Here is a 55,040-nt window from a genome sequence, read left to right as displayed (position 1 = left end):
GTCCGCGCTGGACGGCTGGCGGCTCAACGGCCGCGCCCAGCGCCGGCTGCAACTGCGCCTGGGCGAGCAGGTGCAGGCCGTGACGGTTGAAGTGCTGCCGCGCCAGGCCTGGCGCATCGGCCTGGAGGGCGCTTCCGCGGTGGAGGCCCGCGCCACGCCCGGCGCCGATGGCGCGCTGCTGGTGCAGTTGGGCGAGCGCCGTTTGCATGCGGCGGTGGTGGCGGCGGGCGAGCGCCGCCACGTCTTCTTCGAGGGCCGCAGTTGGCCGCTGAGCCTGGTGGACAGCCTGCACGTGGGCGGCGGCGGCGACGAGGCCGAAGGCGGCCTGCGCGCGCCCATGCCGGGCAAGGTGATCGCCTGGCTGGCGCAGCCCGGCGCCACGGTGGACAAGGGCGCGCCGCTGCTGGTGCTGGAGGCCATGAAGATGGAGCACACCATCACCGCGCCGCGCGCGGGCGTCGTGAAAGCCTTCCGCTACGCGCCGGGCGAGCAGGTGGCCGACGGGGCCGAGCTGGTGGAATTCGGGGAGCAGGCATGAGCGACAACAGCAGCAAGCAAGCCGTCCGCATCGTCGAGGTGGGCCCGCGCGACGGCCTGCAGAACGAGAAGCAGTCCGTGCCCACGGACGTGAAACTGGAGCTGATCGCGCGCCTGGCCGACGCGGGCCTGCGCGACATCGAGGCCACGGCCTTCGTCTCGCCCAAGTGGGTGCCGCAGATGGCCGACCACGCCGACCTCATGCGCCGCCTGCCGCGCCGCGCCGGGGTGGGCTACCCGGTGCTGGTGCCCAACCTCAAGGGGCTGGAGGCGGCCATCGAGAGCGGCGCGAGCGAGGTGGCGGTGTTCGCCGCCGCGTCCGAGGCCTTCTCGCAGAAGAACATCAACTGCTCGGTGGCCGAGTCGCTGGTGCGCTTCGAGCCGGTGATGGCGGCGGCGCGCGCGGCCCATGTGAAGGTGCGCGGCTACGTGTCCTGCGTGGTGGCCTGTCCGTATGAAGGCCCGGTGGCGCCGCAGCGGGTGGCGGACGTGGCCGCGCGGCTGCACGCCATGGGCTGCTACGAGGTGTCCTTGGGCGACACGATAGGCGTGGGCACGCCGGCCACGGTGCGGGCGATGCTGCAGGCGGTGGCCTCTCGCGTGCCCGTGTCGCAACTGGCCGGCCACTACCACGACACCTGGGGCATGGCGGTGGCCAACGTGGCGGCGTCCTACGACTTGGGCGTGCGCGTCTTCGACGCGTCCGTCTCCGGCCTGGGCGGCTGCCCCTACGCCAAGGGCGCGTCGGGCAACGTGGCGACGGAGGACGTCGTGTACCTGCTGCACGGCCTGGGCGCGGACACCGGCGTGGACCTGGGCCGGCTGGTGGACACGTCGGCCTGGATCAGCGGGGTGCTTGGGCGCGAGGTCGGGTCCAAGGTGGCGCGGGCGCTGCGGGCGGCCTGCGCCTGAGCCTGGGCCTGGGCATTCCCAGGCCGCGGCGCGGGGCGACCCCGCGCCTGGCCGCGGCTCAATGCATCTGCACGCGGCTGATGCGCCCCCACTTGGCGCCGCGCATGAGGGCGTGGAACTGCGCCTGGGTGAGCCGCAGCAGTTGCTCGTGGTCGCCGGCTTCGAGGTAGACGAGTTCGCGCTGCTCCAGCTCGTCATCCACCACGGTTTCCATGCCCCAGGCCATGCCCACGGCCGGCACGGCGCCGGGCTCGCAGCCGTCGAGCAGCTGGCCCAGGCGAGGCTCCTCGACCAGGCGCAGCTCCTGGCGGCCCAGCAGTTGCGCCACCTCGTGCGGCATCACGCTGCGGTCGGCGGGCAGCACCGCGATCACGCAGATCTGCTCGTCTTCCAGCAACACCGCCTTGGCCAATTGGTTGAGGGGCACGTGCGCCACGCGCGCCGTCTCGGCGCTGCTGCGGCTGTGCTCGTGGCGGCACACCTCGTAGCGCGCGCCGTGATGCTCCAGGTATTGCGATAGACGCGAAGGAATCGACATGTCGGCCTCCTTGCTGGGTACATCGCGCCCGCATGGACTCAGCGGGCGCGCGGCCAGTGTGCGCCCGCCGCCGCGCACCGGCGGCTTGGCCCCGATGGCCTGTGTCCATCGGCTCCACGGGGTTTCAGGCGCCGGGGCCGGCGCCGCGCTCACGCCGCCTTCAAGCGCTCCCGCGCCTTGTCCAGCCAGGCCTGCACGCTGGCCGCCAGATCGTCGGTGCTGAAGGAGCAGCTCTCGCCGCCGAACATCGCGCTGGATTCCAGCCGGTCCAGCAGGTTGGCGAGCACCTCGCCGAACTTGGGCGGCAGCTCGGCCGGCAGGCTGACGGCGCGCAGGCGGCGGCAAAAGGCAGCCTGGTCCAGTTCGCCGGCACGCAGTTGGTCCAGGGCGGCTTGCAGGGTGTCGAGCGGCATGGGGCGGTACTTCCTCAGAGGCCACCGCCCAAGGCGGGGCGGCAGCAGGTGGCGCGGGCCGTTTGTGGAGGGCTCTGCTGCCCACCCGAGACGGCAGCCGGTCGCGGCGTTCGTCATGGCGCGGCATTGTGCGGTGCCCGCGACGCGCCCCCGTGCCGGCGGCGGCGGTGGGTGCGTGGTGTGGGCCTCAGGCCCCGGTGCCGGCCAGCCGCTGCGCCGTGTCCTGCGCGCCCATCTTCAGCGCCGCGTCCCGCGCCGTCATGCCGGCCGCGTCGCGCGACAGCGGGTTGGCGCCGTGCGAGAGCAGCAGCTCCACCATCTCCAGCCGGTTGAACATGGCCGCGATCATCAGCGCCGTGCGCCCGTCCGGCCCCGCGCCGTCCACCTGCGCGCCGTGGGCCAGCAGCAGCTCCACGATGGGCTGGTAGCCCTTGAAGGCGGCGCCGCCCAAGGGCGTCTGGCCGCGGTCGTTGGCCAGCTCGGGGTCGGCGCCGTGCTCCAGCAGCGCGCGCGCCGTCTCCAGGTGGCCGTGGTAGCAGGCCAGCATGAGCAGGCTGTCGCCCTTGTGGTCGCGCAGGTTGGGCGGCAGCCGCTTGTCCAGCAGCCGGGCGATGCGCTGGGCGTCGCCGCCGCGCACGGTGTCCAGCACACCGTGTAGGAAGTCCAGGGTCTGCGCGTCCATGGTGGGGCGTTGGGCGGTGTGCATGCGGGGTCCTTGCGAGCAGTCGTTGGCGGCGGCTCGTTTGGGCATGCGGCGTTCCCATGGCAGGCAACGCGCCGCTGTCGCCCTACGCCGCCTCCGCTCCCATCGCCCTCAGCCGCTGCAAGGCCTGCTGAAGCTCCAGCTCCAGCGCCGCGCGCGCCGTGAAGATGCGGTAGACCGACTCCAGCAGCAGCTCCTCGCCGCGCGGCACGCGGTCCAGGAAGGCCAGGTGCCCCAGCACCCGCCCGTCCTGCGCCAGGATGGGAAGGCCCAGGTAGGCCTCGTAGCCCGCTTCCACCGGATACAGGCGTTGCACGTCGCTGCGCAGGAAGCACATCTGCCCCTCGCCCACGACCTGCTCGCAGGGCGTGCCGGGCAGGCCGTATTCGATGTTGTCCTCGAAGCGCTGCCCGGCCCAGAAGGCCAGCGTGCGCACGCGCGTGGGCGGCTGGTCGGCGCACTCGGTGATGAAGGCGCAGTCCACCTCCAGCGCCCGCGCGAAGTGGCGCACCAGCGCCTTGAAGAAGGCTTCGCCAAAGGCGTCCGCGGTGCCGCGGGCCACGGCGTCCAGGATGGTTTCCACGCGTTTTAAACGCGTCACGTCCGTGTCCAGCCCCACCATGCGGTAGGGCGTGCCGCTGGCATGGCGCAGCGCCACGCCGCGGGTGAGCACCCAGCGCAGGGTGCCGTCCTTGTGTTTCAGGCGCAGCTCGCCCTCGAAGCGGCTGGCGGCGTCGGCCAGGTGCGCCTGCAAGGCCTGCTCCAGCGCGGGCAAGTCCTGCGCTTCCACGCAGGTGCGCCACTGGTTGCGCGAGTCGCCCAGCTCGTCCTCGGCATAGCCCAGCATGCTTTTCCAGCGCGGCGAGAGCCGCATGCGGTCGGCGGCGATGTCCCATTCCCACAGCCCGTCCTGGCTGCCGCGCAGCGCCAGCTCGTAGCGCTGCTCGCCGGCGCGCACGGCGGCCTGGGCCTCGGCTCGGCGCGCCTCGGCGGTTTCCAGGGCGCGCTGCAGCCCGTCCACGCGGTGCGCCTGCTCGTCCAGCCGCTGCCGCCACTGCCGCTCGCGTTCGCGGGCCTGCCAGGCCAGCACGGCCGCCAGCACCAGCGCGCCCAACAGCGCGGGGACGAAGGCCGCCATGCCCGGTGCCAGGGCCAGGCCGCCCAGCACGGCGGCCAGGGCCAGCAGCAGCACCAGCACCCACAGGTGCCGTCCGGAGGTGAGGGTGTTCATGGCGCGGCGAGTGTGTCGCCGGCCCCGGCCGCGGAGGCGCCGCCTTGTGACGCCTTGTGTCCAATTTCGTGCGGTGCAGCATCGCCGGCCGGCCGCGGCGGCGCGGCCAGCGGCAGGTCGAAGCTGAAGGTGGTGCCCCGGCCCGGCGTGCTGCGCACGGCCAGGTGCCCGCCGTGCAGTTGCACCATCAGCCGCGAGATGGCCAGGCCCAGCCCGGCGTGGTGGCGCGAGCCGGTGCGGTCGGCGCGGTAGAAGCGGTCGAACACCTTGTCCAGCTCGTCGGCCGGGATGCCCACGCCCGTGTCGCTCACGTCCACCACGGCGCGGCCCGCGTCCACGCCCAGCGTCAGCGTCACACGGCCGCCTTCCGGGGTGTGGCGCAAAGCGTTTTCCACGAGGTTTTCCAGCACGCGCTCCACCATGCCGATGTCGGCGTCCACCATCGGCATGGCCGCGCCGCAGGCGGCGTGCAGCGTCAGGCTGCGCTGCGCGGCGTCCAGCGCGAACTTCTGCGCCACGTCCTGCACCAGCTCGGCCAACGGGAAGCGCTCGCGCTGCGGGTGCACGTCCTCGGCCTCCAGCTTGGTGAGCTGGAACAAGTCGTTGACGAGGCGGCCCAGCCGCTCGCTGTGGCGCGCGGCCACTTCCAGGTAGTTGCGCTCCTCGGCTTCCGACAGCTCGCCGCGGCGCAGCAGCAGGATTTCCAGGTAGCCCTGCATGGAGGCCAGCGGCGTGCGCAGGTCGTGCGAGACGTTGGCCAATAAATCGCGCCGCCGCGTGGCCACGCGCTCCAGCTCGGTGAGCTGGTCGGCGATGCGGCCGGTCATGCCTTCCACGTGCGCGGCCAGGCGCTCGATCTCGTCGCCCCGCGCGTCGGCCTCGGCCAGGCGCAGCGGCTGCCTGAAGTCGCCGTGCTGGTAGGCGTCCACCGCATCGGCCAGGCGCTTTAAACGCCGGGTGAAGAGCTGAAAGACGCACAGCGCCGCCAGCAGCGAGAAGACCACGCTGCCGATCATCACGTCGGTGGACAGCTCCAGCAGCCGCGCCGGCTCGAACATGGCCTGCGTGGCCACCACCAGCAGCCCGCCCACGGCGATGAAGGCCGCGGCCAGCAGCAGCGACAGTTTCAAGGACAGGCTGTTGCCGACCGCCGCGCGGGCGGGCGCGGCCTTGGCGCCGCTGCTGCGCTCCACCGGCTCGCTCATGCCGGCGTCGCGAAGCGGTAGCCCACGCCCCAGACGGTTTGTATGTGCGCCGGCTGGGCCGGGTCGCGCTCGATCTTGTTGCGCAGCCGGTTGATGTGCGAGTTCACGGTGTGCTCGTAGCCGCTGTGGGTGTAGCCCCAGACCTGGTCCAGCAACTGCGCGCGGGTGAAGACGCGCCCCGGCGCGCGGGCGAAGTGCACCAGCAGCTCGAACTCCTTGGCGGTGAGGTCCACGCTGCGGCCGCCCACCTGCACCTCGTGGCGGTCCAGGTCGATGCGCAGCTCGCCGGCCTCGATCAGCGTGGCCGCCGGCGTGGCGGCCGCGGCGGCCTCGAAATGCTCCTGCCGCCTCAGGATGGCCTTCACGCGCGCCGCCAGCTCCAGCATGGAAAACGGCTTGACCAGGTAATCGTCCGCGCCCAGCTCCAGGCCGAGCACGCGGTCCAGCTCGGAAGACTTGGCCGTGAGCATGAGGATGGGCAGGTAGCCCTCGCCGCGGCTGCGCAGGCGCTTGCAGATCTGCAAGCCGTCCAGGCGCGGCAGCATGAGGTCCAGGATCAGCAAATCCCAGCGCCCGCCCTCGGCCTCGGCCAGGCCCGTGACGCCGTCGGCCACCAGCCGGTGCTCGAAACCCAGCTCGGCCAGTTGCAGCGTCACCAGGCGGCCGATGTCGGGGTCGTCCTCTATGACCAGCACGCGGCGGGTGTTCATGGCGTAGATCCTTTGGGCAGGGCCTGGAAGTGTCCCAGTTCCAGGTGCCGCATCAGCACCGCGGCCAGATCGAAACCCGCGTCAGCCTGCAGCGCCTGCGCACAGGCCTCGCCCAGGGACGCGCCGCCTTCCAGCGCCTGCAGCCAGCAGAGCTCGCCCTCGGACAGCAGGTGGAATTCCACCTCCAGCGCGCGCTGCGCCACCAGCACGCGCGTGCCGCGCCGCCAGTCCACGTCCTCCAGCACCAGCGCGGCGTCCGGCTGGTGGGCCTGCCAGAGCTGCAGCACGGGGTGCTCGGACGCCACGAGCCGCGCCGAGGGTTGCAGCCGCAACCGCAGCGCAGCCTGCGCCCCGGCGTCCAGCGCGGCCAGGGCCTGCAGCGTGAGCGCCGGCACGGGCGCCTCGTGGTAGACGGCGTGCACGGCCCATTCCAGCGCGGCCATGTCCGGCAGGTAGGGCAGCGAGGCCGCGGGCTCGAAGTCCCGCAGGAAGCGCGGCAGCTCGGCACCAAAGGCGTGCAGGTTGCCGTGGCGCGAAGGAAAGCGCTGGATGAAGCGCTGCGCCATGGCGCGCAAGAACGCCTCGCCCACGAGCTGCTGCACCACCGGCACCACGGCGGCCAGCGCGGCGGTGAGGCTTTCGCTCAGGTTGTTGCGGTAGAGCTGAAGCCGCCTGGCGGCGTCCAGGGCGCCCGGCGTTGGGCGCAGCAGCGCGGCGGCGTCGGCCTGGGCTTGCAGATCGGTGGGGTGCAGCAGCGCGGCCATCACGCGGCGTTGCAGCTCATGCAAAGCAGGCATGGTGGTGCTCCGTCGTCTCGTCCATGAAGGTGCGCGCCTTGTGCGCCTCGGCCACCAGGGCGGGCAGCGGCGGCAGTCCGGCATCCCATTCGATCAGCGTTGGGCGCGCGCCGAAGCGCTGCAGCACCTGCGCGTACAGTGCCCACACGGCGTCGCTCACGAAATGGCTGTGCGTGTCCAGCAGGATGTCCGTGCCGTCGTCGAAGCGCCGGTGCGTGTGGCCGGCCAGGTGGTATTGCGCAACGGCCTCGGCCGGCAGGGCGGCGAGGTAGTCCAGAGCGTCAAAGCCGTGGTTGCGCGCGCTCACGTAGAGGTTGTTCACGTCCAGCAGCAGCGCGCAGCCGCTGCGGCGGGCGACCTCGGCGATGAACGCCCATTCCGGCATCTCGTCGTCGCTGAAGCGCAGGTAGCTGGAGAGGTTCTCCAGCAGCAGTTGCCGGCCGAGGGCCTCCTGCACCTGCTGCACGCGCGCCACCACGTGGGCCAGCGCCTCGCGGGTGTGGGGCAGCGGCAATAAATCGTTGGCGAAGATGCCGTCCACGCCGCTCCAGCTCAGGTGCTCGGAGACCAGCGCGGGCTGCAGCTCGTCGATCAGCTCGCGCAGCCGGCGCAGGTGCTTCACCTGCAGCGGATCGACGGAGCCCAGCGACAGGCCCACGCCGTGCAGGCTCAGCGCGTAGTGCTCGCGGGCGCGGCGCAGCCAGTGCGCGGGCGGGCCGCCGCGGCCGAAGTAGTTCTCGCTGTGCACTTCGATGAAACCCAGCGCCGGCCGCAGCGCCAGCAGCGCGGCGTGGTGCTCGCCGCGCAGGCCGATGCCGGCGCAGCGCGGCGGCAGCGAAGACGAGGCATTCATGCGCGCTCCTTGTGTCGGGATGTATGCAGTCCAGTCTAGGAGGCAGCGCGCGGCGCCAAGGCGCCGTGATGGAAAAGTGAACTTTGGCGCCCCGCCGCGCCCCGCCCGCGCTCCGTGACCGAAACGTGACCAACACGCGACCGCCCGGTGACGCCCGCCGCCCAAAGTTGTCTGCGGGCGGGCCGTCCCAGGCCTGTCCAGGCAACCCCCGCATGGTTCACCTGGAGCACGCAGCATGAGCATCCGCACGACTTCCAACGCCTGGCGCCGCGTGGCGCAACCTTGCGTCCTGGCCACCGTGGCCGCCGTCACCGCATTGGGCGCCAGCGCCGCCCTGGCCGGCGAATGCCCCATGGACAAGCGCGTGGCCGACGGCCGCGGCCAGCCGCCGGGCCCCTCCATGCCCCAGGGCGTGACGGACAGGGTGCGCGCCATGACCGACCTGGCCAACGAACCGCTGGCGCTGCAGGGCCGGCAGTTCCGGCTGCGCCAGTTGGACATACAGCCCGGCGGCATCGTCCCCTGGCACAGCCACGACAACCGCCCGGCCATGATCTACACCGTCTCCGGCGAGGTCACCGAGTACGCCAGCAGTTGCGCCGTGCCCATCGTCCACCGCGCCGGCGACGTGGCGCCGGAGAAGAACGGCACTTCGCACTGGTGGAAGAACACCGGCAGCACGCCGGCCGTGCTGATCTCGGTCGATCTCTTCCCCATGGACAAGCCGCACATGGAACACGACATGTGACGAGCGCCGGCGCGGCGCGGCTGCAAAGCCCCGCGCCGCCCCCGCAGCGTCCCTAGCCCCGGAGGCCGCCATGAACATCCGCCACCCCGAATGCCACCTGCGCCGCGCCCTGGCGTCGGCCCTGGCCACCGATCTCGAAGGCGTGGACGACACGCCGGACGTGGAGGGCGCGGCGCCGCGCCGCCCGCGCGAGGACGAGTGCGGCGTCGTCCTCTTCGGCCAGTTCTGGCCCGCGGCGCTGCTCGCGGTGCAGGCCCAGGTGCGGCTGGTGGAGGCGGACACGGTGGTGGTGAGCGGGCCGGCGGGCGACGCCTGCGTCTATGCCGCGGGGCGGTTGCTGTACCGCGTGGCGCATCCCAACCGGCGCTTCTTCCTGGACCTCTCGGCCCAATGCATGGCACAGCCCGCCGCGCGCGTCGCCTACGAGGGCCGCGACAGCGCCGACCTGGAGGCCGTGGACTACGAGCTCGAAGGGGCGCTGGCGCGCCTGTGCGGCGCGGCCCGCCACCTGGACAGCGGCGAGGCCCTGAGCGCCGCGCGCGTGCTGCGCGAGTACGTGCTGCGCTTCGAGGCGCTGGCCGCGGCCTGACGCGCCTGGAAGTCGCGCCGTGAATCGCGCCGTGATGAAAACGTGACTTCTCCGCCATGGCCGCGTGAGACCCGGCGGCCAGACTGGCTTCACGGTGTCGATGAGGTTGCAGCCACAACCCGCCAAGGGCACCGCGATCCCCCTTAAACCTGTTTTTCCTCAACGACCCCAGGAGATTGACATGAGCAAGCAAGCCAACACCCTCGTCGCCGCTTCCATCGCCACGCTGGTGGCCCTGGGCGGCTCGCTGGCCAGCGGCCCCGTGCTGGCGGTCAAGGGCGACATGGAGAAGTGCGCCGGCATCGTCAAGGCCGGCAAGAACGACTGCGGCACCAGCAAGAGCGCCTGCGCCGGCACCGCCGCCATGGACCGCGACACCGAGGCCTGGATCCTCGTCCCCAAGGGCACCTGCGAGCGCATCGCCGGCGGCATGGTCACCGACAAGCCGGAAAACGTGCACGGCGGAGCGGCGGCGCTCAAGGATGGGAAGAAGGCGGGGTGAAGGCGGGGCAGGCGCGGGCCGCAGCAGTGCGGGCGCGCAGCCGGTTTCCTGACTGGAGATGGCAACTGTCCGGGAAAAGCTGATGGCCGCCATCCGAAGACTGGCCCGCAATGCCCCCCGAGCCGTCATTCCCGCGAAGGCGGGAATCCAGGCGGCCCCCAAGTCGGCCGCCAGCTCATGGGCCGGCGTCACGAGACCCAAAAACCGCAGCCTTCCTGCGTTGCCCCTTCGCTCTGGCGTGGGGCCGCCTGGATTCCCGCCTGCGCGGGAATGACGAAGTGGGGGGCGAGGCGTCTTGACTCTCGGGATGCCAACCTCCCACACGCAAGGAGCGATCAATATGCATTACGTCAACAATCCCATGGACCTCCCCGCCGCATCGCCCCCCGGCGCCGCGGGCAGGGCGCTGCACCTGGCCCGCCGCGCGGTGCGTGGCCTGGACGGCCTGTCGCCGCTGGTGGACCTGGCGCTGCGCCTCTTCGTCGCGGCGGTGTTCTTCAACGCCGGGCTGACCAAGATCGCGAGCTGGGACAGCACCCTGTCGCTGTTCGAGAACGAGTACGCCGTGCCGCTGCTGCCGCCTGAAGTGGCCGCGCTGCTGGGCACGGGCGTGGAGCTGTTCTTCCCCGTGCTGCTGGTGCTGGGCCTGGGCACGCGGGCCGCGGCGCTGGTGCTCTTCGTCTTCAACATCGTGGCCGTCGTCTCGTACCCGGACCTGGGCGCGGCCGGCCTCAAGGACCACCAGACCTGGGGCCTGCTGCTGCTGGTCACGCTCACGCACGGCCCGGGCGCGCTGTCGCTGGACCGGCTCATCCACCGCCGCCTGGGCCACGGCCCGCACGGCTGAGGAGCGGGCCATGACACGCCACACCCGTGGTCCCGCCAAGCCGAAGTCCGGTCCCCCAGGAGAACGCCATGCTGCTTGAAGGCAAGACCGCCATCGTCACCGGCTCCACCAGCGGCATAGGCCTGGGCATTGCCCGCGCCTTCGCCGCGCAGGGGGCGCACGTGATGCTCAACGGCCTGGGCCAGGCCGACGAGATCGAGTTCACCCGCGGCGCGCTGCAGCGCGAGTTCGGCGTGCGCGTGGCCTTCCATGGCGCGGACATGAGCCGGCCGGACGAGATCCGCGGCCTGGCCGCCCAGGCCGAGGCGGCTTTCGGCCGCGTGGACATCGTGGTCAACAACGCCGGCATACAGCACGTGGCGCCGGTGGAGGCATTTCCGCAGGCGAAGTGGGACGCTATCCTCGCCATCAACCTCACGGCCGCCTTCGTCCTGACGCAGGCCGTGGTGCCGGGCATGAAGGCGCGGCGCTTCGGCCGCCTCCTCAACGTCGCCTCGGCGCATGGGCTCACCGCGTCGCCGTTCAAGTCGGCCTACGTCGCGGCCAAGCACGGTTTGGTGGGCTTCACGCGCTGCGTGGCGGTGGAGCTGGCCGAGTTCGGCATCACGGCCAACACGCTGTGCCCGGGCTACGTGAAGACGCCGCTGGTGGACCGGCAGATCGCCGACCAGGCGCGCGCCCACGGCATCTCGCCGGAAGCGGTGGTGCGCGACGTGATGCTGGCCCACCAGGCGCGCAAGGCGTTCGTCCGCGTGGAGGAGCTGGCCGCGCTGGCGGTGTTCCTGGCCTCGGACGCGGCGGCTTCCATGACCGCCACGGCCATTCCCATGGACGGCGGCTGGACGCAGCATTGACGTCCGCTCCCCGCGTCATCAAGGAGGCGCCATGGACATGCTTGTGAAATCCGAGCGACGGCGCGCCGCGCCTCGGCCCGCCGTCAAGACGGTCAACCTGGCGCTGCAGGGCGGGGGCGCGCATGGCGCCTTCGCCTGGGGCGTGCTGGACCGGCTGATCGAGGACGGCCGCATCCGCTTCGAGGGCATCAGCGCCACCAGCGCCGGCGCCATGAACGCGGCGGTGCTGGCCCAGGGCTGGACCGCGGGCGGGCCGGAGGGCGCCCGCGCCGCGCTGCAGGCGTTCTGGCGCGACATCGCCGAGACCGGCGAGCGCTGCAACCCCTACCGCGCCATGCCCTGGATGCGCTGGATGCAGTCCTTCGGCGGCTTTTCGCTGGAGCACTCGCCCGCCTACCAGTGGATGGAGTTCCTCACGCGGATGTTCTCGCCGTACCAGCTCAACCCGCTGAACTTCAATCCGCTGCGCCAGGTGCTGGAGCGGCACGTGGATTTCGAGCGGCTGCGCCAGCACTCGGCGGTGAAGCTGTTCCTGTGCGCCACCAACGTGCAGACCTGCAAGGTGCGCATCTTCAGTTGCGCCGACGTCAGCGCCGACGCCGTGCTGGCTTCGGCCTGCCTGCCCTTCATGTTCCAGGCCGTGGAGATAGACGGCGAGCCCTACTGGGACGGCGGCTACATGGGCAACCCGGCCCTCTTTCCGCTGATCTACGACTGCGCGGCACGCGACGTGGTCATCGTCCACTTGAACCCCATCGTCCGCCCCGGCGTGCCGCGCACGGCCGGCGAAATCCTCAACCGGCTCAACGAGGTGAGCTTCAACTCCTCGCTGATGCGCGAGATGCGGGCCATCGTCTTCGTCACCGGGCTGATCGAGCAGGGCCAGCTTTCCAGCCGGGAGTTCAAGCAGATGCTCATCCACTCCATCCGCGCCGACGAGGTGATGAGCGGCTACGACGCCTCCAGCAAGCTCAACTGCGACTGGGACTTCCTCACCGAGCTGCGCGACGCCGGCCGCGCCCACGCCGGGCAGTGGCTGCAGCAGCACTTCGACGCGCTGGGCGTGCGCTCCAGCGTGGATTTGAGAGCGGAATTCTTGTGAGCCGCCCTCTGCGGGCGCCGCCGTTTTGCAAGGTGCACTGTTCAGAAATCTGAACGATGGCTGCCATGCAATGGGTGGGCGACGGGCACGTGGGTGAACGATGGCCTACCCGCGCGAGCGCTGGCTGGGGAATGCGGGGAAGGCCTTCGCCTCCCGTCAGCTCAGGCGCCTCGCCCTCTACATCGTCATGCCCGCTTTCGCGGGCATGACGGGTGAGGGTGCAAAGCGCCTGGGCCACGGGGCGGAGGGGCGCAACAACGCTTCGCGACACCTGAATCGCTGAGCAAGGAGCGAAACATGCAAACAGCCTTGGGCGGGGCCGCCACGGTGGCCGTGCTCGCCTGCGTCGCCCTCATGGGCTTCGCCATACAGCGCGGAGGCACCTGCACGGTCGCGGCCGTGGAGGAATTCGTCCAGCAGCGCGGCACGCGGCGGCTGCGCGCCATGGGCGAGGCGGCGCTGTGGGTGGCCGGCGGCCTGGCGCTGGCGCAGGCCGCGGGCTGGACCGCGGTGATGCCGGCGGCACAGCCCGTCTCGGCCGCCACGGTGGCGGGCGCGGTGCTGCTGGGGGCCGGCGCCTGGCTCAATGGCGCCTGCGTGTTCGGCGCCATCGCGCGGCTGGGCAGCGGGCAATGGGCCCAGGCGGCCGTGCCGCTGGGCTTTTACTTGGGCTGCCTGGGCCTTGGCGCCGTGCTGCCGGCACCCGCCGCGCCGGTGCCGTCGCACGCGGGCGGGCTGCCGGCGGCGCCGCTGGCCGCCGCCTTCGTCCTGTTCGCGCTGTGGCGCCTGGTGCGCGGCGTGTGGGGCCTGCGGGACGGGGCGCTGCGCGCCTTGCCGACGCGGGTGTGGGCGCCGCATGCGGCCACCACCGTGATCGGCATCTGCTTCCTGCTGAGCTGGCTCATCGCGGGCGCCTGGGCCTACACGGACCTGCTGGCGGCGCTGGCGCGGCGCATGGCGGCGAGCTCCACCTTGCCGCTGGAGCTGCTGGCCGCGCTGCTGGGCGGTGCCGTGCTGGGCGGCTGGACGGCAGGGCGCCTTCAGCCGGCCTGGCCCACGCCCGCCCAGTGGCTGCGCAGCCTGGCCGGCGGCGCGCTCATGGCCGTGGGCAGCCTGCTCATTCCCGGCTCCAACGACGGGCTGCTGCTGGTTGGGCTGCCGCTGCTGCACGCCCACGCCTGGCTGGCCCTGGCGGTGATGGTGCTCACCATCGCGGCGGCGATGCGGCTGTCGCGGCGGCAACGCCTGCCGGCGCTGGGCAAGGAGGCGCCATGAGCACGGAGCAGGCTTCGCGGATCGACACCGCCGCGCCGGCCGGACCGGCACCGGCGCCGGCCTCCCGGCCCGCCGCCCCGGGCCGCGCCACCGCGCTGGGCAACGCGCTGGTGCTCAGCGGCGCGCTGCTGGCGGCGCTGGCGGCGGTGCAGCGCTACACCCACCTGCTCGGCGCCTCGGGCAGCACCTTCAGCCTGGAGCGCGAGCGCTGCCACGGCGTGGTGCGCGCCGGGCGCAACGACTGCGGCACCAGCACCCACGCCTGCGCCGGGCAGGCGCGCGCGGATGCGCAGGCGCAGGAATGGATCAGCCTGCCCGCGGGCACCTGCGAGCGCATCGCGGGCGGCCGCCTGCGTGCCGGTGGCGGCGGCGCCTGATGGCTGCCACCTCGCCGCGCTGGCGCGCCTGGCTGCTGCTGGATGCGCTGGACGACGCCTTGCCCGCTCGCGTGCGTCAGCAGTTGCAGGCCGAGCAGTTCCGCGCGGAGCTGCTGGTGGCCGCGGTGCAGTTGCTGCTGCTGGTGCTGTTGTCGGCGCTGGTGGGCGTGACGCCGCCCGGCTACGCGCCGGACGCGCCCGTGCGCGCCGCGCCGCTGGGCCTGAGCCTGTTCGCGCTGCTGGTGCTGCTGCGCCTCTACGCCGCGTGGACCGGCCAATTGGGCCGCGCGCTGCTGGCGGCCGGCGTGGTGGCGGAGATGGCGGTGCTGCTGGGCACGCTGGCCGCCACGGCGCTGCAGTACGAGCAGCCGCCGCAGCTCGCGCTCAAGGGCCCGGCCTTCGTCTATGTCTTCGTCCTCATCGGCTTGCGCGCGCTGCGCTTCGAGCCCTTGTGGGTGCTCGTTTCCGGCGGCACGGCGCTGCTGGGCTGGTTCACCCTGCTGGCCTGGGTGCTGTGGGGCGCGCCGGTTCAACCCCTCACCTGGGACTACGTGACCTCGCTGCGCTCGCTGCAAGTCCACTTGGGCGCCGAGCTGGACCGGCTGCTGGCGCTGGCCGTGTTCACCGCCACGCTGGCGCTGGCCCTGGCGCGTGCCCGCGCGCTGCTGGTGCGGGCCCTGGCGCGGGAGCGCGCGGTGGCGGATTTGTCGCTGTTCTTCGACGACGCGGTGGCGCGGCGCATCACGGCCTCGGAGGCCGAGCTGATGGCGGGGCAGGGCGAGCGGCGCGAGGCGGCCATCCTGTTCCTGGACCTGCGCGGCTTCACCCAGGCGGCGGCCGAGCTGGGCCCGGAGGGCGTGATCGCGCTGTTGGGCGAGTACCAGCGGCTGGTGGTGCCCATCGTCCGCCGGCACGGCGGCAGCGTCGACAAGTACTTGGGCGACGGCATCCTGGCCAGCTTCGGCGCCGTGGTGCCGGATGCGTCACACGCCGCGCGGGCGCTGCGGGCGGTGGACGAGATCGTGCAGGCGGTGGACGGCTGGCGCGCGCGGCGCCGGGAGGCGGGCCTGGCCGCGCCGGACGTGGGCGCAGGCCTGGCCACGGGCGAGGTGGTGTCCGGCATCGTGGGCGACGGCCGGCGGCTGGAGTACACGGTCATCGGCGACGCGGTGAACCTCGCGGCCAAGCTGGAGAAGCACAACAAGGCGCAGGGCACGCGGGCCCTCGCCACGCGCGAGGCCTGCGAGCGGGCGCGGGCACAGGGCTACCGCGGCGACAAGCCGGTGTGCACGCAAGTCGAGGTGGCCGGCGTTGCGCAGCCGCTGGATTTGGCAGTGCTGTCAGATCGCCCACGCCGCCCACAAAATCAGCAAATGTGATTCGCGGTGCCGGAAATGAAAAAGGCCAGCATGTGCATGCTGGCCTTTTTGTTGGTGCCCAGGAGAGGACTCGAACCTCCACGGAGTTACCCGCTAGTACCTGAAACTAGTGCGTCTACCAATTCCGCCACCTGGGCAGGTGTTCGTCTCAGAAGCTGCGCAGTTTAGCAGTGTTTTTAGCGACTGCGCAAGCGTTTCTATCGATTTTTTTCAGGCAACTGCTTTTTCGTAGCCGGTGGCCTCGTCCAGGCCGCCGCGGTAGAGGGCGGCGACGAGGTCGGACTGCGTGACCATGCCGGCCAGGCGGCGGTCCTGGTCCACGACGGGAATGTGGTGCAGCCCCAGGTCGGACAGCAGCGGGACGAGCTCCACGATGTGCGTGTCCTCGCTGGCGCTGTGCACGCCGGAGCTCATGATCTGGCCCACCACCTCCGGCTTGTCGCTGTGCGTGAGGCCGCTGGGCCGCAGGAAATCGCGCAGCTTGCGCGCCCAACCGTCATGGCGGTCGAGCTGGGCGTGCTTCATGAAATCCACCAGGGTGATGATCCCGATCACGCGCCGCGCGCGGTCCAGCACGGGCAGCGCCTTGACGCGGTGGCGGCGCAGCAGGTGCCAGGCCTCGTCCAGCGAGGTGCCGAACTCCACCGTCACCACGTCGCGCGACATGATGTCCTTGCAGCGGATCACGCCGAAGCGCCGCCGGTAGGCCTGCGCCTCGGCCTGGCGCAGCAGGCTGTCGAGGTCGTCGCGGTCGATGTCCAGCACCTGGCCGTAGCGGTGCATCACGGCGTCCAGGTCTTCGGAGGTGAAACCCACGCGGCGGTTGGGCGCGGCGTCGGTCGTGCCATGGCCGGGCGCGGACGCCGCGCGATGCGGGTAGGCGCGGCCGGTGAGGTTGTTGTAGAGCACGGCCGCCAGCAGCAGCAGCGCCGTGTCCAGCGCCACGGGCGAGAGGACGAAGTGGAACCCCTGCGCCTGCACGGCCTGGCCACCCAACACCGCCGTGAGCGCCAGGGCGCCGCCGGGTGGATGCAGGCAGCGCAGCGCGAACATGGCCACCAGCGCCAGGGCCAGCGCCAGGCCCGCGGCCAGCGGCGTGGGGCCCAGCGCCAGCAGGCAGGCCATGCCCACGGCGGTCGAGATCACGTTGCCGCCGAACACCGGCCAGGGCTGCGCCAGCGGGCTGGCCGGCACGGCAAACAGCAGCACGGCCGAGGCGCCCATGGGGGCGATCAGCCAGGCCTGGCCCGCCTCCAGCATCGCCCGCGCCAGCAGCGCGGTGAACAGAATGCCCACCAGGCCGCCCGCGGCGGCGCGCAGCCGCTCGCGCGGCGCCACGTCCAGCCGCGGCGGCAGCAGGCGTTGAAGATCCAGGGTGCGTGGAAACTGCATCACGAACGGAGGGGGTCTTACCGGCAAAGGGCGCGAGTCTGCCCTATGCCCGCTTTTGGTGCGTGTTTAGGGTCAAGGGGAAAGCTGAAACGGCGGGCGCCGTGGCCCGCCGTTGAATGCTTTTCCCGTGCCGGTGCTCAGGCGGCGTCCTGGAACTGCTCCAGCGGGCCGAAGAACTCCCAGCGCAGCCGGTCCGGCGCCACGCCCAAACCCAGCGCCTGGTGGCGCACGGCCTGCATGAAGGGCTTGGGGCCTATGAAATACAGGTCCACGTCGCGGTCGGCGGGCAGGTGCTGGGCCAGCACGTCCGGCGTCAGTCGGCCCACGCCGTGCGGCTGGTCGCCCTGGCGCGGTTCGTCGTAGAGGAAGAAGGCCTGCACGTTGGGGTGCTGCGCGGCCAGGGCCTGCACGCGCTCGCGGAAGGCGTGCACGCCGCCGTGGCGCGCGGCGTGCAGGAAGTGCACGGGGCGGCCCGTTTCGGCCACGGTTTCCAGGATGGCCATGGCCGGCGTGATGCCCACGCCGCCGGTGACCAGCAGCAGCGGGCGGTGGGCCGTGGCCTCGTCCAGGACGAATTCGCCCGCGGGCTGCAGCACCTGCAGCTCGGTGCCCACTTGCGCCTGGTCGTGCAGCCAGTTGGAGACCTTGCCGCCTTGTTCGCGCTTGACGCTGATGCGCCAGGTGTCGCCGCCCGGCGCGCCGGAGAGCGAGTAGTTGCGGCGCAGGGGCTGGCCGTCGATGTCGAGCACCAGCGTCAGGTACTGGCCGGGCTGGTAGGCGGGCAGGGCGCCACCGTCCACGGGGGCCAGGTAGAAGGACGTGATCAGCTCGCTTTCCACCTCGCGCCGCGCGACGCGGAAGGCGCGCGCGCCGCGCCAGCCGCCGGGGCGCTGGGCGTTCTCGGTGTAGAGCTGCTCCTCGGCCTGGATGAGCACGTCGGCCAGGGCGCCGTAGGCCTGGCCCCAGGCGTCGATGATCTCGTCCGTCGCGGCCGGGCCCAGCACTTCGCGGATGGCGCGCAGCAGGTACTGGCCGACGATGGGGTAGTGCTCAGGCAGCACGCCCAGCGCCACGTGCTTGTGGATGATGGCCGGCAGCGCGCCGGAGAGGGCCTGCAGCCGGTCGATGTTGGCGGCGTAGGCGAGCACGGCATGCGCCAGCGCGCGCGGCTGCGTGCCGCCGGCCTGGTGCGCCTCGTTGAAAAAGGCCTTCACTTCCGGACGCTCGCGGAACATCAGCGGGTAGAAGTGGCGGGTGATGGCTTCGCCGTGCTCTTGCAGCACGGGCACGGTGGCTTTCACCAGGGCAATGGTCTTGGCGGACAGCATGTCGGTCTCCAGTCGGATGCGGGCAAGGGTGTTTGTCCTTTATCAAGACGCGGGCCAGGTGGCTGTGTCAAGGCAAGTGCTTGATTTATCTCATGGTGCGTTTGGTTGTGGTCTTTTCGACTGCGTGCGTATCGTTGTCGGAAACACCACAATGTAGTCATGAGCACACAGCCACCCGCCAGCCCGTCCCCGTCCGCGCGCCATGCCGCGCTGCTTTCGGCCGTGCAGGCCATGGCGCAGGCCGATGCCGCGGCGCTGCTGCGCCTGGACGGCGAGGCGCTGGTGCCCGTGGCCGTGCAGGGGCTCAACGAGGAGGTGATGGGCCGGCGCTTTCCCGTGCAGGCCCATCCGCGCTTGGCGCTGCTGCTGCGCAGCCCGCAGGGCCTGCGGCTGCCGGCGGACTGCGCGCTGCCGGACCCCTATGACGGGCTGGTGGCACACCAGCCGGAAATCCTGCCGGTACACGACTGCATGGGCGTGCCGCTGCGCCTGCGCGGCGAGCCCTGGGGGCTGCTGACGCTGGACGCCCTGCAGCCCGCCCGCTTCGACGCGGTGCAGGCGCAGTTGCCGGCGCTGGCACGCCTGGTGGAGCAGGGGCTGGAAGCGGCGCAGACCATTCGCGAGCTGGCCGACAGCGCCGCGCACGAGCACGAGCTGGTCCGCGAGCTGCAGGCCAGCACCCGCGCACCGCGCGAGCTGCTTGGGCGCAGCGCCGCCATGCAGCGGCTGCGGCGCGAGATCGCCACCGTCGCGCCGACCGACCTGACGGTGCTCGTCCTGGGCGAGACCGGCGTGGGCAAGGAGCTCGTTGCGCAGCGGCTGCACGCCGAGTCGCTGCGGGCCGAGCGGCCGCTGGTGCAGGTGAACTGCGCGGCGCTGCCGGAAACGCTGGCCGACAGCGAGCTGTTCGGCCACCGGCGCGGCGCCTTCACCGGCGCGACGCAGGCACGCGCGGGGCGTTTCCAGCTCGCCGACGGCGGCACGCTGTTCCTGGACGAGGTGGGCGAGCTGTCGCTGGCGGTGCAGGCCAAGCTGCTGCGCGTGCTGCAAAGCGGCGAAGTGCAGCGCCCGGGCAGCGACGAGCTGGTCCACGTGGACGTGCGCGTGATCGCCGCCACCAACCGCGACTTGGCGGCCGAGGTGGCGGCCGGGCGCTTTCGCGCCGACCTCTACCACCGGCTGGCGGTGTACCCGCTGCTGGTGCCGCCGCTGCGCGAGCGTGGGCGCGACGTGCTGGCGCTGGCCGAGGGTTTCCTGGAGGAGAACCAGCACCGCCTGGGCGCACGCAACCTGCGCTTGTCGCCGGCCAGCAGGACGCTGCTGTTGCAGCAGTCCTGGCCCGGCAACGTGCGCGAGCTGGAGCACCTGGTCAGCCGCGCGGCGCTGCGCGCGCGCATGGAGGCGGGCAAGGGGCGCTGGGTGGCCATAGAGCCGCGGCACCTGTTGGGCGACGTGGCGGCGGGCGCGGCCCTGTCGCCACCTTTGCTGCCCGTGGCGGCCGCCAACGAAGCCGCCGGCGCCGAAATCCAGGCGCGGACCGCAGCCGACGCCGAGCCGGCGGATGCGGCTGCGGCGCCGGGAATGGGCTTGCGGGAAGCGACCGACGCCTTCCAGCGGCGCTGGCTGCAGGCGTCGCTGGCGCGGCATGGCGGCTCCATGTCGGCGGCGGCGCGCGAGGCGGGCATGGATCGCAGCAATTTCCACCGGCTGGTGCGCCGCCTGGGGCTGCCGGCGGGCCCGCGCCGCGGGCTTGGCTAAGCTGGCGGCCATGGGCAAGGAACACAGCATCCGATTGGGCGCACAGGGGCCGCGCGAGCGCTGGAGCCTGGACGCGGGCGGCGCCGACGTGGCGCGCCTGGACATTCCGGCCGACGCGCAGCGCGAGCGGCATTTCGAGCTCGACTGCCGCTTCGTGGTGAAGCGCCGCACCGGCGTGGAGGACGCGTGGCACGAGCTGCGCGTGTCGGTGGACGGCGCGCTGCGCTGGTCGCGCCGGGTGGAGAGCGGCGAGGGCAGCGACTCGCTGGACTACCGTTTCAGCTTGCAGCTGCCGCCGGGGCAGCCGCTGCGCCTCCTGGCCACCACGGCGGTGCAGGGCGTGCAGCGCGTGTCGCTGGTGTGGGAGGCGGTGGAGGAGTGACGGCCGGGCGCCGGTGGGCGCCGGCCTTGGGACATCAAGCCGGGCGGCTGGCCGCGGCGAACTTGCCGTAGATGGCGCGCAGGTGCTCGTTGAGCCCCGGCCGCTGCAGGTCGAGCAGCCCGGCGATTTCCTTGCTCGTGAAACCCTTGCTCAGGAACGTGAGCAGCTCGTTTTCGCGCGGCGTCAGCGCGGCGGCGGCGGGGGCGTCGCGAAAGTCCGCCAGCATGCGCCGCGCGATGGCGGGGGACAGCGGCGGCTGTCCGCGCACGATTTTTTGCAGCTCCTCCACCAGCAGCTCGAAGCGGTCTTCCTTGAGCAGGTAGCCGTCGGCACCGCGCTGCAGCGCGGGGTAGAGGTGCTCGTCGTCGGCGTACAGCGTGGTGGCGATGCAACAGGCGGGGGCGGTGGCCAGCTCGGACAACAGCGTCAGGCCGTCGCCGTCGGCCAGCTCCAGATCGACCAGGACGAGGCGGAAGGGGTCGTCCTGCGTGCCGGCCAGGTGGCGCCGCGCGGACTCCAGCGTCGGGGCCTCGGTGATGGCCATGTCGCTGCTGAAACTCTCGCCAACGACCCGGCAAAGGAAGCTGCGCGCGACCGGATTGCCTTCAAGAATCAAGACCTTCACGGCCATGGTGGTGCAGCTTTGTTCTGGGATAAGAAGCCGCTGCGCCGGCAGCGCGGGCGTGAAGAAATGCGGCCGTCGAGTTGTTGAAATTATCCTAACACCCGCTAACCTTGCGCCCGCTTTGGCGGTGCCGCCTCTCGTGCCGGGCTGCCAAATCCGGCCTGTTTCGGCCGCTTGCCGGCTGTTCCCCCAACAGAAAGCATCGATGCGAATTCTCATCGCCAACGACGATGGCTACCTCGCGCCCGGCCTGGCCGCCCTGGTGGCTGCCGTGCAGGACCTGGGCGAGATCGACGTGATCGCGCCTGAGCAAAACGCCAGCGGCACTTCCAACTCGCTGAGCCTGCACCGGCCGCTGTCGGTGTTCAAGGCGGGCAACGGCTTCAACGTCGTCAACGGCACGCCCTCGGACTGCGTGCACGTGGCCCTCACCGGGCTGCTGCCGCAGCGGCCGGACCTGGTGCTGTCGGGCATCAACAACGGTGCCAACATGGGCGACGACACGCTCTACTCCGGCACCGTGGCCGCAGCCATGGAGGGTTTTCTCTTCGGCGTGCCGGCCATCGCCTTCTCGCAGACCGAGCGCGGCTGGCAGCACCTGGACAGCGCCGCGCGCACGGCGCGCGCCATTGTGGAGGAGGTGCTGCGCCAGCCGCCCGCGCCGGGGCCGTGGCTGCTCAACGTCAACATCCCCGTTCATGCCGAGGCCGAGAAGCTGCCGCGTATGGTGACGCGGCTGGGCCGGCGCCACGCCAGCGAGCCCGTCATCCGGCAGCTCAACCCGCGCGGCGAGCCCATGTATTGGATAGGCCCTGCGGGCGACGCGCGCGAGGCCGGCGAGGGCACGGACTTCCACGCCACCGCCCACGGCAAGGTGTCCATCACGCCGCTGCAGGTGGACCTGACCTCGCATGCCACGCTGCCCGCGTGGCGCGCCGCCTTGCAGCGCACGCAGCCATGAAGCCGCGCGGGCCGCGCTTTCCCATAGGCCTGGACCGGGTTTCGCCCGGCGCCCAGGCGCCGGGCACCACGCAGCGCCCGCAACGCCCCGTGCACGAAGCCGCCGCCGACGCGCGCCGGCGCAGCGCGCCTATCGGTCTGCCCAGCGGCCTTGGACTGGACTCGGTGGCCGTGCGCGCGCGCATGGTGCAGCGCCTGCGCGCGCAAGGGCTGCTGTGCGAGCCTGTGCTGCAGGCGCTGGAGCAGGTGCCGCGCCACCACTTCGTGGACCCGGCGCTGGTGGCGCAGGCCTACGAGGACACGGCGCTGCCCATAGGCCACGGCCAGACGATTTCCAAACCTTCGGTGGTGGCGCGCATGCTGGCACTGCTGTTCGAGGGCCGTTCCGCGCGCCAGCGCGGCTCGCTTGGGCGGGTGCTGGAGATCGGCACGGGCAGCGGCTACCAGGCGGCGCTGTTGGGCGTGCTGGGCACGCAGGTGATTTCGGTGGAGCGGCTGCGCCCGCTGCACGAGCGCGCGCGCACGCTGCTGCAGCCGCTGCGCCGCGCCAACATGCGGCTGGTGTGGGCCGACGGCTGCCAGGGTCATCCGCCCAATGCCCCCTATGACACCGTGATTGCCGCGGCCGGTGGCGAGGCGCTGCCGCAGTCCTGGCTGGACCAGATGGCCCCGGGAGCTCGCCTGGTGGCCCCGTTGCATACCCGGGCCGCGGGCGGCCAGGTGCTGATGGTGGTGGACCGCACCGAGACCGACTGGGTGCGTCAGGTGCACGAGGCCGTGCATTTCGTGCCCCTAAAATCCGGCCTTGGTTGAACGGAGGGTCGTTTTGTCGATGAGTTCCATCTCCTGGCGTGGTGCCTGGGCCGTGGCGGCCGGCGTGTCGACGGTGCTGATCGTCGGCTGCGCATCGCCCACGCAGCAAGCGCCCGTCGAGGATCGCGCCCGCACGCCCGTGCGCCCGCAGTCCACGGCGCCCGCGCCCGTGGCCGTGCCTGAAGTGCCCGTCAAGCCGCTGCGCGGCATTGAAAACGCCGGCAAGCCCGGCTATTACACCGTCCGCCCCGGCGACACGCTCATTCGCATTGGCCTGGAAAACGGCCAGAGCTGGAAAGACCTGGCGCGCTGGAACGGCATAGACAACGCCAACCTGATCGAGGTCGGCGAGGTGGTGCGCGTGGTGCCGCCCAACGTGGACCCGACGGCCGTGGCCTCGCGCCCGGTGAACAGCTCGCGCGTGGAAAGCCGCCCGCTGGACGCCAAGCCCGCCGCTTCCGCAAGCGCGGCGGCCTCCGGCGCCTCGGCTTCCTCGTCCGCGTCGGCTTCCAGCCCGGCAGGCGCTGCGTCCACCGCCGCGCCCGTGACGGCCGCAGCCACGCCCAGCGACACGGCGTCCGCCGCGCCCACGCCCGCCGCGCCGGCGCGCGAGACGGCGGCCAAGGACCCGGACGACAACATCAACTGGATCTGGCCGGCCGGCGGCAGCGTCTCCAGCGCCTTCGACGACTCGCGCAACAAGGGCATCAGCATCTCCGGCAAGGCGGGCGACCCCGTCGTGGCCGCCGCCGATGGCCGCGTGGTCTATGCCGGGTCGGGCCTGCGCGGCTACGGCAACCTCGTCATCGTCAAACACAACAACACGTACCTCACGGCTTACGCACACAACCAGACGCTGCTGGTCAAGGAAGATCAGGTCGTCAAGCGTGGGCAGCGTATCGCCGAGATGGGTTCCAGCGACGCCAGTCGCGTGCAGTTGCACTTCGAGATCCGCAAACAGGGCAAGCCGATCGATCCGACCCGGCTGCTTCCGCCGCGTTGACGGCATGACTTCTTCACCGGAGGTGACCGATGAGCAAGCGATTCGATGTACGCGAGGGCTCGGCGGTGATTCCGGTGAACATCGCGCCGCTGGTGGCGGCGCTGGACGAGCTGGAGTCCGCGGCGCCGCCAGGCGCCCTGGCCGAGCCTGACGCGGCCCACGCCGCCGAGCCTGCCGCGGCCGCCGAAGGCAGCACGCCGCTGCCCATGGGCGAGTCCGACGTCGGCAACACCCTGCAGCTCTATTTGCGCGAGATCCGCCGCGCGCCGCTGCTCACCGCCGAGCAGGAGTACGAAACCGCCGTGCGCGCCCGCGCCGGCGACTTCCAGGCCAGGCAAGCCATGATCGAGCGCAACCTGCGCCTGGTCGTGAGCATCGCCAAGAACTACTTGGGCCGCGGCCTGCCCATGACCGACCTCATAGAGGAAGGCAACCTGGGGCTGATGCACGCCATCGGCAAGTTCGAGCCGGAGCGGGGCTTTCGCTTCTCCACCTACGCCTCGTGGTGGATACGCCAGAACATAGAGCGGGCGATCATGCACCAGGCCCGCCTGGTGAGGCTGCCGGTGCACGTGGTGCGCGAGCTCAACCAGGTGCTCAAGATGCGCCGCGCGCTGGAGAGCGAGAACGCCAAGCCGGGCCAGTCCAAGGAACGCGCGGTGAGCGTGGAGCAGGTGGCCGCGGCGCTGAACCGTCCGGTGCAGGAGGTGGCGGCGCTTTTGCGCTTTGCCGAGCAGCCCACCTCGCTGGACGCGCCGCTGGAGCGCGACCAGGGCGAGTCCATGCTGGACACCGTGGCCGACGACCAGGCCATCGATCCCCTGGGCCAAACCCTGGTGCGCGAGGTGGAGCAGTTGCTGCGCAGCGGCATTTCCGAGCTCAACGAGCGCGAGCGCGAGGTGCTCACCGGCCGCTACGGGCTGCATGACCGCGAGCCCGAGACGCTGGAGGTGCTGGCCGAGCGCATGGGGCTCACGCGCGAGCGCATCCGCCAGATCCAGCAGGAGGCGCTGGTGAAGCTCAAGCGGCGCATGGCCCGCCACGGCGTGGACCGCGACTCCATCTTCTGACCGAAGCAGCAGGCGGGCCCGGTTCGCCGCGAATTTGTCTCGCGCGCCGCCGCCGCCATGGCCGCGCGCAAGGGGGCACCTTTGCCGCGGGCGGGATAATCCGCGTCCATGACGGTTGACAAGGAATGGCTGCGCGTCGAATCGCTGGATCTCGATGCGCAAGGCGTGGCCCACAACGCCGAGGGGAAAGTCGTCTTCATCGAAGGTGCGCTGCCGGGCGAACAGGTGCAGGTGCAGGTGTCGCGGCGCAAGAACAACTGGGAGCAGGGCGTGCTCGAAGCGCTGCGGCGCGAGAGCCCGCAGCGCGTGACGCCCGGCTGTCCGCACTTCGGCCTGCACGCCGGTGCCTGCGGCGGCTGCAAGATGCAGCACCTGCACGCCGGGGCGCAGATTGCCATCAAGCAGCGCGTGCTGGAGGACAACCTCTGGCACCTGGGCAAGGTCAAGCCGGAGCGCATGCTGCGCCCGGTGGAAGGGCCGACCTGGGGCTACCGCTACCGCGCCCGCCTGTCGGTGCGCCACGTGGTCAAGAAGGGCACGGTGCTGGTGGGTTTCCACGAGCGCAAGTCGCGCTACGTCGCCGACATGCAGCAGTGCGAGGTGCTGCCGCCACATGTGAGCGCACTGCTCATGCCGCTGCGCGCGCTGGTGGCCGCCATGGAGGCGCGCGACCGGCTGCCGCAGATCGAGGTCGCCATAGGCGAAGGCCCGCTCGGCCTCGTGACGGCGCTGGTGCTGCGCCACCTGGAGCCGCTGAGCGAGGGCGACGTGCAAAAGCTGCGTGCCTTCGCCGCCGAGCACGGCGTGCAGTGGTGGCTGCAGCCCAAGGGGCCGGACACGGTGCACCTGCTCGACACGGACGGCCCGGAGCTGGCCTATTCGCTGCCGGAGTTCGGCGTGGTCATGCCCTTCAAGCCCACCGACTTCACGCAGGTCAACCACCACATCAACACCGTGCTGGTGGGCCGCGCGCTGCGGCTGCTGCAGGTGCAGCCGGACGAGCGCGTCATCGACTGGTTCTGCGGCCTGGGCAATTTCACGCTGCCGCTGGCCACGCAGGCGCGCGAGGTGCTGGGCATCGAGGGCAGCGAGGCGCTGGTGCAGCGCTCGCGCGAGAACGCGCAGCGCAATGCGCTGGCGCACAAGGCGAGCTTCGCGGCGCGCAACCTCTTCGAGCTCACGCCGGCGGACGTCACGGCCTACGGCTCGGCGCAGCGCTGGCTGGTGGACCCGCCGCGCGAGGGCGCCTTCGCCCTGGCCAAGGCGCTGGCCGACTTGCGCCAGTCGCCGGAGCTGGTGCCCGAGGGCTGGCGGATGCCGCAGCGCATCGTCTACGTGAGCTGCAACCCCGCCACGCTGGCGCGCGACGCCGGGCTGCTGGTGCACCAGGCCGGCTACCGCTGCACGGCTGCCGGCGCGGTGAACATGTTCCCTCACACGGCGCACGTGGAAAGCATGGCGGTGTTCGAGTACGACCCCAACTTCGTTCCCAAGGCGGCCGAGGCCGGGGAAGCCGTCCCGGCGGTGGAGCCGCCGGCTGTGGCCGGCGAAGCGGCGCCGCAGTAGGCAGCCCGCGCAGTCCGCCCAATGAAAAAGGCCCCTCGCGGGGCCTTTTGCTTTGCTGGGGTACGAGCTTGTTCGGGTTATTCGCGGTCGCCGCCGAAGATGCCCAGCAGGGCCAGCAGGTTCTGGAAGATGTTGTACAGGTCCAGGTAGATGGCCAGCGTGGCGGTGATGTAGTTCGTTTCGCCGCCGTCGATCACGCGCTTGATGTCATAGAGCATGAAGGCAGAGAACAGGCCGATGGCGATGACGGACAGCGTCATCATCAGCGCGCTGGACTGCACGAACAGGTTCACCAGACCGGCCACCAGCAGCAGGATCACGCCCACGAACAGGAACTTGCCCATGTTCGAGAGGTCGCGCTTGATGACGGTGGCCAAAGACGCCACGGCCAGGAACACGCCCGCCGTGCCGCCGAAGGCCAGCATCACGAGTTGCGCGCCGTTGGAGAAGCCCAGCACCATGGCCAGCAGCCGCGACAGCATCAGGCCCATGAAGAAGGTGAAGGCCAGCAGCACGCCGACGCCGGCGGCCGAGTCCTTGGTCTTCTCGATGGCGAACATCAGGCCGAAAGCGCCCACCAGGAACACGATGGCGGCCATGCCGTTGCCCATGGCGGCCACGATGCCCGTGCTCACGCCCACCCAGGCGCCCAGCACCGTGGGCACCAGCGACAGCGCCAGCAGCCAGTAGGTGTTGCGCAGGACGCGGTTGCGCTGCGCGCTGAGCGAGCCCGCCGCTCCCTGGCCGGAGTAGACGGTCTGCAAGCGTTGGTCCATGAAAGAAGCCTCCAAAGTGGTCTGAACGCGGGTTCGATCCGCTCAATGAATTCTAGTTCCGCCGTTTGGGGGATTGCCTTGGGCGCACCAGCGTGTCGCGTGGGGCCGCCGTTTGCTGCGCGGGCGGTGATTTCTGTTTTTCAACGGCGCCATGCAAAGGCCCCGGTGGCTGCCCCTACAGTAGCGGCCCTTTTCAATTCCCCCGAAGAGCAGTTCCAACATGAAGAACCGACCGATGCTGACCCAGGACGACGTGCAGGCCATGGGCGAGGCTGCCCGCGCCGAAGCGCAGGCCAATGGCTGGGCCGTGACCATCGCCATCGTGGACGACGGCGGCCACCTGCTGTGGCTGCAGCGCCTGGACGGCGCCGCGCCTGTGTCGGCCCAAATCGCCCCGGCCAAGGCCCGCACCGCCGCGCTGGGCCGCCGCGAGAGCAAGGGCTACGAGGACATGATCAACCAGGGCCGCACCTCGTTCCTGAGCGCGCCCGGCATTGACGGCCTGCTCGAAGGCGGCGTGCCCGTGATCATCGAGGGCCACTGCATCGGCGCCGTGGGCGTGAGCGGCGTGAAGTCCAACGAGGACGCGCAGATCGCCCGCGCCGGCATCGCCGTGCTGCAAGCCGCCTGACGCCCCACACCCGATGCCTGCCGGCCCCCACCGGCGGGTGTCGCCACGGCCCGTGCACCATCCCGGCGCACGCGGCAAGGCAGTCCGAAGTGTGAATACGATCGGCAGCAACTCCTCACGCGGTGCGGGGTAGCGCCGGGGGGAAACCCTGGGTCCGCTATAATTCCAAGGTTTACCCGCCAACACCCCGCCCGGCGAAATTCGCCTCTGCTGCCACCGGTTCCCCGCCGGTTGCGCACCAACATCGAGCGCTTTCAGCAGCGCCGGGCGTGCACACACACCGGAGTCTTCCTTGCTGCCTGTACAGCCTCCCGCACTTCTCGCACTTGCAGACGGCACGGTCTTTCAGGGCACCTCGATCGGCGCAGCCGGTCATACCGTCGGCGAAGTGGTGTTCAACACCGCGCTCACCGGCTACCAGGAAATCCTCACCGACCCGAGCTACTGCCGCCAGATCGTCACGCTGACGTATCCGCACATCGGCAACTACGGCGTCAACGGCGAGGATGTCGAGGCGTCGAAGGTCCATGCCGCAGGTCTGGTGATCAAGGACTTGCCCGTTCGCCTGTCCAACTTCCGTGCCGGCCAGTCGCTCACCGAATACCTGCAAAGCCAGGGCACGGTGGCCATTGCCGACATCGACACGCGCCGCCTGACGCGCGTGCTGCGCACCACCGGCGCGCAAAACGGCTGCATCGTGGCCTTCCCGGTCGGCACCGTGATCACCGAGGCGCACAAGGCCGAAGCCGTGGAGCGCGCCAAGGCCGCCCCCAGCATGGCCGGCCTGGACCTGGCCAAGGTCGTCACCACGCGCGAGTCCTACGAGTGGACGCAGACCGAATGGGAGCTGGGCAACGGCTACGGCACCCAAGCGGCGCCGCGCTTTCACGTCGTGGCCTATGACTACGGCGTCAAGCTCAACATCCTGCGCATGCTCGCCAGCCGCGGCTGCCGCGTGACGGTGCTGCCGGCGCAGACGCCTGCGCGCGAGGCGCTGGCCTTCAAGCCCGACGGCTTCTTCCTCTCCAACGGCCCCGGCGACCCGCAGCCCTGCAACTACGCCATCGAGGCCGCGCGCGAGCTCATCAACAGCGGCGTGCCCACCTTCGGCATCTGCCTGGGCCACCAGATCATGGCCCTGGCCGCCGGCGCGCCGACCTACAAGATGAAGTTCGGCCACCACGGCGCCAACCATCCGGTCAAGGACCTGGACAACGGCCGCGTGAGCATCACCAGCCAGAACCACGGCTTTGCCGTGAAGGCCGATGCGCTGCCGGCCAACCTGCGCGCCACGCACGTGAGCCTGTTCGACGGCTCGCTGCAAGGCCTGGCCTGGACCGACCAGCCCGCCTTCTGCTTCCAGGGGCACCCCGAGGCCTCCCCCGGCCCGCATGACATCGCTTATTTGTTTGACCGCTTCATTGAGCTGATGGCGGCGCGCAAGACGGAGAAGAACTGAGATGCCCAAGCGCACTGACATCAAGAGCGTCCTCATCATCGGCGCCGGTCCGATCATCATCGGCCAGGCCTGCGAGTTCGACTATTCCGGCGCCCAGGCCTGCAAGGCGCTGCGCGAGGAGGGCTACAAGGTCATCCTCGTCAACTCCAACCCGGCGACCATCATGACGGACCCGGCCACGGCCGACGTCACGTACATCGAGCCCATCACCTGGCAGGTGGTGGAGCGCATCATCGCCAAGGAGCGCCCGGACGTCATCCTGCCCACAATGGGCGGCCAGACCGCGCTCAACTGCGCGCTGGACCTGCACCGCCACGGCGTGCTGGAAAAGTACGGCGTGGAGATGATCGGCGCCAACGAGCACGCCATCGAGAAGGCCGAGGATCGCCAGAAGTTCAAGGAGGCCATGACCAAGATTGGTCTGGACTCCGCCAAGAGCGGCATCGCCCACAGCATGGAAGAGGCCTGGGGCGTGCAAAAGCGCATCCAGGCCGAGATCGGCGGGCCGGGCTTCCCCATGGTCATCCGTCCCAGCTTCACGTTGGGTGGCACGGGTGGCGGCATTGCCTACAACCCGGAAGAGTTCGAGGAAATCTGCAAGCGCGGCCTGGATCTCTCGCCGACCAAGGAACTGCTGATCGAGGAGAGCCTCATCGGCTGGAAGGAGTACGAGATGGAAGTGGTCCGCGACAAGGCGGACAACTGCATCATCGTGTGCTCCATCGAGAACCTGGACCCGATGGGCATCCACACCGGCGACTCCATCACGGTTGCGCCGGCGCAGACGCTCACCGACAAGGAATACCAGCTCCTGCGCAACGCCTCCATCGCCATCCTGCGCGAGATCGGCGTGGACACCGGCGGCTCCAACGTGCAGTTCTCGATCAACCCGGTCAACGGCCGCATGATCGTGATCGAGATGAACCCGCGCGTGAGCCGCAGCTCGGCGCTGGCTTCCAAGGCCACGGGCTTCCCCATCGCCAAGATCGCCGCCAAGCTGGCCGTGGGCTACACGCTCGACGAGCTCAAGAACGACATCACCGGCGGCGCCACGCCGGCCTCGTTCGAGCCCAGCATCGACTACGTGGTCACCAAGATCCCGCGCTTCGCGTTCGAGAAATTCCGCGAGGCCGATCCGCACCTGACCACGCAGATGAAGTCCGTGGGCGAGGTGATGGCCATGGGCCGCACCTTCCAGGAAAGCTTCCAGAAGGCGCTGCGCGGCCTGGAAACCGGCATCGACGGCCTGTCCGAGCGTTCCACCGACCGCGACGAGATCGTCGAGGAAATCGGCAGCCCGGGCCCCGAGCGCATCCTGTTCGTGGGCGATGCCTTCCGCATCGGCATGAGCCTGGACGAGATCTTCGAAGAGACCGCCATCGACCCGTGGTTCCTGGCGCAGATCGAGCAGATCATCCAGACCGAGAAGGCGCTGCAGGGCCGCACGGTGGAGAGCCTGTCCAAGGACGAGCTCTACTTCCTCAAGCGCAAGGGCTTCTCCGACAAGCGCCTGGGCAAGCTGCTGGGCAGCAACCAGCATGACGTGCGCCGCGCCCGCCACGCCCTGGGCGTGCGTCCGGTCTACAAGCGCGTGGACACCTGCGCCGCCGAGTTCGAGACGCAGACCGCCTACATGTACTCCACGTACGACGAGGAGTGCGAAGCGCAGCCCAGCGACAAGAAGAAGATCATGGTGCTCGGCGGCGGTCCCAACCGCATCGGCCAGGGCATCGAGTTCGACTACTGCTGCGTGCACGCGGCGCTGGCGATGCGCGAGGACGGGTACGAGACCATCATGGTCAACTGCAACCCGGAAACCGTCTCCACCGACTACGACACCTCCGACCGCCTGTACTTCGAGCCCGTGACGCTGGAAGACGTGCTGGAGATCGTGGACAAGGAAAAGCCCGTCGGCGTGATCGTCCAGTACGGCGGCCAGACGCCGCTGAAGCTGGCGCTGGACCTGGAAGCCAACGGCGTGCCCATCATCGGCACGACGCCTGACTCCATCGACATCGCCGAGGACCGCGAGCGCTTCCAGAAGCTGCTGCACGAGCTGGGCCTCAAGCAGCCGCCCAACCGCACCGCCCGCACCGAAGAGGCGGCGCTGCAACTGGCGCACGAGATCGGCTACCCGCTGGTGGTGCGTCCGAGCTACGTGCTGGGCGGCCGCGCGATGGAAATCGTGCACGGCGACAAGGACCTGGAGCGCTACATGCGCGAGGCCGTGCGCGTGTCCGAGAAGTCGCCGGTGCTGCTGGACCGCTTCCTGGACGACGCCATCGAGGTGGACGTGGACTGCATCAGCGACGGCGAGGCCGTCATGATCGGCGGGATCATGGAGCACATCGAGCAGGCCGGCGTGCACTCTGGCGACTCCGCCTGCTCGCTGCCGCCGTACTCGCTGCCGGCCGCGCTGCAGGACGAGCTGCGCCGCCAGACCGCGCTGATGGCCCGCGCGCTCAAGGTCGTCGGCCTGATGAACGTGCAGTTCGCCATCCAGGGCGAGGGCGACAAGGCCGTCGTCTACGTGCTGGAAGTGAACCCGCGTGCCTCGCGCACCGTGCCCTACGTGTCCAAGGCGACCAGCCAGCCACTGGCCAAGATCGCCGCTCGCTGCATGGCCGGACAGAAGCTGGTCGAGCAGAAGGGCCCGGACGGCCTCGCGCCGCGCGAGGTGGTGCCGCCGTACTTCAGCGTCAAGGAAGCGGTGTTCCCCTTCAACAAGTTCCCGGGCGTGGACCCCATCCTCGGCCCCGAGATGCGCTCCACGGGCGAGGTCATGGGGGTGGGCAAGAGCTTCGGCGAGGCCATGCTCAAGAGCCAGCTCGGCGCGGGCTCGCGCCTGCCGACCTCCGGCACGGTGGTGATCAGCGTGAAGAACAGCGACAAGGCGCGTGCCGTCCAAGTCGCCGCCGAGCTGCACAAGCTGGGCTTCAAGCTGCTGGCCACCAAGGGCACGGCCGCGGCCATCGCCGCCGCCGACATCCCGGTGAAGACGGTCAACAAGGTCAAGGACGGCCGCCCGCACATCGCCGACATGGTCAAGGCCGGCGAGATCCAGCTGGTGTTCACGACGGTGGACGAAACGCGCACGGCGATCGCCGACTCGCGCTACATCCGCACCGCCGCGCTGGCCAACCGCGTGACCTACTACACGACCATGGCCGGCTGCGAAGCCGCCACCGAAGCGCTCAAGCACCAGGATGACCTCAGCGTCATCTCGCTGCAGGAGATGCACGCTCAGCTGCACTAAACTGCGGCCGCGTCGCCGCCGCTCCGGTTCACAACGGAGCGGCGGTTTTCACATCACTGAAACGCGCCGTGGGCGCGTTTTGCTTTTGATCCAACGTCCACAACATGGCCACCATTCCCATTACCAAGCGCGGCGCGGAGAAGCTCAAGGAGGAGCTGCAGCGCCTGAAGTACGTCGAGCGGCCCGCGGTGGTGCTGGCCATTCAGGAAGCGCGCGCGCAGGGTGACCTTTCGGAGAACGCCGAGTACGACGCGGCCAAGGACAAGCAGGGCTTCATCGAAGGCCGCATCCTGGAAATCGAAGGCAAGCTGGCCGCTGCGCAGGTGATCGATCCCTCCGGCCTGGACGCTGGCGGCCGCGTGGTGTTCGGCGCCACGGTGGACCTGGAAGACGAGGCCACGGGCATGAGCGTGACCTACCAGATCGTGGGCGACGACGAGGCCGACCTCAAGCAGGGCCTGATCTCCATCAGCTCGCCCATCGCGCGCGCGCTCATCGGCAAGGAAGCCGGCGACGTGGCCGAGGTGCAGGCGCCCGGTGGTATCAAGCACTACGAAATCGTGGAAGTGCGCTACCAGTGAGCAAGGCGTCGCCGGGAAGCAGCCTGGCGCGTGCGCGCCGGTTGCTGCCGCCGCTGTGGGCCGGTTTGCTGTTGTGCGTGGCGCTGGTGGCCACGCCGGCGCCGTTTGCGGTGCTGGAGCGCACCCAAGCCGGCCTGGTGGTGGCCTTCATCTTCAAGCGCGAGGCGTTTCTCACGCTGGCTGCGGCGCTGGCCTTCGTTCTGATAGAGCGGCGCCGTGCCCACGCAGGGCAGGGTGGCCAGTTCACCGTGGAGATGGCCTTGGCGCTGGGCGCGCTGTTCTGCACGGTGGCGGGCTATTTCGGCTTGCAGCCCATGATGGAAGCGGCACGTGCCGGCAAGGGATCGCTCACCTTTGGGCAATTGCACGGGATCAGCCTCGTGTTCTTCGGCCTGAAGATCCTGTGCGTGATGGTGCTGTCCTGGCGGGTGGTGGCGCCCGCGAAGACACCGGCGGCCTGAGCAGACCGACCGCCGGCAAGCGGTCGGGAAAACTACCAAAGATCGGGTGAATTACTCAGCCGCGCGCTTTTTCACGCTGATCGTGCGGCGCTTGGCGCGCTTGACGCTGCCGCCGGTCGTGACGCGCTCGTTGCCCAGCACGCGGACCTTTTTCACTTGCGGCCGGTGGTTGCCGCTCTTGCTGAACTTCACGATTTTCACCACCTTTGGGCCGGGACGGCGGTCATCGCGTTCCGTTTCTTCCTTGGGTGGGATGGGGCGCCACAGCACCAGCAGCTTGCCGATGTGCTGAATGGGCGCGGCGTCGAGTTGGTCGGCGAGTTGGCCGAGCAGGGCTTCGCGCGCGGTGCGGTCGTCGGAGAAGACGCGCACCTTGATCAGGCCGTGGGCCTTGAGCGCGGAGTCGAGTTCCTTGAGCACGCCGGGCGTGAGGCCATCGGCCCCGATTTGCACGACGGGGTCGAGGTGGTGGGCGGCGGCGCGGTGTTCCTTGCGCTGGGCCGGGGTCAGATTGATCGCAGACATCCTTACATTATCGACTCAGCATGAAGATCAAGACCAAGAGCAAGAAGGTCAACAAGGCTTGGCTTGCGGATCACATCAACGATCCCTACGTGAAAATGGCGCAAAGGGACGGTTTTCGTTCCCGCGCCGCCTACAAGCTCAAGGAGATCGACGAGACGCTCAACCTCATCCATCCGGGGCAGGTGGTGGTGGACCTGGGCGCTGCGCCCGGCGCCTGGAGCCAGTACCTGCGCAAGCGCTTTGCGCCCAAGGCGGCGGGTGCCGGCGGTGCGGCGGTGGGTGAGCTCAACGGCACGCTTATCGCACTGGACATCCTGCCCTTCGAGCCTGTCGAGGGCGTGCATTTCATTCAGGGCGACTTCCGTGAGGACGAGGTGCTGGCGCAGTTGCATGAGGCGCTGGGCGGCCGTCAGGCGGACCTGGTGGTGTCCGACATGGCACCCAACCTCTCCGGCATCGAAAGCGCGGACGCTGCCCGCATCGCGCACCTCGTGGAGCTGGCCGTGGAGTTTTGCGAAGGCCATCTCAGGCCTTCCGGCGCGCTGGTCTGCAAGGTTTTTCACGGCAGCGGTTACAGCCAGTTGGTGGAGCTTTTCAAGCGCCACTTCCGCGTCGTCAAGCCCATCAAGCCCAAGGCGTCGCGCGACCGTTCAGCCGAAACTTTCCTTGTAGGCCTGGGTCTGAAAAGGACTTAACTTGTCACGGCTGCGGGAAGGCGGTAAAGCAGGCGAAAGCACCTGTGTCGTCCCGGGACAAAGCAAAATTTGGCTAGCCCTTGACTGAACTAAAATTGCCCCCAATTCCGCACCGTCGCGCCCCCGCGGGCGTGCCGTGCCTGGTTTGAAAAGGAGCCGCGGTGAACAATCAATGGTTCTCTAAAGTCGCTGTCTGGATGGTGATAGCCCTCGTGCTGTTTACCGTCTTCAAACAGTTCGACCGCGGAGTCACGGCGGGTAACCAGATCGGTTACTCGGACTTCCTCGAAGAGGTGCGTGCCAAACGGATCAAGTCCGTGACGCTTCAGGAAGGCAATGGCGGCACCGACATCATCGCCGTGACGACCGACGACAAGCGGCTGCGCAGTACCGCGACGTATCTCGATCGCGGCCTGGTGGGCGATCTGATCAACAACGGCGTCAAGTTCGACGTCAAGCCGCGCGAAGAGCCGTCGGTGCTGATGAGCATCCTCGTGAGCTGGGGGCCGATGCTGCTGCTCATCGGCGTGTGGATCTACTTCATGCGCCAGATGCAGGGCGGGGGCAAGGGCGGCGCCTTCAGCTTTGGCAAGTCCAAGGCGCGCATGCTGGACGAGGCCAACAACTCCACCACTTTCGCCGACGTTGCCGGTTGCGACGAGGCCAAGGAAGAGGTCAAGGAGCTGGTGGACTTCCTGAAGGACCCGCAGCGCTTCCAGAAGCTGGGGGGCCGCATTCCGCGCGGCGTGCTGCTGGTGGGCCCTCCGGGTACCGGCAAGACGCTGCTGGCCAAGGCCATTGCCGGTGAAGCCAAGGTGCCGTTCTTCAGCATCTCGGGCTCCGACTTCGTCGAAATGTTCGTCGGCGTCGGCGCGGCCCGCGTGCGCGACATGTTCGAGCAGGCCAAGAAGAGTGCTCCCTGCATCATCTTCGTGGACGAAATCGACGCTGTGGGTCGCCACCGCGGTGCCGGCCTGGGCGGCGGCAACGACGAGCGCGAGCAGACGCTCAACCAGATGCTGGTTGAGATGGACGGCTTCGAGACCAACCTGGGCGTGATCGTGATGGCGGCCACCAACCGGCCCGACATCCTCGACCCTGCGCTGCTGCGCCCGGGCCGCTTCGACCGCCAGGTCTACGTGACGCTGCCTGACGTGCGTGGCCGTGAGCAGATCCTCAACGTGCACATGCGCAAGGTGCCCGTCGGCCAGGACATCCGGGCCGACATCCTGGCGCGCGGCACGCCGGGCTTCTCCGGTGCCGATCTGGCCAACCTGGTCAACGAGGCCGCGCTGTTCGCCGCCCGCCGCAACGCACGCGTGGTGGAGATGGTCGACTTCGAGAAGGCCAAGGACAAGATCATGATGGGCCCCGAGCGCAAGTCCATGGTCATGCCCGAGGAGGAGCGCAAGAACACGGCCTACCACGAGGCGGGTCACGCGCTGGTCGCGCGCCTCATGCCCAAGACCGACCCGGTGCACAAGGTCACGGTCATCCCGCGTGGCCGCGCCCTGGGTGTGACGATGCAGCTGCCCGAGGGCGACCGCTACAGCATGGACAAGGAGCGCATGCTCTCCACCATTTCCGTGCTGTTTGGCGGCCGCATCGCGGAAGAGGTGTTCATGAACCAGATGACCACCGGTGCTTCCAACGACTTCGAGCGTGCCACGCAGATCGCCCGCGACATGGTCACCCGCTACGGCATGACCGACGAGCTGGGCCCCATGGTCTATGCGGAGAACGAGGGCGAAGTTTTCCTGGGTCGCTCGGTCACCAAGCAGGTCAACGTCTCCGAGGAGACGATGCAGAAGGTGGACAAGCAGATCCGCAAGATCATCGACGAGCAGTACGCCACCGCGCGCCGGCTCATCGAGGAAAACAAGGACAAGATGCACGCCATGGCGCGCGCGCTGATCGAATGGGAAACCATAGACAGCGATCAGATCGACGACATCATGGGCGGCAAGCCGCCGCGTCCGCCCAAGGACTGGACGTCCACGCCGCCGCGCTCCGGCGGCAGCATGACGCCGCCGGTCAATCCGGACGGCACGCCTGCCACGGCATCGTCCTGATCCGCCGCGACTCTGAAACCACACACGGGGCCCGCGGGCCCCGTGTTTTTTTCTCTGCCGCCTTTTCGCAGCCGTACTCACATGTTTTGGTCCACCACACGCTTTCGCATCGATCTCTCGCGCCCGCAGGTCATGGGCATCGTCAACGTGACGCCGGATTCATTTTCCGACGGCGGCCAGCATGCGGATGCGGTTTCCGCGCAGGCGCACTGCGAGCAGTTGCTGGCCGAAGGGGTGGACATCCTGGACATCGGCGGCGAATCCACCCGGCCGGGTTCGGCCACGCCCAGCGAGGTGCAAGAGCTGGCCCGCGTCGAGCCTGTGCTGCGCCATGCCTTGACCCTGGGTGTGCCCGTATCGGTGGACACCAGCAGCCCGCTGGTCATCCGCAAGGCGCTGGAGTTGGGCGTGGACATCATCAACGACGTTCGCTCGCTGCAGCGCCCAGGCGCGCTGGACGCGCTGATGGACTCTGGCGTGAGCGCCGGCGTGTGCCTGATGCACATGCAGGGCGAGCCGGCCACGATGCAGGTGGCGCCGGCCTATGACGACGTCGCGGGGGAAGTCCTGGCCTTCCTGGCGCAGCGGCTGGACGCTTTGCGCGCACGCGGTGTGGCCGATGAGCGAGTGGTGCTGGACCCGGGCTACGGCTTTGGCAAGACGGTGGCGCACAACCTGGAGCTGCTGCGCCGCCAGCGCGAGCTGCTGGCCTTGGGCCTGCCGCTGCTGGCCGGCCTTTCGCGCAAGTCGTGCCTGGGTACGGTGACGGGGCGGCCCGTGGACCAGCGCCTGGTGCCCAGCGTGGCCGCGGCGCTGGCGGCGGTGTCGCTGGGCGCGCGGGTGGTACGAGTTCACGACGTCGCCGCCACCGTGGACGCTTTGAAGGTTTGGCAGGCTGCCGGGCTCGACTCTTGAGGTTTGGTGATGGAACGCTGAAGGAGAATGCCGGGTTGCCCTGAAAAGGTGTGGCAACCCAGGCGAATAAGCACAACGAGGACAGAGGATGAGCAGGAACTACTTCGGCACGGACGGCATCCGGGGAACCGTCGGTCAATCTCCCATCACGCCGGACTTCATGCTTCGGTTGGGCCATGCCGTGGGCCGCGTCCTGCGTGCGTCCGCCAAGCGGCCCACCGTGTTGATAGGCAAGGACACGCGCATATCGGGTTACATGATCGAGTCGGCGCTGGAAGCCGGTTTTGCCTCCGCCGGGGTGGACGTCTTGCTCAGCGGGCCGCTGCCCACGCCCGGCGTGGCCTACCTGACCCGTGCGTTGCGCCTTGACTTGGGCGTGGTCATCAGCGCTTCGCACAACCCTTTCAATGACAACGGCGTCAAGTTCTTCTCGGCGCAGGGCCAGAAACTGCCTGACGCCTGGGAGCTGGCGGTGGAAGCCGCGCTGGAGGAGGCTCCGAATTGGGTCGACTCCACCGGCCTGGGCAAGGCGCGCCGGCTGCAGGACGCAGGCGGGCGCTACATCGAGTTCTGCAAGAGCACCATCTCCAACGAGCTGTCGCTCAAGGGCATGAAGCTGGTGGTGGATGCCGCGCACGGTGCCGCTTACCAGGTGGCGCCGGCTGTGTTCCATGAGCTGGGTGCCGAGGTCATCAGCATTGGCGCCAGCCCGGACGGGCTCAACATCAATGCCGGCGTGGGCGCCACGGCGCCCCAGGCGCTGGTGCGCGCGGTGCGGGAGCACGGCGCCGACTACGGCATCGCCCTGGATGGCGATGCAGACCGGCTGCAGATGGTGGACGCCAACGGCCGGCTCTACAACGGTGACGAGCTGCTGTACGTCATGGTCGCGGACCGCCTGGCGCAAGGTCGCCCGGTGCCCGGCGCCGTTGGCACGCTCATGACCAACATGGGCGTGGAAACGGCCCTGCGCCGTCTTCAGATTCCCCTGGTGCGTGCCAAGGTGGGTGACCGTTACGTGCTGGAGGAGCTTTCCGCGCGCGGCTGGCAGCTCGGTGGTGAAGGCTCCGGCCATTTGCTGGCGCTGGACTGCCACACCACAGGCGACGGCATCGTCAGCGCGCTGCAAATCCTGCAGGCCGTGCGCCGGCAGGGCCGTCCCTTGGCGGCCTTGCTGGAGGGCGTGAGCCTGTTCCCGCAGACGCTGCTCAACGTACGCCTGGCCGACGGAGCGGACTGGAAGAGCAACCGGCAACTGGCTCAGGTGCAGGCGGAGGTCGAGCGTGCCTTGGGCGATGACGGCCGCGTGCTCATCCGCGCTTCCGGTACCGAGCCCGTGCTGCGCGTGATGGTCGAGGCCCGCGATGGTGCGCAAAGCAAGGCCTGCGCCGAACAGCTTGCCCAAGCAGCGCGCGGCTGAAGCCGTCGAACCCTTCGCAAGCTGAATCCAGCCGCGCAGGCCGTTTCAAGAACGGGCTGCCGAAACCTGCCCGGCCTGGCGCGTGAGGCAGGCTGTGGGCCGCCATGCCGGATGTGACAAGGTGGCCGTGACATCCGCATCGCTGTCACATGGGTGTCACAGAAGGTGCCTACAGTCGCGCGCATCGCTCTACTGCTTGAGGATTTGCGATGACGCGACACACCTTGCCGCTGCTGCTCGGCACCTTGCTCGCCGCGGCTGCCGGCACGGCTGCTGCCCAGGACGTCACCGGCGCCGGCGCCACCTTCCCGGCGCCCATCTACGCCAAGTGGGCCGACGCCTTCAACAAGGCCAGCGGCATACGCGTCAACTACCAGTCCGTCGGCTCAGGTGCCGGCATCAAGCAGGTCAAGGCCAAGACGGTGACCTTCGGCGCCACCGACATGCCGCTCAAGGACGAGGAACTGGACAAGGTCGGCTTGCTGCAGTTCCCCACCGTCATCGGTGGCGTGGTGCCCGTGGTCAACGTCAAGGGCTTGCAGCCCGGCCAGTTGAAGCTCACCGGCCAGGTGCTGGGCGACATCTACCTGGGCAAGATCACCAAGTGGAACGACGCGGCCATCACAGCGCTCAACCCCGGCGTGGCGCTGCCTGACCAGGCCATCGCCGTGGTGCGCCGCGCCGACGGCTCCGGCACCAGCTTCCTCTTCACCAACTACCTCTCCAAGGTCAACGCCGAGTGGAAGACCAAGGTGGGCGAGGGCACCGCCGTGAACTGGCCCGCGGGTGCGGGCGGCAAGGGCAACGAGGGCGTGGCCGCCTTCGTGCAACGCCTGCCCGGCGCCATCGGTTACGTGGAGTACGCCTACGTCAAGCAGAACAAGATGGCGTATGCCCTGCTCAAGAACCAGGCCGGCAACTTCGTGGCGCCTGACGACGCCAACTTCAAGGCCGCCGCGGCCGGCGCCGACTGGTCCAAGAGCTTTTATCAGGTACTGACCGAGCAGCCCGGCAAGGACGCCTGGCCGCTGACCGGCGCCACCTACATCCTCATGCCCAAGTCGTCCGAGAAGCCGGCCAGCGCCGCTGCCGCGCTGAAGTTTTTCGACTGGGCATTCACCGGCGGCGACGCCATGGCCGCCGATCTGGAATACGTGGCCTTGCCCGACAACCTCAAGGCACTGGTTCGCAAGCAGTGGGCCAACGTCAAGGGCGCGGATGGCAAGGCGCTGGCATTCAAATAAGCCCCTGGCGTTGTTCACGCGGCCACTTCGCGCGGCGTGGACAGGGCCACACCGTTTCCTTACCGACCATCCGGCGCCGGTCCTGAAGTCCGCCGCCCCGTTGCACACCTCGTTGTCATGACTGCACGATTGCCGGCCACCTCCCGTGTGGATGTCGCCCAAGGCCTGGATGCCATGGGCTTGCCATCCCCTCCCGCGGTGGCTCGCCGCTTCTCGCCTTGGCCCGACCGGCTGTTCTCGGCCGCGGCGCATACCGCGGCGGTGCTGGTGCTGGCGCTGCTGGCGGGCATCATCATTTCGCTGCTCATGGGTGCGGGTCCGGCCATCGAGGCCTATGGATTGAGCTTCCTGTGGAACAGCGAGTGGGATCCGGTGCAGGAGCGCTTCGGCGGCCTGGTGATGATCTGGGGCACGCTGGCGAGCTCGGCCGTCGCGCTGCTGATTGCCGTGCCCGTGAGCTTCGGCATCGCGTTGTTCCTCACCGAGCTGGCGCCGGCCTGGCTCAAGCGGCCGTTGGGCATTGCCGTCGAGCTGCTCGCGGCCGTGCCTTCCATCGTCTACGGCATGTGGGGCCTGCTGGTGTTCGGCCCGTTGCTGGCCACCTATGTGCAGCAGCCGCTGCAGGCCGCGTTCGGCAACGTGCCGGGGCTGGGCCAGCTCTTCCAGGGTCCGCCGGTGGGCCTGGGCCTGCTGTCGGCCGGGATCATCCTGGCCATCATGATCATTCCCTTCATCGCCTCGGTGATGCGCGACGTCTTCGAGGTCACGCCGCCCATGCTCAAGGAGTCGGCCTATGGCCTGGGCGCCACCACCTGGGAAGTCGTCTCCAAGGTCGTGCTGCCCTTTACCAAGACGGGCGTGGTGGGCGGCATCATGCTGGGCCTGGGCCGCGCCATCGGCGAGACCATGGCCGTGACCTTCGTCATCGGCAACATGAACCAGCTCGGCTCGCTCTCGCTGTTCGAGCCGGCCAACAGCATCACCAGCGCGCTGGCCAACGAGTTCGCCGAGGCCGGCGAGGGCCTGCACCAGGCCTCGCTGATCTACCTGGGCCTGGTGCTGTTCTTCATCACCTTCGTGGTGCTGGTGCTTTCCCGGCTGCTGCTGGCGCGCCTGAAGAAGGGCGAGGGAGCGCGCGCATGAGCATGAAACCCATGACTGTCACGACCTTGTCCCTGGACGCACGCCGCCTGGCCAAGCACCGCGCGCGCAAGCGCACCAACGCCGTCGCTCTGGCTCTGGCCCTGGCCGCCATGGCCTTCGGCGTGTTCTGGCTGGTCTGGATCCTGTGGGAGACGCTGCGCCTGGGCCTGCCCGCGCTGTCGCTGCAGGTGTTCACGCAGATGACGCCCGCGCCGCAATCCGAGGGCGGTGGCCTGGCCAACGCCTTGTTCGGCTCGCTGCTCATGGTGGGCCTGGCCACGCTGATCGGTACGCCCGTGGGCGTGATGGCCGGCATCTACCTCGCCGAGTACGGGCGCAAGGGCTGGTTGGGCGGCGCCACGCGCTTCATCAACGACATCCTGCTGTCGGCGCCCTCCATCGTCATCGGCCTCTTCGTCTACTCGGTGGTGGTGACGACCACCAAGGGATTTTCAGGCTGGGCCGGCGTACTGGCGCTCACGCTCATCGTCATCCCGATCGTCGTGCGCACCACGGAGAACATGCTCTCGCTGGTGCCCAACGCGCTGCGCGAGGCGGCCTATGCCCTGGGTACGCCCAAGTGGAAAGTGATCGGCGCCGTCACGCTCAAGGCCGCGCGCTCCGGCGTGCTCACCGGCGTGCTGCTGGCGTTGGCACGCGTTTCCGGCGAAACCGCGCCGCTGCTGTTCACGGCGCTGTCCAACCAGTTCTGGAACGCCGACCTGACGCAGCCGCTGGCCAGCCTGCCGGTGACCATCTTCAAGTTCGCCATGAGCCCCTACCAGAACTGGCAGGAGTTGGCTTGGGCGGGCGTCTTCCTCATCACGATGGGCGTGCTCGCGCTCAACATCGCCGCGCGCGTGCTGCTGCGGCAAAAGCACTGACACACAAGCACCATGAACGCCGCCGTCGCCCAACAAACCGAGCTCGACTACGCGCTGCCTGCACACGAGCAGGCCAAGCTCTCCGTGCGGGACCTGCGCTTCTATTACGGCAACTTCCTCGCACTCAAGCACATCAATCTCGACATCCCGGAGAGGAAAGTCACAGCCTTCATCGGCCCGTCGGGCTGCGGCAAGAGCACGCTGCTGCGCACCTTCAACCGCATGTACGAGCTCTACCCGGAGCAGCGTGCCGAAGGGCAGATCCTGCTGGACGGCCAGGATATCCTCACCTCCGGCCTGGACGTGAGCCTCATCCGCGCCAAGGTCGGCATGGTGTTCCAGAAGCCCACGCCGTTTCCCATGTCCATCTACGACAACATCGCCTTCGGCGTGCGGCTGTTCGAAAACCTGCCGCGCGTGGAGATGGACGAGCGTGTTGAATGGGCACTGCGCAAGGCCGCGCTGTGGAACGAGGTCAAGGACAAGCTGGGCCAAAGCGGCGCGGGCCTCTCCGGCGGCCAGCAGCAGCGGCTGTGCATTGCGCGCGGCATCGCCATCCGCCCCGAAGTGCTGCTGCTGGACGAGCCCTGCTCGGCGCTGGACCCGATTTCCACCGGCAAGATCGAGGAGCTCATCCACGAGCTCAAGAGCGACTACACCGTGGTCATCGTCACGCACAACATGCAGCAGGCCGCGCGCTGCTCGGACTACACGGCCTACATGTACCTGGGTGACCTGGTGGAGTTTGGTCCGACCGCGGAGCTGTTCATGAAGCCTCGCAAGAAGGACACCGAGGACTACATCACCGGCCGCTTCGGCTGACCCAAGGAGATACCGCCATGCCCGACAAGCACCTCTCCACCCAGTTCGACGCCGAGCTCAGCGGCATCTCCAACCGCGTGCTGGAGATGGGCGGGCTGGTCGAATCCCAGCTCGCGCAGGCCATGGCCGCGCTGACCAACTTCAGCTCCGACACGGCCGCGCAGGTCATAGAGCGCGAGGCGCTGGTCAACCGCATGGAGCTGGAGATAGACCGCGACCTCTCCGGCGTCATCGCGCGGCGCCAGCCCACGGCGCGAGACCTGCGGCTGCTCATCGCCGTGAGCAAGACCATCGCCAACCTGGAGCGCGTGGGCGACGAGGCCGCGCGCATCGCCCGCACGGTGGACAAGCTCATCAACGCCGGCGTCTCCACCCGGCTGCGCCAGCCCGTGGCCGACCTCAACTACGAGTCCGAGCTGGCCTTGGGCAGCCTGCGCAAGGCGCTGGACGCCTTCGCGCGGCTGGATACCGCGCGCGCGCTGGAAGTGCTCAAGCAGGACGACCAGATCGACCAGGAGTTCGACGGCCTGCTGCGCAAGCTCATCACCTACATGATGGAAGACCCGCGCACCATCTCCGCGAGCATCGACCTCGTGTTCGTCGCCAAGGCCATCGAGCGCGTGGGCGACCACGCCAAGAACCTGGCCGAGGTGATCATCTACGTCGTCAAGGGCACGGACGTGCGCCATGCCTCGCTGGAGGCTGTCGAAAATGCAGTGCGCTGAGCGCGCATCGGCACGTGGGGAGCCTAGACCGTGAGTGACGTGCTGGTGGTGGAGGACGAGCCGGCCATTGCCGAGCTCATCGCGATGAACCTGCGCCATGCCGGCCACGCCGTCACCATCGTGAGCGATGCCGAAGCCGCTGCCGCGGCGGTGGACCGCGTGCTGCCGGACCTGGTGCTGCTGGACTGGATGCTGCCCGGCCGCTCCGGCGTGACGCTGGCGCGCCAGTGGCGCAGCCAGCCGCGCACGCGCGAGCTGCCCATCATCATGCTCACCGCTCGCTTCGAGGAGAGCGACCGCGTCGGCGGCCTGGACGCCGGCGCCGACGACTATCTGGTGAAGCCCTTTTCCATGTCGGAGCTCATGGCGCGCATGCGTGCCGTGTTGCGCCGGCGCGCGCCCGAGGCGCTGGAGCAGCCGCTGGAAGCCGCCGGGCTCAAGCTGGACCCGGCCTCGCGCCGCGTCACCCGCGACATCGACGGCACGCCGCACGAGGTCAAGCTGGGCCCCACCGAGTTCAAGCTGCTTCACTTTCTGATGGCCCATCCGCAGCGCGTGCACACCCGCGCGCAGTTGCTGGACAAAGTGTGGGGCGACCATGTCTTCATCGAGGAGCGCACGGTGGACGTGCATGTGAAACGCCTGCGCGAGGCGCTGGCGCTGGTGGACTGCTCCAGCCTGATTGAAACCGTGCGAGGCGCCGGCTACCGGCTCGCGCAAGGCATCGCGGGCTGATCGTTGTGCGGCACCTCTTTGGGCGCCCGGTGGGCGCGGTGGTCGCCTGGGCGGTGGGCAGCGGCGCCGGCGCGCTGGTCGGGGCTTCCGCAGGGGAGCTGACGGCCGGGCTGCTGGCCGGCGGCGGCGCGGGCGTGCTGCTGCACGCCTCGCTGGACGCGTTGCGAGGACAGCGGCTGATGCGTTGGCTGCGCCGCGGCAACCTCGATGGCGCCGCGCCGCGCGACGCGGGCTTCTGGGGCGAGATGGCCTATCGCGTGGAACGCGCACTGCGCCTGCGCGAACGGCAGTTGGCCCAGGAACGGGCGCAGCACGCGCAGTTCCTCAACGCGATCGAGGCTTCACCCAACGGCGTGCTGCTGCTGGACGCGGGCGACGCCATCGTCTGGTGCAACCCGGCCGCCGCGGACCATTTCAGCCTGGACCCGGAGCGCGACCGCGCGCAGCGCGTGACCAACCTCGTGCGCGCGCCGGGATTCGTCTCACTGCTGCAGTCGGCGCAGTTCCCGACGCAGCCGACCTTGCTGTCCGGCCTGCGCCACGCGGGCACGCTGTCCGTGCTGCTGCGCGGTTACGGGCAGGGACTCAAGCTGGTGCTGTCGCAGGACGTGACGGAGCGCGAGCGCCACGAGGCCATGCGGCGGGACTTTGTCGCCAACGTCTCGCACGAAATACGCACGCCGCTGACGGCGCTCTCCGGCTTCGTGGAGACCATGCAGTCGCTGCCCCTGGGCGATGCCGAGCGCCAGCATGTGCTCGGCCTGATGGCGCAGCAAACCGGCCGCATGCGCACCCTGGTGGACGACTTGCTCACGCTGGCCCGGCTGGAAGGCAGCCCGCGCCCGGCGCCGGACCACTGGTTTGCATTCGACGTGCTGCTGGACCAGGTGCGCGAGCGCACACGCTCGCTCTCCGGGGGCCGGCATGAGCTGCGCTTCCCCGACGCTTGCGCATTGGAGCTGGCCGGCAGTGAAGGAGAAATCGACAGCGCCCTCACCAACTTGCTGAGCAATGCCGTGCGCTACACGCCCGCGGGCGGGCACATAGGCGTGACGATCAAGAACCTGGAAGACGGACGGCTGGAAATTGCCGTGCGGGACAGCGGCATAGGCATCGCCCGTGAGCATCTGCCGAGGTTGGCTGAGCGCTTTTATCGCGTGGATGGCAGCCGCTCCCGCGCCACGGGGGGCACGGGCCTGGGCCTGTCCATCGTCAAGCACGTGGCGCAGCGCCACGGCGGCGAGCTGCACATCGACAGCACGCCCAACCAGGGCTCGACGTTCAGCCTGGTATTGCCTGCGGCCCGCGTGCGGCAGGCCGAGGCGCAGGATCAGCGCGAGGCCGAGGCGCGCCGGTAGATCAGCACGCTTTCCTCGCGGTCGGTTGGGCGCCGCTCGCGGGCAATGAAGCGCCAGCCGGGCAGGTTGGGCGCGGCCCGCGTGGGCTCGTTTTCGGCCATCAGCAGCACGGGGCAGTCGGTGCCCTCAGCCGCATTTGGGCGGGCATCGACACGCCAGCCGCCGAAGTACTCCATGCCTGCCACGGCCGCGCGCTGCATGCCCGGCACCACGATGCAGGGCGTATCCCGGCCCACGTGGCGCGCGATGCGCTGCACCCAGGGGCGGTAGCTGCGCGCGTAGTCCAGCGCCGGCAGCCACAGCGTCATGACCAGCAGCCAGGCCAGCGCCACGCCGCCCGCGGGCAGCACGAGGCTCTTCCACAAGGCCTGCGGATGCCGTGCCGTGCGCCAGCGCACCAGCGCCAGCCACGCCAGCGTGCCGGCGATGGCCGCGATCAGCCGGACCAGCGAGAACTCGGCCGTGAAGCCCGGTGCCAGCCGCGCGATGTTGGCCGCCGTGCGGGCCGGCGTGCCGGTCTGCATGGCTGCGTACACAACCCAGATGACCAGCGCGCCGGCCGTGAAGAAGAAGACCGAAAACCAGTCAATGGCTGCGCTGGCGCTGCGGCGCAGCGTGGGCAACGCAAAGCCGGCCAGCACCGCCAGCGCGGGCAGCGCCAGCAGCAGCGCGCGGTCGGACCCGCCCAGCGCGATGCTGGCGCCCAGGCCGACCAGGGCGAGCCCAAGGGGCAGGGCGATGTGGCGCTTGAGCAGGTGGCGGCGCCAGCGCCACAGCGTCCAGGGCACCAGCAGCCACACCGGCCACAGGAACCAGGACACCAGCCGGCCCAGCTGTAGCAGTTGCGCGGTGTCGGCCGTGAAGTACCAGCGCCAGTGGTTGTGCTGCAGCACCAGCGTCAGGACCAGCGAGGCCAGCGTGGCGGCGCCCGTCCACGGCGCAAAGCGGCGCACCGGCGCATCCACCGAGCGCGCGCACACCACCGTGCCGATCACGCCCGCGGCCAGCGCGACGTTGGGCGCATCGCAAGCCGACAGCAGCGGCAGTGCCGCCAGCACGGCCAGGCGCGCCGTGGCGCTGCGGTAGGCCGACGCCGCCAAGCCCCACAGCAGCAACGCCATGGCGAAGAGCTGCGCCAGTTCCGGCGTGGTTTCGTGTCCAAGCTGCAGCAAGCCCAGTGTGGCCATCAAGGCCAGCAGCGCGCCGTCGGCCACGGCGCGGGCGTAATCCACCGCATTGGCTTCGCCGCCAAAGGCGAACGCCACGGGCTGTGCCGCCTCGGTGCGTGCGAGGTGGAAAGTGCTGTACCAGGTCAGCGCCAGCGTGAGCGCCAGCAGCAGCGCAAAGGGCAGCCGCGCTGCCAAGGCCGGTTCCACCATGGGCGACAGCAGCGCAATGAAGGCCGCCCCCAGCCAGTGCGGCAGCAGCACGCCCTCTGGAGGCAACTGGCCCACCAGCGGCGCCAGCCACGAGCTGCGTCCCTCGCCCATGGCCGCCATGTAGCCGAAGGCCGTGATGTCGGCGTTTTTCCAAGGGTCTCGGCCGAACAGGCCGGGCAGCAGGTAAGCCGCGCACAGCAGCAGCAGCGGCAGCCGCGGCAGCCGCTGCACGGCGCGCTGCGTCACCAGGGCAGGAGAGGGGATGTTCACGCCGAAATCATGCCGTCAAAACCACGCGCGGCCGGCGTGGCCCGGGCGCCTGTGGCCTGTCACCGCACCGGTCGCCGGGGGGGCACTTGGACTGCGCCACGGCCGGGGCAGGCAGAAAAAAAGGCAGCCGAGGCTGCCTTCCTTGTCGCTGGAGCGCGACCTCACTTCTTGAGGCCGACGCGCGCAAACTTGTTGCGGAACTTCTCGACACGGCCGCCGAGGCTGTCCACGCTCTTTTGCGTGCCGGTGTAGAAGGGGTGCGTTTCGCTGGTGGTTTCCAGCTTCACCAGCGGCAGCTCGCGACCATCGTCGAGCTTGATGGATTCTTTGGACTGCACGCAGGAACGCGTGACGAACTTGAAACCGTTGGACAGGTCCACGAAGCAAACTTCGCGGTAGTTCGGGTGAATGCCTTCTTTCATCGGAAACCTCGCTGCGTCGTCGCCAGCCACGCCGCCCCATGCGGCGCACTTGGCGAAAGCGGAAAACCCGCAATTGTAGCCCAAGCCGAAGGGGCGGCCCGGGATGGCGCCGTACAAACGGCGCCCTTGATGCGTTGTTGCCGCCAGGTACCGGCGGCGCGGGCCGTGTGCGGACACGGCCCACTGTGGCGGCGACTCAGCCGCCGCGGCGCATCAAGTCGAAGAAGTCCAGGTTGTTCTTGGTGGACTTCATCTTGTCGAGGATGAACTCCATCGCCTCGATCTCGTCCATCGGGTAGAGCAGCTTTCGCAGGATCCAGCTCTTTTGCAGGATCTCGGGCTTGAGCAGCAGCTCCTCGCGCCGCGTGCCGCTCTTGTTGAGCAGGATGGACGGGTAGACGCGCTTCTCGGCCATGCGGCGATCCAGGTGGATTTCGCAGTTGCCGGTGCCCTTGAACTCTTCGTAGATCACCTCGTCCATGCGGCTGCCGGTGTCTATGAGCGCCGTGCCGATGATGGTAAGCGAGCCGCCTTCTTCCACGTTGCGCGCCGCGCCGAAGAAGCGCTTGGGCCGCTGCAGCGCGTTGGCGTCCACGCCGCCGGTGAGCACCTTGCCGGAGGAGGGCAGCACGTTGTTGTAGGCGCGGGCCAGGCGGGTGATGGAGTCCAGCAGGATCACCACGTCCTTCCTGAGCTCCACCAGGCGCTTGGCGCGCTCGATGACCATCTCGGCCACCTGCACGTGGCGCGCGGCCGGTTCGTCGAAGGTGGAGCTGATGACCTCGCCGCGCACCGTGCGCTGCATCTCCGTGACTTCCTCGGGGCGCTCGTCCACCAGCAGGACGATGAGGTGCACGTCGGGATGGTTGGCGACGATGGCATGCGCCAGGTGCTGCATCATCACCGTCTTGCCGCTCTTGGGCGGCGCCACCAGCAGCGCGCGCTGGCCTTTGCCCAGCGGTGCGATGAGGTCGATGATGCGGCTGGTGATGTTCTCGTCGTTGTTCTTGATGTCGCGCTCGAGCCTGAACTGTTCCTTGGGGAACAGCGGGGTCAGGTTCTCGAACATGATCTTGTGCTTGTTCTCCTCGGGCGTGAGGCCGTTGACGCGGTCAACTTTCACCAGCGCGAAGTAGCGCTCGCCGTCCTTGGGGACACGCACCTCGCCCTCGATCATGTCGCCGGTGTGGAGGTTGAAGCGGCGGATCTGGCTGGGGCTGAGGTAGATGTCGTCCGTCGACGCCATGTAGCTGGTGTCGATGGAGCGCAGGAAGCCGAAGCCGTCCGGCAGCACCTCCAGCACGCCGTCGCCGAAGACCTGTTCGCCGGCCTTGGCGCGCTTTTTCATGATTGCGAACATCAGCTCCTGCTTGCGCATGCGAGCGACGTTGTCAATCTCCAGCGCCTCGCCCATCTTGATGAGCTCGGAGACGTGCAGCGCTTTCAGTTCGGACAGATGCATGGAAGGCAAACCCTGGGAAGGGAGGGCGCGCGTCCTTGCCAGGGGAGCACGCCGGATCAAATCGGCTCAGAAGGCCCGATGCCGGGCCGCTTCAACCCGCGGAACGCGGCAGAAAGACGTGAAATGCGCGGGGGGTTGTGAGCCGGAATCACGCCCCGCGAGTGGCCGGGGCAACCGAGGGCGTGATGGCAAATTCAGGGCTGCGTGAAACCGCCCGGGGCCAGCGTAACAGGTTCTGGCCAATTCGCGGGCGGCTCAATACCGCAGCAATCTTCAAATTATAGATTAGCGTCCAGGAACTGCGTCAGTTGCACCTTGGTCAGCGCGCCAACCTTGGTTGCAGCCACTTGGCCGTCCTTGAACAGCATCAGCGTCGGGATGCCGCGGATGCCGTACTTGGCCGGCGTGTCGCGGTTCTCGTCCACGTTGAGCTTGGCGATCTGCAGCCGGCCTTGGTAGGTGTTGGCAATCTCGTCCAGGATGGGGGCGATCATCTTGCAGGGGCCGCACCACTCGGCCCAGTAATCGACCAGGACGGGCGTTTCGGCATTGAGCACATCGTCCGAAAACGAGGCGTCGGAAACTTTTTTGATCAGTTCGCTGCTCATGATGGGGAGGTTTGCATGCGTCCGCAGGAACAGCCAGGGGCGCGGTGCTTGATATAGCGGAGGGCTGGGAATTCTGACACAAAGCCCCTGGCCCTCCGGGCTTGGGGCGGCTGTTCGGCAAGCTTGCGCGATGTCGCCGTTTCCTACCGCTGTAAGGCCTTCCCGGCCAAGAGCGGATTTGCCTGTCGGTAACAAAAATCCGGCCACCCGCGGCAACACTTCACGCAGCCATCACGCTTGGCGCGTGAAGCGGATGGCACATTGGCGGCCGTCATGACTTCCACCGCAGCCCAGCCCGCGAAGCCCTCCCAGCGCTTCGGACGTTTCGAAATGCGCCGCCTTTTGGGCAAGAGCGCGCGCAGCATGGTCTGGGAGGCGAACGACCCCGACCTGGGCCGCCAAGTGTTGCTGGCCATGCCTCGCGTGGCGCCTGCGGGCGACGCGGCGCTGCAGCGCTGGCTGGACGATGCCCGTGCCATGGCGCGCCTGAGCCATCCCAACCTGGTGCCCGTGAACGACGTGGGCATGTACCAGCGCCTGCCCTTTGTTTCCTACGAGCGCGCGCAGGACAGCGTGACGCTGGCGCAGCGGCTGCAGCCTGATGGCCATGCGACGCTGGACGTGGGCCGCTGGGCCGTGCAGGCGCTCGAAGGCCTGGCCTATGCGCACGACGCCGGCGTGGCGCACCGCGACTTGCAAATGCACATGCTGCGCGTGGACGAGCGCGGGCATCTGCAAGTCCTGGGCTTGTCCGTGGCGCCCATGCCCAAGGCCATCGATGCCTTGGGGCCGCTGCAGGCCCGCCAGGAAATGGTCGAGCGCGACGTCATGGCCGTGGGGCTGGCGATGTACCACCTGCTGGCCGCCCGCGCCGCGTTGGACGAGCCCGACCTGGTCAGCGCCATAGAACGCATGACGCCCTTGGGCGACGCCACCGTGCGGCTGCCGCGCGAGCTGCCGCAGCCTGTGCCGGAGGGCTTTCGTGCCGTCATCAACCGCTGCCTGGACAAGCTGCCGCAACAGCGCTTCCGGCATGCGCGCACGATGGGCACTGCGCTGCAGGAGTGGGTGCCTTCGCAACGTTCTTCGCTATCCGACTCATTGCCTGAGCAACTGCTGGAGAGCGTGCGCCGCCATGGCGTGCTGCCTGCCTTGCCCGACGGCGCGGCCATTGCGTCGCGGCTGCTGGGCATGGAGCGCCAGCACGTGGGCGCGCTTGCGCAACAGGCGCTGCAAGATCCGGCGACCTGCCTTGAGCTGTTGCACCAGGCCAACTCCTCCTACGTGCGCAGTGCGCAAGCGGAAGGTAGTGGGGCGGTCGTCACCCTGCGGCGCGCCATCGCGATGATCGGCCTGGCCGGCTTGCAGCGCGTGGTGCAGCGTCAGCATGCCTGGCCGGGGCCGCTGGACCAGGCATCGGCGCGCACCTTGTTGGCGCGCATGGAGCGGGCGCAACGCGCGATGCGCTTGGCGTTGCTCCTGAGCCCCCCGGGCTTTGACGGCGAAATCGTCCAGGTCGTGACGCTGCTGCAGGAGTTGGGCAGCCTGCTCGTTCATTACCACTTCCCCGAGCTGGCGCGGCAGATGCGCGCGCACATGGCGCCGCGCAAGCCCGCCTTGCCGGACGAGCCGCAGCCGCCCGCGTTGGACGAAGCCGCCGCGGCCCGCAAGGTGCTTGGCCTGGAGTTGGAGGCGCTGGCATTGGCGCTGTTGAGCCACTGGGGATTGGATGCCTCCATGTTGGCGCTGCTTCCCCCGTTGCCCACCAACCAGGCAGTGCAGGTGGTGGGCGAAGACGGCTTGCTGCGCGCCGTGGTCAGTGCGGCACGCGAGGCCGTCAGTGCCCTGGCCGTACCGGCCGAGCGCAGCAACGCGGCGCTGGACCGCGTGGCGCAGCGCTATGCGGCCACGTTGGTGCTGGACGGTGCCAAGCTGCGCCGTCTGCTGCGCGAAGCCTTGGCAGTGCCTCGCGCGGGCTGAACCAGCATGGCGCCGCAAGGCGCCATGCAACCGGCGCACGCCAGCGCCCGGCATGCGCGTTTTCAAGAAGAGGGGAAAGTGTCGCGGGCGCGGCAGCGAAAGCTGCCGGCTGTAGAAGATGGGGGTTGACGAGCCTTACCCCCGGCACTGGTCACAACGGTTGGGGCTGCTTCGTTCCCGACCTGACCCGGTTGGCCGCGCTCCCATGCGGGGAGGCCCGTCAGCGACTATTGTAGCCCACGCCGTGAGCCACTCCCGGCACGCGCGCCGCAACGCGCCTCAAGTGCGTTGCGGCCGGCCTGGTTTGCTTGTCAGCGCAACTGCAGATCGTCGTCGCCGAAGCGGATGGACAACGGCTCGATGAGCAGTTGCTTCTCGCCTTCTTCCACGCTGCCGGCCACCAGCGCCGGGATGCCCTGCGCCTGCGCGATCTCCACCGTGCGCTGCGCGTCCTCGGCACGGACGAACAGGGCGAAGCCCGCGCCCATGTTGAGCGTGCTGTAGGCCTCGCGGTCGTCATGGCCCGCGTGCTGCGCGATGAACTTGAGCACCTCCGGCACGGCCGGCACGCTGTGGATACGGTAGGTGAAGCGCGCCGGGTGGCGCAGCAGCTTGCGCCAGCCGTGGCCGGTGATGTTGGCGCAGTAGTGCGGCGTGATGCCGGCCTTGTAGAGCGCCTCCGTCACGGGCGAGTACAGCGTGGTGGGCGCCAGCAGCGCCTCGCCGTAGGTCTGGCCGCTTGCGAGCGGCGTGAGGTAGCCCTGGGGCAGCCGCTCGGTGAGCTTGCGCGCCAGGCTCAGGCCGTTGGCGTGGATGCCGCTGGAGGCCAGCAGCACGATGGCGTCGCCCGCGGCCATCTTGTCGCCCACCGACAGCCGCTCCTTGGGGTTGATCAGGCCCGTGCACGAAGCGGCCAGGTCGATGCGGCCTGCTTCCACGATGCCCGCCAGCGCCGGCGTCTCGCCGCCGCCCCAGGCCACGCCGCAGGTGTCGCAGGCGGCCTTCCAGCCGGCCACCAGCGCCTGCGCGCGCTGCGCGTCGCTGAACCAGTCGCTGCCACCGGCAGCCCAGTAGGCCTGCACCACCAGCGGCGTGGCGCCCACGGTGATGAGGTCGTTCACCGCCATGGCAATGGTGTCCTGCGCGATGCCCTGGTAGAAGCTGCGCCCGGTGAGCTGGGCCATCTCGTCGGCCACCAGGGCCTTGGAGCCCAGGCACTCGACGATGCTGGCGATGTAGAAGGGTCCGACGTCCACGACGTAGGCCGATTCGCCGCGCGAGGCGGCCACTTCGGCAAAGCCATGCGCCGCCACGTGTTGAGCGGTGGCGGCGGCGGCACGTTGGGCGCTGACCTTGAGCGGGTCGATCAGGTCGTAGTTCACGCCCGCCTGCTCGTAGCTCAGGGGTGCGGCGCTGTTGTCGGAAGAAGAGGGCGTTTGGGCATTCATAGGCGCGGATTATCGGACAGCGCCCGCGCCCCGCCGCCCGCGCGCGTTGCCGCCAGGGGTGGCGGCCGCGTCAGGGGCGGTGTGTCGCGCCCCGTAGAATCGAGGGATGTCCTACGTGGTCCTTGCCCGCAAATACCGCCCGCGCAGTTTCGATCAGATGGTCGGCCAGTCGCACGTGGTGCAGGCGTTGACCAACGCGCTGCAGCAGCAGCGCCTACATCACGCCTATCTTTTCACCGGCACGCGCGGCGTGGGCAAGACCACGGTCTCGCGCATCCTCGCCAAGAGCCTCAACTGCACCGGCGCCGACGGCACGGGCGGCATCACCGCGCATCCCTGCGGCGTGTGCACCGCCTGCACCGAGATCGACGCCGATCGCTACATCGACTACGTCGAGCTCGATGCCGCCAGCAACCGCAGCATCGACGAGATCCGAGACCTCATAGAGCGCGCCGCCTACAAGCCCAGCGTCGGCCGCTTCAAGGTCTTCATGATCGACGAGGCGCACCAGCTCACGCGCGACGCCTTCAACGCGTTGCTCAAGACGCTGGAGGAGCCGCCGGAGTACCTGAAATTCGTCCTGGCCACCACCGACCCGGACAAGATGCTGCCCACCGTGCTCAGCCGCTGCCTGCAGTTCAACCTGCGGCCCATGGCGCCGGAGACGGTGCACGAGCACCTCTTGAACGTGCTGCGGCAGGAGCAGGTGGCGTTTGACGCGCCCTCGCTGCGACTGCTGTCGCGCGCCGCGCGCGGCTCCATGCGCGACGCGCTCTCGCTCACCGACCAGGCCATCGCCTACGGCGGCGGCACGCTGGCCGAGGAGACCGTGCGTGCCATGCTGGGCAGCGTGGACCGCGGCCATGCCGCCGCCCTGGTGCGCGCGCTGGCGCAGCGCGACGGCGCCACGGTGCTCGCGGGCGTGCAGGGCCTGCGCGAGCGCGGCCTCTCGGCTGCCGCGACGCTGGAGGAAATGGCCACGCTGCTGCAGCAAATGGCCGTGGCGCAGATGGTTCCCGGCGCGTTGGACGACACCGACCCCGACACCGGCGGCGCCGTCGAGCTGGCCGGCCTGATGCCGCCGGACGAGACGCAGCTGCTCTACAGCATCGCGCTGCACGGCCGCGCCGAGCTGAGCCTGGCGCCGGACGAGTACGCCGGGCTGACCATGGTGCTGCTGCGCCTGCTGGCCTTCCCCAGCGGCGGCGGTGCGCCGCAAGCGCGGCCCAAGCCGGAGGCTGCGCGTGTGCCCGCGGCCACGCCCGGCGTGGCTTCGGCGCCCGCGGTCCTGTCTCTTATA

At 69.5% G+C, this 55,040-nt stretch carries 54 protein-coding genes, 1 tRNA gene and 1 other RNA gene (1 of these 56 running past the window's edge); 36 read left to right on the top strand and 20 right to left on the bottom strand.

Annotated elements, in window-relative coordinates:
* Together SM757_RS20785 and SM757_RS20780 are read left to right on the top strand one after the other, a co-directional pair.
* Nucleotides 1–538 carry the 3' end of an acetyl/propionyl/methylcrotonyl-CoA carboxylase subunit alpha gene (locus SM757_RS20785; RefSeq protein ID WP_322466892.1) on the top strand. It extends 1,457 nt beyond the left edge of the window, so 538 of the gene's 1,995 nt are visible here — the last part of the coding sequence; its start codon lies off the left edge, out of view; it ends in the stop codon at nt 536–538.
* Nucleotides 535–1,449 (top strand): hydroxymethylglutaryl-CoA lyase, encoded by a 915-nt coding sequence (locus tag SM757_RS20780; RefSeq protein WP_322466891.1) that lies wholly within the window; start codon nt 535–537, stop codon nt 1,447–1,449. Before SM757_RS20785 ends, SM757_RS20780 begins: the two co-directional genes overlap by 4 nt.
* Before the next feature lie 58 nt (nt 1,450–1,507).
* Here the strand turns inward: SM757_RS20780 and SM757_RS20775 are convergent, their stop codons facing one another.
* The 8 genes from SM757_RS20775 to bufB all read right to left on the bottom strand — a co-directional run bounded on the left by SM757_RS20775 (nt 1,508) and on the right by bufB (nt 7,899).
* A complete protein-coding gene (locus SM757_RS20775) occupies nt 1,508–1,987 on the bottom strand; it encodes an aminoacyl-tRNA deacylase (protein ID WP_066341546.1) in 480 nt (159 codons plus the stop codon).
* A gap of 149 nt (nt 1,988–2,136) precedes the next feature.
* Nucleotides 2,137–2,400, bottom strand: a complete 264-nt coding sequence (locus SM757_RS20770) for a hypothetical protein (RefSeq protein WP_066341547.1) — start codon at nt 2,398–2,400, stop codon at nt 2,137–2,139.
* Between the two features lie 187 nt (nt 2,401–2,587).
* Nucleotides 2,588–3,082: an ankyrin repeat domain-containing protein gene (locus SM757_RS20765; RefSeq protein ID WP_238455916.1), complete on the bottom strand. Its 495-nt coding sequence runs from the start codon at nt 3,080–3,082 to the stop codon at nt 2,588–2,590.
* Between the two features lie 106 nt (nt 3,083–3,188).
* Nucleotides 3,189–4,334, bottom strand: coding sequence for a PAS domain-containing protein (locus SM757_RS20760; RefSeq protein ID WP_322466890.1), 1,146 nt, complete (start codon nt 4,332–4,334; stop codon nt 3,189–3,191).
* Complete coding sequence (locus SM757_RS20755) at nt 4,331–5,539, bottom strand: HAMP domain-containing sensor histidine kinase (RefSeq protein WP_084267850.1); 1,209 nt, start codon at nt 5,537–5,539, stop codon at nt 4,331–4,333. Before SM757_RS20755 ends, SM757_RS20760 begins: the two co-directional genes overlap by 4 nt.
* A complete protein-coding gene (locus SM757_RS20750; RefSeq protein ID WP_322466889.1) occupies nt 5,536–6,249 on the bottom strand; it encodes a response regulator transcription factor in 714 nt (237 codons plus the stop codon). The genes SM757_RS20755 and SM757_RS20750 overlap by 4 nt, the downstream gene beginning before the upstream one ends.
* Complete coding sequence (locus SM757_RS20745) at nt 6,246–7,046, bottom strand: DNA-binding domain-containing protein (protein WP_322466888.1); 801 nt, start codon at nt 7,044–7,046, stop codon at nt 6,246–6,248. Before SM757_RS20745 ends, SM757_RS20750 begins: the two co-directional genes overlap by 4 nt.
* The gene (gene bufB, locus SM757_RS20740; RefSeq protein WP_322466887.1) at nt 7,030–7,899 is read right to left on the bottom strand and encodes an MNIO family bufferin maturase; all 870 of its coding nucleotides are present in this window, start codon (nt 7,897–7,899) and stop codon (nt 7,030–7,032) included. The genes SM757_RS20745 and bufB overlap by 17 nt, the downstream gene beginning before the upstream one ends.
* 235 nt (nt 7,900–8,134) lie before the next feature.
* Here bufB and SM757_RS20735 point away from each other — a divergent pair, with 235 nt between their 5' ends.
* From SM757_RS20735 to SM757_RS20695, 9 genes are all read left to right on the top strand, one after another.
* Nucleotides 8,135–8,647, top strand: a complete 513-nt coding sequence (locus tag SM757_RS20735; RefSeq protein WP_322466886.1) for a cupin domain-containing protein — start codon at nt 8,135–8,137, stop codon at nt 8,645–8,647.
* Nucleotides 8,648–8,717: 70 nt separating this feature from the next.
* A complete protein-coding gene (locus tag SM757_RS20730) occupies nt 8,718–9,236 on the top strand; it encodes a hypothetical protein (protein ID WP_322466885.1) in 519 nt (172 codons plus the stop codon).
* A 181-nt stretch (nt 9,237–9,417) separates the two neighbouring features.
* The gene (locus SM757_RS20725) at nt 9,418–9,738 is read left to right on the top strand and encodes a BufA1 family periplasmic bufferin-type metallophore (RefSeq protein ID WP_322466884.1); all 321 of its coding nucleotides are present in this window, start codon (nt 9,418–9,420) and stop codon (nt 9,736–9,738) included.
* A gap of 340 nt (nt 9,739–10,078) precedes the next feature.
* Nucleotides 10,079–10,585, top strand: coding sequence for a DoxX family protein (locus SM757_RS20720; protein WP_322466883.1), 507 nt, complete (start codon nt 10,079–10,081; stop codon nt 10,583–10,585).
* 71 nt (nt 10,586–10,656) lie between these two features.
* Complete coding sequence (locus SM757_RS20715; protein ID WP_305765089.1) at nt 10,657–11,439, top strand: 3-hydroxybutyrate dehydrogenase; 783 nt, start codon at nt 10,657–10,659, stop codon at nt 11,437–11,439.
* 37 nt (nt 11,440–11,476) lie between these two features.
* A complete protein-coding gene (locus tag SM757_RS20710) occupies nt 11,477–12,541 on the top strand; it encodes a patatin-like phospholipase family protein (RefSeq protein ID WP_322466904.1) in 1,065 nt (354 codons plus the stop codon).
* 297 nt (nt 12,542–12,838) lie between these two features.
* Nucleotides 12,839–13,816 (top strand): YeeE/YedE thiosulfate transporter family protein, encoded by a 978-nt coding sequence (locus SM757_RS20705; RefSeq protein ID WP_322466882.1) that lies wholly within the window; start codon nt 12,839–12,841, stop codon nt 13,814–13,816.
* Complete coding sequence (bufA1, locus tag SM757_RS20700; protein WP_322466881.1) at nt 13,813–14,193, top strand: DUF2282 domain-containing protein; 381 nt, start codon at nt 13,813–13,815, stop codon at nt 14,191–14,193. Before SM757_RS20705 ends, bufA1 begins: the two co-directional genes overlap by 4 nt.
* Nucleotides 14,193–15,572, top strand: a complete 1,380-nt coding sequence (locus SM757_RS20695) for an adenylate/guanylate cyclase domain-containing protein (protein ID WP_322466880.1) — start codon at nt 14,193–14,195, stop codon at nt 15,570–15,572. The genes bufA1 and SM757_RS20695 overlap by 1 nt, the downstream gene beginning before the upstream one ends.
* Before the next feature lie 52 nt (nt 15,573–15,624).
* Here SM757_RS20695 and SM757_RS20690 read toward each other — a convergent pair.
* The 3 genes from SM757_RS20690 to hmpA form a co-directional block, all read right to left on the bottom strand.
* Nucleotides 15,625–15,709 (bottom strand) — tRNA-Leu (locus SM757_RS20690).
* Between the two features lie 73 nt (nt 15,710–15,782).
* Complete coding sequence (locus SM757_RS20685) at nt 15,783–16,964, bottom strand: HPP family protein (protein WP_066341658.1); 1,182 nt, start codon at nt 16,962–16,964, stop codon at nt 15,783–15,785.
* Nucleotides 16,965–17,101: 137 nt separating this feature from the next.
* The gene (gene hmpA, locus SM757_RS20680) at nt 17,102–18,292 is read right to left on the bottom strand and encodes an NO-inducible flavohemoprotein (RefSeq protein ID WP_322466879.1); all 1,191 of its coding nucleotides are present in this window, start codon (nt 18,290–18,292) and stop codon (nt 17,102–17,104) included.
* Nucleotides 18,293–18,451: 159 nt separating this feature from the next.
* On the opposite strand from hmpA, the gene norR reads away from it, so the two are divergent.
* Together norR and SM757_RS20670 are read left to right on the top strand one after the other, a co-directional pair.
* On the top strand, nt 18,452–20,050 hold the full coding sequence (gene norR / locus SM757_RS20675) for a nitric oxide reductase transcriptional regulator NorR (protein ID WP_322466878.1): 1,599 nt from the start codon (nt 18,452–18,454) through the stop codon (nt 20,048–20,050).
* Nucleotides 20,051–20,060: 10 nt separating this feature from the next.
* Nucleotides 20,061–20,432, top strand: coding sequence for a hypothetical protein (locus SM757_RS20670; RefSeq protein WP_157119227.1), 372 nt, complete (start codon nt 20,061–20,063; stop codon nt 20,430–20,432).
* Between the two features lie 34 nt (nt 20,433–20,466).
* Here SM757_RS20670 and SM757_RS20665 read toward each other — a convergent pair whose 3' ends face one another.
* A complete protein-coding gene (locus SM757_RS20665) occupies nt 20,467–21,063 on the bottom strand; it encodes a response regulator (protein ID WP_066341663.1) in 597 nt (198 codons plus the stop codon).
* 199 nt (nt 21,064–21,262) lie between these two features.
* On the opposite strand from SM757_RS20665, the gene surE reads away from it, so the two are divergent.
* The 5 genes from surE (at nt 21,263) to rlmD (ending at nt 26,469) form a co-directional block, all read left to right on the top strand.
* Nucleotides 21,263–22,018: a 5'/3'-nucleotidase SurE gene (gene surE / locus SM757_RS20660; RefSeq protein ID WP_322466877.1), complete on the top strand. Its 756-nt coding sequence runs from the start codon at nt 21,263–21,265 to the stop codon at nt 22,016–22,018.
* Entirely contained in the window at nt 22,015–22,830 is an 816-nt protein-coding gene (locus SM757_RS20655; protein WP_066341667.1) for a protein-L-isoaspartate(D-aspartate) O-methyltransferase, read from the top strand. Before surE ends, SM757_RS20655 begins: the two co-directional genes overlap by 4 nt.
* 19 nt (nt 22,831–22,849) lie before the next feature.
* Entirely contained in the window at nt 22,850–23,833 is a 984-nt protein-coding gene (locus SM757_RS20650) for a peptidoglycan DD-metalloendopeptidase family protein (protein WP_322466876.1), read from the top strand.
* Between the two features lie 29 nt (nt 23,834–23,862).
* Nucleotides 23,863–24,903 carry an RNA polymerase sigma factor RpoS gene (gene rpoS / locus SM757_RS20645; RefSeq protein ID WP_407655787.1) on the top strand — a complete coding sequence of 347 codons (1,041 nt, stop codon included), beginning with the start codon at nt 23,863–23,865 and terminating at the stop codon, nt 24,901–24,903.
* Between the two features lie 108 nt (nt 24,904–25,011).
* Nucleotides 25,012–26,469 carry a 23S rRNA (uracil(1939)-C(5))-methyltransferase RlmD gene (gene rlmD / locus SM757_RS20640; protein WP_322466875.1) on the top strand — a complete coding sequence of 486 codons (1,458 nt, stop codon included), beginning with the start codon at nt 25,012–25,014 and terminating at the stop codon, nt 26,467–26,469.
* Nucleotides 26,470–26,546: 77 nt separating this feature from the next.
* Here the strand turns inward: rlmD and SM757_RS20635 are convergent, their stop codons facing one another.
* Complete coding sequence (locus SM757_RS20635; RefSeq protein ID WP_066341689.1) at nt 26,547–27,245, bottom strand: Bax inhibitor-1/YccA family protein; 699 nt, start codon at nt 27,243–27,245, stop codon at nt 26,547–26,549.
* Between the two features lie 220 nt (nt 27,246–27,465).
* Here SM757_RS20635 and SM757_RS20630 point away from each other — a divergent pair, with 220 nt between their 5' ends.
* The 5 genes from SM757_RS20630 to SM757_RS20610 all read left to right on the top strand — a co-directional run bounded on the left by SM757_RS20630 (nt 27,466) and on the right by SM757_RS20610 (nt 33,633).
* Complete coding sequence (locus SM757_RS20630; protein ID WP_066341673.1) at nt 27,466–27,876, top strand: GlcG/HbpS family heme-binding protein; 411 nt, start codon at nt 27,466–27,468, stop codon at nt 27,874–27,876.
* Between the two features lie 292 nt (nt 27,877–28,168).
* On the top strand, nt 28,169–29,335 hold the full coding sequence (gene carA / locus SM757_RS20625) for a glutamine-hydrolyzing carbamoyl-phosphate synthase small subunit (RefSeq protein WP_322466874.1): 1,167 nt from the start codon (nt 28,169–28,171) through the stop codon (nt 29,333–29,335).
* Nucleotide 29,336: 1 nt separating this feature from the next.
* Nucleotides 29,337–32,591: a carbamoyl-phosphate synthase large subunit gene (carB, locus tag SM757_RS20620; RefSeq protein ID WP_066341676.1), complete on the top strand. Its 3,255-nt coding sequence runs from the start codon at nt 29,337–29,339 to the stop codon at nt 32,589–32,591.
* 104 nt (nt 32,592–32,695) lie between these two features.
* Nucleotides 32,696–33,172: a transcription elongation factor GreA gene (gene greA, locus SM757_RS20615; RefSeq protein WP_066341678.1), complete on the top strand. Its 477-nt coding sequence runs from the start codon at nt 32,696–32,698 to the stop codon at nt 33,170–33,172.
* Nucleotides 33,169–33,633 (top strand): DUF4149 domain-containing protein, encoded by a 465-nt coding sequence (locus SM757_RS20610; protein ID WP_322466873.1) that lies wholly within the window; start codon nt 33,169–33,171, stop codon nt 33,631–33,633. Before greA ends, SM757_RS20610 begins: the two co-directional genes overlap by 4 nt.
* 51 nt (nt 33,634–33,684) lie before the next feature.
* Here the strand turns inward: SM757_RS20610 and SM757_RS20605 are convergent, their stop codons facing one another.
* A complete protein-coding gene (locus tag SM757_RS20605) occupies nt 33,685–34,158 on the bottom strand; it encodes a YhbY family RNA-binding protein (protein WP_066341682.1) in 474 nt (157 codons plus the stop codon).
* A 20-nt stretch (nt 34,159–34,178) separates the two neighbouring features.
* Between SM757_RS20605 and SM757_RS20600 the strand changes: the two genes are divergently transcribed.
* The 11 genes from SM757_RS20600 to phoR all read left to right on the top strand — a co-directional run bounded on the left by SM757_RS20600 (nt 34,179) and on the right by phoR (nt 46,171).
* Nucleotides 34,179–34,853: an RlmE family RNA methyltransferase gene (locus SM757_RS20600; RefSeq protein ID WP_066341683.1), complete on the top strand. Its 675-nt coding sequence runs from the start codon at nt 34,179–34,181 to the stop codon at nt 34,851–34,853.
* Between the two features lie 161 nt (nt 34,854–35,014).
* The gene (ftsH, locus tag SM757_RS20595; protein WP_066341684.1) at nt 35,015–36,925 is read left to right on the top strand and encodes an ATP-dependent zinc metalloprotease FtsH; all 1,911 of its coding nucleotides are present in this window, start codon (nt 35,015–35,017) and stop codon (nt 36,923–36,925) included.
* Nucleotides 36,926–37,006: 81 nt separating this feature from the next.
* On the top strand, nt 37,007–37,840 hold the full coding sequence (gene folP, locus SM757_RS20590; protein WP_322466872.1) for a dihydropteroate synthase: 834 nt from the start codon (nt 37,007–37,009) through the stop codon (nt 37,838–37,840).
* An 88-nt stretch (nt 37,841–37,928) separates the two neighbouring features.
* Nucleotides 37,929–39,260, top strand: a complete 1,332-nt coding sequence (glmM, locus tag SM757_RS20585) for a phosphoglucosamine mutase (protein ID WP_066341687.1) — start codon at nt 37,929–37,931, stop codon at nt 39,258–39,260.
* A 209-nt stretch (nt 39,261–39,469) separates the two neighbouring features.
* Entirely contained in the window at nt 39,470–40,504 is a 1,035-nt protein-coding gene (gene pstS, locus SM757_RS20580) for a phosphate ABC transporter substrate-binding protein PstS (protein WP_066341688.1), read from the top strand.
* A gap of 174 nt (nt 40,505–40,678) precedes the next feature.
* Entirely contained in the window at nt 40,679–41,647 is a 969-nt protein-coding gene (gene pstC, locus SM757_RS20575; protein ID WP_322466903.1) for a phosphate ABC transporter permease subunit PstC, read from the top strand.
* A 2-nt stretch (nt 41,648–41,649) separates the two neighbouring features.
* Nucleotides 41,650–42,531, top strand: coding sequence for a phosphate ABC transporter permease PstA (gene pstA / locus SM757_RS20570; RefSeq protein WP_238456035.1), 882 nt, complete (start codon nt 41,650–41,652; stop codon nt 42,529–42,531).
* Nucleotides 42,532–42,543: 12 nt separating this feature from the next.
* Nucleotides 42,544–43,353 (top strand): phosphate ABC transporter ATP-binding protein PstB, encoded by an 810-nt coding sequence (pstB, locus tag SM757_RS20565; protein ID WP_322466871.1) that lies wholly within the window; start codon nt 42,544–42,546, stop codon nt 43,351–43,353.
* Between the two features lie 17 nt (nt 43,354–43,370).
* Nucleotides 43,371–44,078, top strand: coding sequence for a phosphate signaling complex protein PhoU (gene phoU / locus SM757_RS20560; protein WP_322466870.1), 708 nt, complete (start codon nt 43,371–43,373; stop codon nt 44,076–44,078).
* Between the two features lie 30 nt (nt 44,079–44,108).
* Nucleotides 44,109–44,813: a phosphate regulon transcriptional regulator PhoB gene (gene phoB / locus SM757_RS20555; protein ID WP_322466869.1), complete on the top strand. Its 705-nt coding sequence runs from the start codon at nt 44,109–44,111 to the stop codon at nt 44,811–44,813.
* 5 nt (nt 44,814–44,818) lie between these two features.
* Nucleotides 44,819–46,171 carry a phosphate regulon sensor histidine kinase PhoR gene (gene phoR, locus SM757_RS20550; RefSeq protein ID WP_322466868.1) on the top strand — a complete coding sequence of 451 codons (1,353 nt, stop codon included), beginning with the start codon at nt 44,819–44,821 and terminating at the stop codon, nt 46,169–46,171.
* Here the strand turns inward: phoR and SM757_RS20545 are convergent.
* The 4 genes from SM757_RS20545 to trxA form a co-directional block, all read right to left on the bottom strand.
* On the bottom strand, nt 46,144–47,820 hold the full coding sequence (locus tag SM757_RS20545; RefSeq protein ID WP_322466867.1) for a hypothetical protein: 1,677 nt from the start codon (nt 47,818–47,820) through the stop codon (nt 46,144–46,146). The two genes, phoR and SM757_RS20545, sit on opposite strands and share 28 nt — an antisense overlap.
* A gap of 161 nt (nt 47,821–47,981) precedes the next feature.
* Nucleotides 47,982–48,242 (bottom strand): type B 50S ribosomal protein L31, encoded by a 261-nt coding sequence (locus tag SM757_RS20540; RefSeq protein WP_029000421.1) that lies wholly within the window; start codon nt 48,240–48,242, stop codon nt 47,982–47,984.
* Between the two features lie 196 nt (nt 48,243–48,438).
* Entirely contained in the window at nt 48,439–49,704 is a 1,266-nt protein-coding gene (rho, locus tag SM757_RS20535; RefSeq protein ID WP_029000422.1) for a transcription termination factor Rho, read from the bottom strand.
* 278 nt (nt 49,705–49,982) lie between these two features.
* Complete coding sequence (gene trxA, locus SM757_RS20530) at nt 49,983–50,312, bottom strand: thioredoxin TrxA (RefSeq protein WP_066342534.1); 330 nt, start codon at nt 50,310–50,312, stop codon at nt 49,983–49,985.
* Nucleotides 50,313–50,585: 273 nt separating this feature from the next.
* On the opposite strand from trxA, the gene SM757_RS20525 reads away from it, so the two are divergent.
* On the top strand, nt 50,586–52,292 hold the full coding sequence (locus SM757_RS20525; RefSeq protein WP_322466866.1) for a serine/threonine protein kinase: 1,707 nt from the start codon (nt 50,586–50,588) through the stop codon (nt 52,290–52,292).
* A gap of 124 nt (nt 52,293–52,416) precedes the next feature.
* Here the strand turns inward: SM757_RS20525 and ffs are convergent.
* Nucleotides 52,417–52,514, bottom strand: an RNA gene (gene ffs / locus SM757_RS20520) — signal recognition particle sRNA small type.
* A gap of 89 nt (nt 52,515–52,603) precedes the next feature.
* Nucleotides 52,604–53,740, bottom strand: a complete 1,137-nt coding sequence (locus SM757_RS20515) for an AIR synthase-related protein (RefSeq protein ID WP_066342535.1) — start codon at nt 53,738–53,740, stop codon at nt 52,604–52,606.
* Nucleotides 53,741–53,846: 106 nt separating this feature from the next.
* Here SM757_RS20515 and dnaX point away from each other — a divergent pair.
* Nucleotides 53,847–55,040: DNA polymerase III subunit gamma/tau (dnaX, locus tag SM757_RS20510; RefSeq protein ID WP_322466865.1), on the top strand; the 1,194-nt coding region annotated here is incomplete at its 3' end.

The sequence above is a fragment of the Azohydromonas lata genome (genome assembly GCF_034427735.1).
GTDB lineage: Bacteria > Pseudomonadota > Gammaproteobacteria > Burkholderiales > Burkholderiaceae_C > Azohydromonas > Azohydromonas lata.
The sequence above is the reverse complement of the archived record's forward strand: the minus strand, read 5'-3'. Positions and strand labels throughout refer to the sequence as shown.

What these genes read in the sequence shown, in the direction of transcription:
- SM757_RS20755 (WP_084267850.1), bottom strand. Translation starts at nt 5,539, where the DNA reads ATGAGCGAGCCGGTGGAGCGCAGCAGCGGCGCCAAGGCCGCGCCCGCC.
- SM757_RS20665 (WP_066341663.1), bottom strand. Translation starts at nt 21,063, where the DNA reads ATGGCCGTGAAGGTCTTGATTCTTGAAGGCAATCCGGTCGCGCGCAGC.
- SM757_RS20725 (WP_322466884.1), top strand. Translation starts at nt 9,418, where the DNA reads ATGAGCAAGCAAGCCAACACCCTCGTCGCCGCTTCCATCGCCACGCTG.
- SM757_RS20705 (WP_322466882.1), top strand. Translation starts at nt 12,839, where the DNA reads ATGCAAACAGCCTTGGGCGGGGCCGCCACGGTGGCCGTGCTCGCCTGC.
- greA (WP_066341678.1), top strand. Translation starts at nt 32,696, where the DNA reads ATGGCCACCATTCCCATTACCAAGCGCGGCGCGGAGAAGCTCAAGGAG.
- SM757_RS20605 (WP_066341682.1), bottom strand. Translation starts at nt 34,158, where the DNA reads ATGTCTGCGATCAATCTGACCCCGGCCCAGCGCAAGGAACACCGCGCC.
- bufA1 (WP_322466881.1), top strand. Translation starts at nt 13,813, where the DNA reads ATGAGCACGGAGCAGGCTTCGCGGATCGACACCGCCGCGCCGGCCGGA.
- hmpA (WP_322466879.1), bottom strand. Translation starts at nt 18,292, where the DNA reads ATGCTGTCCGCCAAGACCATTGCCCTGGTGAAAGCCACCGTGCCCGTG.
- SM757_RS20770 (WP_066341547.1), bottom strand. Translation starts at nt 2,400, where the DNA reads ATGCCGCTCGACACCCTGCAAGCCGCCCTGGACCAACTGCGTGCCGGC.
- SM757_RS20760 (WP_322466890.1), bottom strand. Translation starts at nt 4,334, where the DNA reads ATGAACACCCTCACCTCCGGACGGCACCTGTGGGTGCTGGTGCTGCTG.
- SM757_RS20750 (WP_322466889.1), bottom strand. Translation starts at nt 6,249, where the DNA reads ATGAACACCCGCCGCGTGCTGGTCATAGAGGACGACCCCGACATCGGC.
- SM757_RS20775 (WP_066341546.1), bottom strand. Translation starts at nt 1,987, where the DNA reads ATGTCGATTCCTTCGCGTCTATCGCAATACCTGGAGCATCACGGCGCG.
- SM757_RS20525 (WP_322466866.1), top strand. Translation starts at nt 50,586, where the DNA reads ATGACTTCCACCGCAGCCCAGCCCGCGAAGCCCTCCCAGCGCTTCGGA.
- pstS (WP_066341688.1), top strand. Translation starts at nt 39,470, where the DNA reads ATGACGCGACACACCTTGCCGCTGCTGCTCGGCACCTTGCTCGCCGCG.
- bufB (WP_322466887.1), bottom strand. Translation starts at nt 7,899, where the DNA reads ATGAATGCCTCGTCTTCGCTGCCGCCGCGCTGCGCCGGCATCGGCCTG.
- pstC (WP_322466903.1), top strand. Translation starts at nt 40,679, where the DNA reads ATGGGCTTGCCATCCCCTCCCGCGGTGGCTCGCCGCTTCTCGCCTTGG.
- SM757_RS20745 (WP_322466888.1), bottom strand. Translation starts at nt 7,046, where the DNA reads ATGCCTGCTTTGCATGAGCTGCAACGCCGCGTGATGGCCGCGCTGCTG.
- rpoS (WP_407655787.1), top strand. Translation starts at nt 23,863, where the DNA reads ATGAGCAAGCGATTCGATGTACGCGAGGGCTCGGCGGTGATTCCGGTG.
- SM757_RS20670 (WP_157119227.1), top strand. Translation starts at nt 20,061, where the DNA reads ATGGGCAAGGAACACAGCATCCGATTGGGCGCACAGGGGCCGCGCGAG.
- SM757_RS20765 (WP_238455916.1), bottom strand. Translation starts at nt 3,082, where the DNA reads ATGGACGCGCAGACCCTGGACTTCCTACACGGTGTGCTGGACACCGTG.
- pstA (WP_238456035.1), top strand. Translation starts at nt 41,650, where the DNA reads ATGAAACCCATGACTGTCACGACCTTGTCCCTGGACGCACGCCGCCTG.
- SM757_RS20720 (WP_322466883.1), top strand. Translation starts at nt 10,079, where the DNA reads ATGCATTACGTCAACAATCCCATGGACCTCCCCGCCGCATCGCCCCCC.
- surE (WP_322466877.1), top strand. Translation starts at nt 21,263, where the DNA reads ATGCGAATTCTCATCGCCAACGACGATGGCTACCTCGCGCCCGGCCTG.
- phoU (WP_322466870.1), top strand. Translation starts at nt 43,371, where the DNA reads ATGCCCGACAAGCACCTCTCCACCCAGTTCGACGCCGAGCTCAGCGGC.
- SM757_RS20650 (WP_322466876.1), top strand. Translation starts at nt 22,850, where the DNA reads ATGAGTTCCATCTCCTGGCGTGGTGCCTGGGCCGTGGCGGCCGGCGTG.
- rlmD (WP_322466875.1), top strand. Translation starts at nt 25,012, where the DNA reads ATGACGGTTGACAAGGAATGGCTGCGCGTCGAATCGCTGGATCTCGAT.
- SM757_RS20710 (WP_322466904.1), top strand. Translation starts at nt 11,477, where the DNA reads ATGCTTGTGAAATCCGAGCGACGGCGCGCCGCGCCTCGGCCCGCCGTC.
- SM757_RS20695 (WP_322466880.1), top strand. Translation starts at nt 14,193, where the DNA reads ATGGCTGCCACCTCGCCGCGCTGGCGCGCCTGGCTGCTGCTGGATGCG.
- SM757_RS20735 (WP_322466886.1), top strand. Translation starts at nt 8,135, where the DNA reads ATGAGCATCCGCACGACTTCCAACGCCTGGCGCCGCGTGGCGCAACCT.
- trxA (WP_066342534.1), bottom strand. Translation starts at nt 50,312, where the DNA reads ATGAGCAGCGAACTGATCAAAAAAGTTTCCGACGCCTCGTTTTCGGAC.
- SM757_RS20780 (WP_322466891.1), top strand. Translation starts at nt 535, where the DNA reads ATGAGCGACAACAGCAGCAAGCAAGCCGTCCGCATCGTCGAGGTGGGC.
- carB (WP_066341676.1), top strand. Translation starts at nt 29,337, where the DNA reads ATGCCCAAGCGCACTGACATCAAGAGCGTCCTCATCATCGGCGCCGGT.
- SM757_RS20685 (WP_066341658.1), bottom strand. Translation starts at nt 16,964, where the DNA reads ATGCAGTTTCCACGCACCCTGGATCTTCAACGCCTGCTGCCGCCGCGG.
- SM757_RS20635 (WP_066341689.1), bottom strand. Translation starts at nt 27,245, where the DNA reads ATGGACCAACGCTTGCAGACCGTCTACTCCGGCCAGGGAGCGGCGGGC.
- SM757_RS20630 (WP_066341673.1), top strand. Translation starts at nt 27,466, where the DNA reads ATGAAGAACCGACCGATGCTGACCCAGGACGACGTGCAGGCCATGGGC.
- pstB (WP_322466871.1), top strand. Translation starts at nt 42,544, where the DNA reads ATGAACGCCGCCGTCGCCCAACAAACCGAGCTCGACTACGCGCTGCCT.
- SM757_RS20655 (WP_066341667.1), top strand. Translation starts at nt 22,015, where the DNA reads ATGAAGCCGCGCGGGCCGCGCTTTCCCATAGGCCTGGACCGGGTTTCG.
- SM757_RS20515 (WP_066342535.1), bottom strand. Translation starts at nt 53,740, where the DNA reads ATGAATGCCCAAACGCCCTCTTCTTCCGACAACAGCGCCGCACCCCTG.
- SM757_RS20600 (WP_066341683.1), top strand. Translation starts at nt 34,179, where the DNA reads ATGAAGATCAAGACCAAGAGCAAGAAGGTCAACAAGGCTTGGCTTGCG.
- rho (WP_029000422.1), bottom strand. Translation starts at nt 49,704, where the DNA reads ATGCATCTGTCCGAACTGAAAGCGCTGCACGTCTCCGAGCTCATCAAG.
- norR (WP_322466878.1), top strand. Translation starts at nt 18,452, where the DNA reads ATGAGCACACAGCCACCCGCCAGCCCGTCCCCGTCCGCGCGCCATGCC.
- glmM (WP_066341687.1), top strand. Translation starts at nt 37,929, where the DNA reads ATGAGCAGGAACTACTTCGGCACGGACGGCATCCGGGGAACCGTCGGT.
- SM757_RS20540 (WP_029000421.1), bottom strand. Translation starts at nt 48,242, where the DNA reads ATGAAAGAAGGCATTCACCCGAACTACCGCGAAGTTTGCTTCGTGGAC.
- folP (WP_322466872.1), top strand. Translation starts at nt 37,007, where the DNA reads ATGTTTTGGTCCACCACACGCTTTCGCATCGATCTCTCGCGCCCGCAG.
- SM757_RS20730 (WP_322466885.1), top strand. Translation starts at nt 8,718, where the DNA reads ATGAACATCCGCCACCCCGAATGCCACCTGCGCCGCGCCCTGGCGTCG.